Source organism: Mycolicibacterium aurum (assembly GCF_900637195.1).
In the GTDB taxonomy this organism is placed as follows: Bacteria; Actinomycetota; Actinomycetes; order Mycobacteriales; family Mycobacteriaceae; genus Mycobacterium; species Mycobacterium aurum.
In genome coordinates this window covers 1,659,302-1,716,972 of record NZ_LR134356.1, presented here as the reverse complement: position 1 = coordinate 1,716,972, position 57,671 = coordinate 1,659,302, and the positions used below count along the sequence as shown (strand labels likewise).

The window sequence follows — 57,671 nt, the reverse complement described above, 5'->3', positions numbered from 1 at the left end:
AGAGCGTCAACGGCTCCAGCGGTCACTTGATGGCCTGTGGGTTCACCGGTGATCCCACGGCCCCGGGGATGACGAGCGGCGGCCCCACCAACAGGAATTCGTAGCGGCCGTCCTCCGCGCAATCCTGCGCCAACGCGTCCAGGTACCAGATCTCGCCGACCAGCAGACCCATCGACACGATCATCACCAGATGCAAGGGCTGGAACGTGTTTTCCAGCTCGTTGGGCCGGACTTCGGCACCCCAGGTATCGGTCGCGATTCCCGCGACCTCCTTCTCATGCAGCCAACGCGCCACCGACAGCGACAAGCCGGGTGCGTCTCCCGCGGAGAAACCACCCCAGCCGGGCAGGTCACGCCGCGCGGCCATGTCCCCGGTGCGAATCAGCACGATGTCACCGCGTCCCACGGTCACACCGTGGAATTCGCAGGCCTCGTCCAAGTCCTCGGGGGTGATCGCCTCGCCGGGCTCCAGGTGGGTGCGTCCCTTGACCCGCGGGATGTCGAGCAGGACTCCCCGCGTCACGATCGTGGGCATGTTCTCCACCCCACCGCGCGCCGCGCCCGACGACGTCACCTCGCCGGCGCTGAATCCGTTGAACATCTTGCCGTCCCGGAAGATGTGACCCAGTGCGTCCCACTGGGTTCCGCCCTGAAGGAACAGGAAGAGGCTGTCGTCGGCGAAGCCCCAGCCCAACGGGTCTGCGCTGTAGGTCTGGGTACCGGCCAGATGATCGGTGCCGGTGGCGGCCATCTGGTGCACCGGGTTGACCCGACCGAACGCACCGGTCTGCGGACCGTTGCCGTCGAGCGGCAGCTGCAGCGAGATCGCCTTGCCGGACCGCACCAGCGAAGCGGCGGCACTGATCACCTCCGGGGTGATGTAGTTCAGCGTTCCGCGCTGATCCTCGCTGCCCCAACGGTTCCAGTTGTTGCAGGACTCGTAGAGCTCATGGAAGAGATCGAAGGTGATGGGTGTCTTGCTCGTCGTCATCGTCGCTCCGCCTGTCGTGGATGTGCGCTGTCGTGGATGTGCGCCTTGTCCTACGCAACCTACGGCGCCCGACCGGGGCTGCTGTTGCTCGAAATGGCGAAAACCGACCGCCTGGCGTACGCCCTTGCGATGAATGTCGCTGCCACGGCACCGCGCACCATCAGGGGCGCAGGAGCAGTTCGCACAGGAGACGTTCCGAGGGGTCCGCGAGATCGAGTCCGGAGATCGACTGGATGCGCTTGAGCCGGTATCGCAAGGTCGTCACGTGGATGTTGAGCTGATGCGACGCAGCGACGACGTTACCGAACGCAGCGAGGTACGCCTGCAGCGTTGCGACGTAAACAGAGCCGCTGTCCCGATCCTCCGTCCGCAGCAGGTCCAGTTTCGGGTGGCTGATGCCGGCGGTCGTGACGAAGTGCGACACGTCGGACAGCGCGATACGAGCGACCGCATCGTCGTAGCTCACGATCGTCACCCCGTCTGCCGCCGCAAAGGTGTCGAACACTCTGTCAACCTGGTTGCGCGCGGCGGGGATGTCGGTCAACCCGCGCACGCTCCGGCTGAGTGCGACGTGAACACTCCGGCCCAACAGGACCCGCCCGATGTGGTCTCCCATCGCCGCCGCGAAATCCCGGATCCGGTGGTCCGCAGTGTGGGCGTCGAGCGCGAGCACACAGTAGACGGTGTGTCCGATGCTGGTGGTGGCGGCCCGCCACCGGTAGGACTGGCAGTACATCTGCACAGATTCGACGACCCGGTTGCGATCCAGATTGCTCAGGAGGACGTCAGGCGAGGTGCGCAGTCCGAACACCACGTGGCGGGCGGCCGGCGCCAGACCGTACTCCTCGGCCGCAGAGTGCGCCATGGTTCCTTGATCGAGGAGACGGCGGACCTGCCCGTCCTGTGTCGACCGTCCCCGGAAACCCGCTTCCTGATGGCGCAGGAGAAAGGGCGCGGCTGCACGCGCCGCCGACGCCATCCGCTCGTACACGTCGACCGGAAGTGGTGTGTCCCCCTCGGCGACCCACAGGATTCCGAGCAGAAACCGTTCTGCGCGAATGGAACACAGCAGCCGTCGGCGTGCCTCGAACGGTCCGTCCTCGACGGCCACCACCTCGTCGGTGCCCAGGAGAGTGTCGATGACGCCCAGCGAGTCGAGGTGGCGAAGCCACTCATCGGGAATCCTGCGGCCCAGGATCGCGATGTCGCGTCCGCGGTCGACCTGGTCGGTCGAGCTCGAATAAGACAGCACCCGAAACTTCGCGTCTTCAATGATGACCGGTCCCCCGAGCATCTCCGCGAGCGACTCGGCCAATCCCGCGAGTCCCTCGACGGCAACGCCTGATCCACGGATGTCACCGAAGCCGGACTGCAGAATCAGGTCCCGGATCGAGTCGGCCAGCTCAAGCCATGGCAGGTCGGGGGAACGCTCGAGCAGGCAGAGACCAGCCTCGTCCGCAGCAGCGCGGATCATCGGCTGCGCCTCGCGAGGAAGACGCTCGGCGATGAGGACGCAGGCTCCCCTGTCGGCGCACGCGGCGATGACCTCTGGCCACTCATCCGGCCGGACCCCGACCGCAATGACCAGGTCGACGCCCTGGTCGGCGCTGCCGGGGTAGACGTCGAGGGACCGAACCCTGGTGGTCTCGTCGGCCGCCGCATCGATTGCCCTCGTCACGTTGTCGCCCAATGCCCGCACCAGGTCGTCCACCGAGATGCCGGCGATCGCAAGGTCAGGTGAGGTGCTGTCGTCCACCGTCACAGTGTGCCGGACCGGATTCGCTCATAGGAGAATCTGCAGGCCCCCACTTTCTCCGATCGACGATCCGCCTTCCCCGACCCGGCCCCTAGACTTCCACCGAATCGTCCATCGGCATTCACGGAAGAGGCCATGACTCACTCGCCCAGCACGTCCTTCTTGGCACCGGGCCACATCGACATCCACGCCCACCTGCTGCCCGAGGACTGCTACGACATTCCCGCCGCGACGGGCGTGCGGAGCCTGACCGAGCGCGACGGCGAGCTGCATCTCGGAGATTTTCCGATCGCCGTGACGCGGGATCAGATCTCCGGTGTGGGCCGGATCCTGTCCGATATGGACACCGAAGACATCGCGGTGCGGGTCGTGTCGGCGCCGCCGTACGCCTTCGCCGTGACAGCCGAGCGCGACGCGGCCGCGGACTACGCGCGCCGCGTCAACGACGGTCTGATCCGCATGTGCGAGGACAATCCGGACCGACTGGTTCCCATCGGCGTTCTACCGGTGCAGGACCGCGCTGCCACCGCGGCGGAGGTCAAGTATCTTGCCGCAGAAGGCATCCGCGGTGTCGCGGTACCGCCGGTCGTCGGATCCCTGACCCTGGGCGACCCCGAGCTCCACCACGTCCTCGACACCTGCGCCGAGGCGGGCCTGGCCGTGCTGGTCCATCCGACGCAGCAGCCCCGTCCCGGCTTCAACCACCACTACCTGCAGAATCTGATCGGGAATCCGGTGGAATCGGCGACGGCCATCGCCTCGATCCTGCTCGACGGGACCTTCGATCGCCTTCCCACGCTGCGCATCGCATTCGTCCACGGTGCCGGGGTTGCGCCCGCGCTGCTCGGGCGCTGGGATCATGGCTGGCGCATGCGGGCGGACGTCCGCGCCGACACCGCCGAACCGCCGAGCGAGGTCTTCCGTCGCCACGTCTACGCGGACGCCCTGGCCCATTCCGTCGAGGCCGGCGAACTGCTCTGCAAGGTCATCGATCCCGGCCGCATCACCCTCGGCTCCGACTACCCGTTCGACATGGCCGATCAGCACCCCGTCAGATCCGCGTCGGCGCTCGGCTTGGATCGAGACGTGTTGCGCAGCAATGCGTTGCGGTGGCTGGGTTGCTGACCGAGGGCACCGTCAGCCGACCCGGTGGTGCGACCCCCTGGTGACGATCTCGGGGGTCAGGGTGACGTCGCGAAACGGCGATGCCGGCTCGGCGATGCGGGCGACCATCAGATCTGCCGCTGTCTGCGCCATGGCCGTCAGGTCGTAGTGGACCGTGGTGAGATCGACGATCTCCCACGATGCCATCGCGATGTCGTCGAAGCCCACGATGGTGAGGTCGCGCCCGACGTCGCGGCCTTTCGCCCGGGCCGCGTTGAGCGCACCGAGCGCGATGACGTCGTTGCCGCAGAACAAGGCAGTGGGAGACGCCGCCTGACCCAGTAGGACCGATGCGGCCGAATAGCCTGTCTCGTAACTGAATTGGCCGTGTCGCACACGCTCGGGCGGAATGGGCACGCCACGCTCACTCATCCCGAGCCGGAAGCCGTGCTCGCGGTCCCGGCCGGTGCTGGTGTCGCCGGGACCGAAGACGACGCCGACTTCCCGGTGACCGAGGTCGGCCAGAAACTCAGCCGCGAGCCTGCCGCCGGCGATGTTGTCGACCGTGCTCCGATCGCACTCCACTCCGTCGACGGAACGATTGACGAGCACGAACGGTATCCCTCGCGCCCGAAGGCTGGCCGGTAGAGGCGACCCGAGGTGCGCGGTCGCGATGATCGCGCCGTCGACCACGCCATGCGGCAGATTCTCCGCGGCGCCGGCAGCGTCCGGCTCGGCGAGCAGTATGGTCCGAAATCCGGATTGCTCCAGACGATTTCGCACCGGTTCAACCAGGGCCGGGTAGAAAGGGTTGGTCAGCTCCGCGGTGAAGACGCCGATGGACCGTGCCTGCCGCGTCGACAGGGTTCGGCCCGCTTCGCTGGGGACGTAGGACAGCGACCGCGCCACCTCCTGCACCCGGGCGACCGTTTCGGGGGCTATGCCGGGTACGCCGCGCAGTGCGCGGGACACGGTCGACTGCGAGACGCCTGCGATCTTGGCGACGTCATGGCTCGTGAATGCCACCGCACCCCTTGCTTACGTATGCACCAGCGCCTTACCCGTTGGTCCGATCTTGGTGGCAATGAGCAAAACATGCAAGCCTATTGACGTTGCATACGTATGCGACGTAGCGTCGCGGCCACACTCAGCGACGAAAAGGATGCCAGTCACATGCCCAAGGTGCTCAAAGGCGCAGCCGCAGCCGAAGCAAGGTCGGAACGCAACGACGACGTGGCCGCCACCGTCGCACACGTCATCGCCGACATCGGTCGTCGCGGCGACGACGCGGTACGCGAATACTCCCTCAAGTTCGACAAGTGGGCGCCGGAGAACTTTCGCCTCACCCCGGACCAGATCGAGTCGATCATCGACACCGTGCCCGCCCAGACCATCACCGACATCGAGCTGGCGCAGCGCAACGTCCGGACCTTCGCCGAGCATCAGCTGGCGTCGCTGCGGGATTTCGAGGTCGAGACCGAACCCGGCGTCTTCCTCGGACAGCGCAACATCCCCGTGTCGGCTGCGGGCGCGTACATCCCCGGTGGCCGCTACCCCCTTGTCGCGTCGGCGCATATGACGATCGTGACCGCGAAAGTCGCAGGCGTGGAACGGGTCACCGCGTGCACACCCCCGATTCGCGGTGAAGTACCTGCGGCGACCGTGGCCGCGATGAGCCTTGCCGGCGCCGACGAAATCTACCTCCTCGGTGGCGTGCAAGCAGTGGCCGCAATGGCCCTCGGTACCGAAACCATCGGCAAGGTCGACCTGCTGGCGGGGCCCGGGAACGCCTATGTCGCCGAGGCCAAGCGCCAGCTGTTCGGTCAGGTCGGCATCGACCTCTTCGCCGGACCGACGGAGACCTTGATCGTGGCGGATGCCCACGCCGATCCGTTCATCGTGGCCGTCGATCTGCTGTCGCAGGCCGAACACGGACCCGACTCACCGGCCATCCTGATCACCACGTCGGAGACGCTCGCCGTGGCCGTCGGAGAGCACATCGAGGCGCTCCTACCGACGATGTCGACACGCGACTACGCCGAGCCGGCGTGGCGCGACCACGGACAGGTGATCGTCGCGCGGGACCTGGACGAGGCGTACGAGCTCGCCGACGGGTTCGCCAGCGAGCATGTTCAGATTCTGACCGAGAACCCTCGGGACGCGTTGTCCCACATGCGCAACTACGGAGCGCTCTTTCTCGGCGAGGGAACCTGCGTGTCGTACGGCGACAAGGTGATCGGCACCAATCACACGCTGCCGACGCGAGGCGCCGCTCGCTACACGGGCGGCCTGTGGGTGGGCAAGTACCTCAAGACGGTGACCTATCAGGAAGTGACCGACCGCGCGGCGAGCGCCGCGCTGGGCGAGGTACTGGGCCGCGCCGCCCGGGTCGAGTTCTTCGAGGGGCATGCCCGCTCCGGTGATGTACGGGTCGCGAAGTACCGAGGCAAGTCCGTGCCGTGGGCACCCTCCGCCGCGCCATCCTGGGATCACGTCGACGCGTGAGCTGCGGGAAAGCCCGCAATTGTGACGGCAATCCCACTGTTTTGCCGAAGTGATTGACCGCACACCCCGCGATGTATACATTCAAAGCACTTAGTACACATGGAGGCGAGATGGCATACCAGAGTGCGGCGAGTCGTATCGCGGAGACGTTGCGGACCGAGATCTTGCACGGGGCCATTGCACCCGGGTCCCGGATGTCGCAGTTGAGCATCGCGGAGCGGTTCGCCGTCAGCCGCATCCCGGTGCGCGACGCCCTGCAGATGCTGGCCGGCGAAGGGCTGGTGCACCCGACCTCGAACGCCACCGCGGTGGTCATCGGAATGTCGGTGCCCGAGCTCCAAGAGCTCTACGAGCTCCGCGAAGCCGTCGAACCGCTGGCAACCCGCATCGCGGTGCCGAAGGTGGGCCGCGCGGACATTCTGATGATGCGCAAGCAGATGTCGGTGATGGAAGACAGCAAGGAAGCCCCGATCTGGTTGGCTGCCAACGCCGAGTTTCACGGCGCCATCTACAAACTGGCCGGGCGGCCACGCATGATCGAACTGGTCGAACAACTGCGCCGTCTCACCGACCGCTACCTGCATATGCACCTCGAGGTGATCGGGCAGACCGAGCACCTACATGCCGAACACGCCGCCATTCTGCAGGCGGTTGAAGGCGGCGACGCCGTCCTGGCCGCCCAGCTCACCAAGGAGCACCTGGCGACCTCGCACGACTACATCCTGTCCTACCTGTTGGAGAACCCGACGGCGACCGGCAGCGACGAACTCGTGAGCTACCACGACGGCACTCATCAAGAACTCGCACCCACGGCGACGACGCCGCGGGGCGCTCAAGTGAAGGGAACACAATCGTGAATGGTCTGGGACGCCGATTGACGGCCGCGCTACTGGCCGCCACAACTGCAGTGGCGATGTCCGGATGCGTTTCCCGACCGGACTCCGGTGGGGGCAGTGGCGAAGGCGGAACCATCAGGTTCACGTTCGCCCCGGATCCGGTGTGGGACTACATCACCGAACAGGGCATCCTCTCCGAGATGGAGAAGGAGTCCGGCATCACGATCGAGGCTTCGTCCACCTGGGACGAGTTCGGGGTGTTCGCCGGCGGACATGCCGACATCGTGTCCTCCGCCTCCTATGAGGTACCGGTGATCGAAGAGGAAACCGGCCGCGACACCGTCATCATCGGCAAGTACAACCTCGATCGCAGTGTGATCATCACCCGCGCGGACAACCCCGCCCAGACACTGGCTGATCTCAAGGGTCAAGACATCTCGGCGTACACCGCCGTGTCCGCCACCTTGGTGTGGGGTGCGTACGCGAAGAAGATGCATGATGTCGACTTCCGCACCGGCGGCGGCGATTACAACCTCATCGTGTCCGACCCGCAGCAGCAGGCAGACCTCGTCGAGAAGGGTGAGGTTGCGGCCTGCCTGTGCTTGCCCGAGTTCGCCGCACCGGGACTTCGCAGCGGAGAGCTGAAGGTGCTCTACGACGGCAAGGCCTCCTCGGACATGTACTCCGAGCTGGTCGTACCGGAGCACGAAGGCCCGATGATCAACGTCTTCCTGGCCGGCAACGAATGGGCCCAGGAGAACCCTGACAAGGTCGAGTTCTTCCTCGACGTCTGGCAGCGGGGCCTCTCGGAGTGGGAAGCCAACAAAGCCACGATCATCGAGACCTACCCGCAGCACTTCGCGGTCGAGGCACCCGAGGACGTCGCCTTCGTGCAGGACTACATCGGCGATCACGACTGGTTCGTGCGGGACGTCCGATTCGACCAGGCCTGGGCCGACGGCGAATCGCAGATCTTCCCGTTCCTCAAGGAGACCGGTTTCATGGCCGAAGAGCAGGCACAGCCGAAGTTCCGTCCATCTGAGCAGGGTGGCCAGTCGTGACGGTGACCGCCAACCACTCCGCTGACGAGGTGAGCGCCTCCCCGGAAACGGGGGCGGCGCCCGCCCGCCCGGTGGCCGCATCCGCGCGCCGCTTCGGACTGCATCTCATCGGTTACGCCCTGCTGGTGGCAGTGTGGTCGCTCTGCTCGCTGGTGCTGTTCACCGAGTACGTCCTGCCGGCACCGTGGACGGTGGGTGCCGAGATGTGGCACCTGGCCTCCGATGGCACCGCATTCGTGCAGTTCGGCGCCAGCATCGTCAAGATCGCGCTCGGCTTCGCCATCGGAACAGTGTTCGGGGTGCCCCTGGGCCTGCTGATGGGACGCGTCAAGTACTGGAAGTACTTCTGGCAGCAGCCACTTCTGGTCCTGGGCAACGTTCCCGGCCTGGCCTTCGCAGTGTTCGCCTTGATCCTGTTCGGGATCGGGGCTGTCGGGCCCGTCGTGGTCGTCGCCTTCGTCGCACTGCCCTACGTGGCGCTCAACGTCGCACAGGGCGTCGAAGAAGTCGACCGCCGCCTGGTCGACATGAGCACGGTCTACGGGCTCGGGCGCGGCGATGTCCTCAAGTCGGTCTTCCTGCCCTCGGTGATGCCGTTCCTGTTCGCGGCGTTGCGGTACGGCTTCGCGATGGCGTGGAAGGTCGAGGCGCTCACCGAGGTGTTCGGCGGCCGCAATGGCATCGGCTTCATGATTCGTCAGTCCTTTCAAGAGTTTTCGATTTCCGGCGTCCTTGCCTGGACGGGATTCTTCGTGATCTTCATCCTGTTGATCGAGCGAGTCTTCCTGGCCCAGTTGGAACAACGGTTCTTTGCATGGAGAGGGGGCCGCTGACATGAGCGCACCCGTGAAAGACCGTGACGACACGGTGACCGCCAAAGGTTCTTCCGGGCCCAAGTGGCTGACCGGGCCCGTGGGCGCCGGTGCCGCCGCCGCAGTGCTGTTCCTGGTCTTGTGGCAGCTCGCCGGCACATTCGGCGACCGCATCCCCGGCCCGGGGCCGGTGGTCAAGGCCGCGATGGCCGAGATCGAACGCGGCGAGTTCTTCTACAACTTCGCGATCAGCATGCAGCGTTTCGCGATCGGCATGCTGATCTCGATCGTCCTGGGTATCGCCATCGGTCTCGCCATCGGATCCTTCCGGATCTTCGACGACCTGTTCGGCGACGTGAACCTGGTCGGGTTGGCGATCCCGGCAGTCATCTGGGCCCTGTTGTGCGCCATGTGGTTCGGCTTCGCCGATACCGCGCCGATCGTCACCGTCATCCTGTCCGCGGTTCCCTTCGTCGTGGTCAACGTCGCCGCCGGCGCCCGCTCGGTGCCGCCGGCCCTGTTGGACATGTCGCAGTCCTATGACGTACCTCCGTCGCGGCGGCTTCGACATGCCGTACTGCCCGCCATCACGGGATACGCAGTCGCCGGTATCCGGTTCGGGGTGATGTCAGGGTGGAACGGCCTCCTGCTGTCGGAGTGGTTCGGCTCCGCCGACGGCGTCGGACATCGGGCCCGCTACTGGTACGACGCGAACCAGCTGCCCGGCTTCGTCGCATGGATCGCCTTCTTCATCCTCTTCATGGTCCTCACCGACCGCGTTCTGCTTGAGCGGTTGTCCCGACGGGCCTTCCGGTGGCGCGACGGTGAATCCGTTCCCGGAGAACCCACAGCGGCCGCCGCCGCGTAGATCCCGCTTCATCCCAAGGAGATTTCATGGCCAACGTCACTGTCACCAACCTGGTCAAGGTGTTCGGAACACCCACCGGCCCGCAGACCGTCATCGACAACATCGGATTCGAGATCGCCGACCAGTCCTTCGTCTCTCTGGTCGGACCGTCGGGCTGCGGCAAAACTACGCTGCTCAACATCATCGCCGGAATCGAGTCCGCCACCTCGGGAACCGTCACCATCGGGCAGTCGGGTAAGCCGGCGAAGCTGGCGTATGTGTTCCAGGAGCCGCGGCTGCTGCCCTGGCGGTCGATCTTCGACAACCTGATGTACGTCCAACCGGTGCGCGACGACGCCGCCAAGGAACGCGTCCGCGAGGCGCTCAAGCGAGTCGGGCTCGGGCATGCCGAGAAGAAGTGGCCCGGTCAACTCTCGGGCGGTCAGCAGCAGCGCATCGGCATCGCCCGCGCCCTGTCCATCGAGCCCGATGTCCTGCTGATGGACGAGCCGTTCAGCCACCTCGATGCGATCACCGCACGGGGCCTGCGCGAGCACCTCCAAGAACTGTGGGCCCAGACCCGCAAGACGGTCGTCTTCGTCACCCACGACGTCAAGGAAGCCGCCGAACTGTCCGACCGCATCCTGATGTTGGCCCCCGGCGGGACGATTCACGAGGACATCGCTGTCGACCTTCCCCGCCCCCGCAAGGCGTCCAACACCGAGGTGGCCGTCCTGGAGTCGTCGATCCTGCGCCGATTCGAAGACCTCGAAGCCAGTTCACGCCAGCGCGCCGCCACTCCGGCCGGCGCCTGATCACCTGCCAGACCAGAAAGAATCCGAATGTCTGAACCGGTCATGACCTCTTCCGCGACCACCAACGGAGCTGTCAACGGCGAGCATGCGCAGCCGCTGCTCATCGATGGCGAGCACCGGCCCGGCCGCGGCGAGATCCTCGAGCTGATCAATCCTGCGACGGCGCGGGTGTTCGCCCGCTGCCACAGCGCCAGCATCGAGGACACCGACGACGCCGTGGTGTCCGCGCGCAACGCCTTCACCTCCGGTGTGTGGTCGCAGATGCCGATCCACCAACGGTCCCGCATCCTCAACCGATTCGGGGATCTGCTGGAGCGGGACATGGACAAGCTGTACCGGCTGGAGACGGTCAACAACGGCAGGCCCATCACCGAGACCAAGGCGCAGATCACCCGGCTTCCGGAGTGGTACCGGTACAACGCGGCGCTGCTGCTGGCCGGCCGGGACTCGGTGGTGCCGATGTCGGGCCAGTACCACTCCTACACGTCGCGGTTCCCGCTCGGCGTGGTGGCCACCCTGTCGTCGTTCAATCATCCGCTGATGATCGCCTCGAAGAGCGTGGCCCCGGCGCTGGCCACCGGAAACAGTGTGGTGCTCAAACCGTCTGAGCAGACGCCGCTGACGGCGCTGTTGATCGGCGCGCTCGCGCTGGAGGCCGGCATTCCGCCCGGGGTGTTCAACGTCATTCCAGGATTGGGGCCCGTCACCGGCGCAGGGCTGGCCGAGCACCCGCTCGTCGACAAGGTGGTGTTCACCGGCGGCACGGAGGTCGGCCGCATCATCTCGGTGGCCACCGCCTCACGATTCGCGAAGTCGACGGTCGAATTGGGCGGCAAGACACCGGTTCTGGTGTTCGACGATATTGCCCCCGAGGTGTCGTCACGAGGCGCGGCCTTCGGCGGATTCGTCGGTGCAGGCCAGACGTGCATCGCCGGCACCCGGATCCTGGTGCAGGAGAGTGTGTACGACGATTTCGTCGCCGGTCTCGTCGCCCAGGCCGAGAGCATCAAGATCGGTGACCCCAGCGAGGCCGGAACACAGCTCGGTCCGGTGATCTCGGAACGCGCGCGCCAGCGCATCCTGAACTATGTCGACATCGGCGTTTCCGAGGGGGCGACGTTGGCCACCGGCGGCAAGGCCGTCGAGGTTCCCGGCCTCGACGGTTACTTCATTGCGCCGACCGTCCTTTCGGATGTCAACAATCAGATGAGGGTCGCCCGCGAAGAGATCTTCGGCCCCGTGCTGGTGGTGATTCCGTTCCGCGACGAGCAGGACGCCATCTCGATCGCCAACGACAGCCCGTATGGCCTCGGGTCGTCGATCTGGACCCGTGACGTGGCGCGCGCGCACAGAGTCGCCTCGAAACTGGAACAGGGCATCGTCTGGGTCAACGACCATCACCGGCTCGATCCCTGCTCGCCCTGGGGCGGGGTGCGCGAGAGCGGCCACGGCCGCGAGGGTGGCACCGAGTCGTTCAACGATTTCACCCACGTGCGGGCGGTCACCGTGCGCACGGCACCCGACGACGTCGACTGGTACGGCGGCATCGCCCTGGAAAGGCTCAACTGATATGACTGCGACGCAGCAGATCTCGACGGCCCCCGGGCTGCACTTCGAGCGGGACGGCGCGGTGCTCAACGCACGGCTCGACAGCCCGGACGGCAACCTGATGACGATGGCGATGTGCGATGCGCTGGCGGGCGTATTGACCAACCCGCCCGATGGTGTGCACGTCCTGGTGCTGTCCGGGGCCGGTGACCAATTCTGCATGGGCCGCGAACGCACGGCCGCGACGCCGGACGACCTTCCCGGCGAAGTCCGCCGCCTGGTGGCGGTCAACGACGCACTGGCATCCACCAGCCTCGTGACCGTGGCCCGGGTGCACGGCGACGCAGCAGGTTTCGGTGTCGGCCTGGCCGCGCTGTGCGACGTCGCCGTGGCCACCCGCGCGGCCCGGCTGAGCTTTCCTGAGGTGCGCATCAACCTGGCTCCCGCGCTGGTGTTGGCGTGGCTGCCGCACATGGTGGGCCGCCGGGCGGCATTCTGGCTGACGGCCAGCGGGATGCCGGTATCCGGTGACGAGGCGGTTCGGATCGGTCTGCTCAACGAGGTCACCGAGGACGTCGACGCGCTCGACGCGGCGGTCGACGACAAGATCGCGGCACTATTGGCCGCTCAGCCGCGGGTCCACACCGAGATCAGGGCGATGCTGCGCTCGGTGGAGTCCCTGTCGGAGCGACAGGCCTACGAGTTGGCCAGCGATCGGCTGGTACTGGGTTCGCTGCGCCGGTTGCACACTCCCGGGCACTGAGGCGGCACCGGCACCCGACGGCATTCTGGCCATATCGCCACGTGCGGCGACCGGCGTGAGGTATTGCTGAGCGGAGCAGCCTTGGAGGTGCCGACATGCCCGCTCCCGTTGTGCCACCCGGTTTCGACTTCACCGATCCCGACATCTACGCCCAGCGGGTGCCCGAGGAGGAGCTGGCCGAGTTGCGCCGTTCAGCGCCGATCTGGTGGAACGCTCAGGCCCCCGATGTCGGCGGCTTCGGCGACGGCGGCTTCTGGGTGGTGAGCAAGCACCGCGACGTGCGGGAGGTCTCGCTGCGCAGCGACGTGTTCTCCTCGGCGGAGAAGTCGGTGGTACCCCGGTACAAAGTGACCGGCGGCGGTGGTCAGATCGAAGCCGGGCGGGCGTCGATGATCATGATGGACGATCCCGAACACACCCGGCTGCGCAAGATCATCTCTCGCGGCTTCACCGCGCGAGCGGTGGAGCGGCTGCGTGCCGAGCTGGGAGAACGCGCTCAGCGCATCGCCGCGGGCGCCGCCGAGGCGTCCACCGGCGACTTCGTCCTCGATGTGGCCCGTGAACTGCCGCTGCAGGCCATCGCTGGTCTCCTGGGCGTGCCGCAGGAGGACCGGGAGAAGCTGTTCGACTGGAGCAACCAGATGATCGGGGACGAGGATCCGGAGTTCGCCGAGTACGACTCACTCGGCTCGGCAGCCGAATTGATGTGGTATGCCATGCAATTGGCGGCTGACAAGGCAGGTAAGCCTTCCGACGACATCGTGAGCACACTGCTGGACGCCGACGCCGACGGCCGGCTCACCGAGGCCGAGTTCGGAATGTTCGTCGTCACGTTGACGATTGCCGGCAACGAGACGACGCGCCAGTCGATCACCCAGGGCATGATCGCCTTCACCGAGCATCCCGAGCAGTGGGAGCTCTTCAAGGCCCAGCGCCCGAAGACCGCCGCCGACGAGATCATCCGGTGGGCCTCCCCGATCAACGCCTTCCAGCGCACCGCACTGGCCGATACCGAGCTCGGCGGCGTCCAGATCAGCAAGGGCCAGCGGCTGGTCCTCTTCTATCGCTCGGCGAACTTCGACGAAGACGTCTTCGACAACCCCTTCTCCTTCGACATCCTGCGACACCCCAACCCCCACCTCGGGTTCGGCGGCACCGGGGCGCACTACTGCGTCGGCGCCAGCTTGGCCAGGATGACCATCGACCTGATGTTCAACGCGATTGCCGACCACCTTCCCGATCTACGGCCGACCGGGCCTCCCGAGCGCCTGCGATCGAGCATGATCAACGGCATCAAGCATTGGCCGGTCGACTACTCCGGAGGTCGTCACAGCGCCCAGTCGTCCTCGGTGTAGCGGATCACACCCCGAATAACGTTGCCTGCCAGCATGTCGCGGAAGCCGTCGTTGATGTCGTCGAGCCGGTAACTCCTGGTGACCAGTCCATCGAGGTCCAGCCTGCCCATCCGATACATGGCAGCCAGCAGCGCGACATCGTGACGAAGGTCCCCGCCGCTGTTGACGATGCCCTGCAGCCGTTTCTGCATCAGGACCTGAAGGGCGAGATGGACGGTGACGTCGAAGGAGCGCGTGTCGGCGATCGATGCGAGCACACATCGGCCGCCCTTGCCGGTGAGAATCATCCAGCTGTCGAGGTCCTTGCCGAGCGGTTCCCCCACCGCGACGATGACCCTGTGGGCCATGAAGCCGCCGGTGAGCGCAGCCACCTCCATGATGGCCGTCGAGGTGTCCGGATATGCGTGTGTCGCACCCGATTTCAGGGCACGGTCCCTCTTCCATTCGAGCGGCTCGACGACGATGATGCGGCGCGCCCCCGCGACGACGGCAGCCAGAACGGCGCTCATACCGACCCCGCCCGCGCCGATCACGACGACGTCGTCGCCCGGCCGGACACGCGCAGACCGCGTCACCGCACCCCACCCGGTGGCGACGGCGCAGCCGAGCAGGCACGCGACCTCGAACGGCACCGCGGCGTCGACGGGCACCACCGAGGCGCGGTGCACCACGGCGTAGGGCGAGAACGCGCCGAGCAACGACACGGCGGACACATCGCGTCCCCTCGCGCGGATCCGGAACGATGAATCGCTGATCGATCGGCCGGAGTGCATCGAACCGGCCCGCTCACACAGATTTGGGTGTCCTGCCTGGCACCACGAACACTGCCGACACGACGGCACGCAGGCCAGCACCACGTGCTGACCCACCGCCAGGTCGTCGACGTCGGCGCCGACCGCGACGACGACTCCCGCACCTTCATGCCCGCCGAGGATCGGTGTGCCCGAGGCGGGCAGGGCGCCGGTGGTGAGGTGATGATCGGAGCGGCACAGCCCGGCCGCCTCCAGTCGCACCGTCACCTCGTCGCGGCGGGGATCGTCGATCTCGATCTCGTCGACCGACCACGGCTCGTCGACGCCCCACAGGAGCGCTCCCCTGGTCTTCACCGGCTCACCCGGTCGGACACCGGCACCGCGGACACCACTGTGTACGAGCGCTGCCGGTCGGGCCGTTCCCATAGTTGTCCCCCGGCGGCCGTCACCCCCGCTGTGATGAGTTCGCGTTTGAGGATCTTGTTGGTCGCCGTCTGCGGTAAAGATGCGTTGATCCGGACATAGCGGGGCCACGCCTTGGGCGACAGATCGGGCTGCGCGGCAAGGAAAGCCTCGAACTCGGCCGGGGTGAGGTCGGCTCCGTCGTTGAGGACCACGGCCGCCATGACCTGATCGCCGACCTGTTCGTCGGGCACCGCGTACACCGCGACGTGGTTGACCTGCGGCAACCTCAGCAGGATGCGTTCCACGGGGGCGGCAGCCAGGTTCTCGCCGTCGACGCGCATCCAGTCGGCGGTGCGGCCCGCCAGGTATATCCAGCCCTCGGCATCGCGGTAGGCGAGGTCTCCGGACCAGTACATGCCGTGGCGCATCCGCTCCTCGGTGGCGTCAGGATCGTTGTAGTAGCCGCCGAACGCACCGCCCCCGGTGGTGTTGACCAGCTCACCGACTGCCTCATCGAAGTTGGCCAACGCGCCGCTCTCGTCGAATACCGCTGTGGCGCATTCGGTCACGGTGTCGGAGTGGTAGACCGCGACACCTTCCCAGCCCTTGCCGATGGACCCTGGTGGGCAGCCGTCTTCGCGGACCACGATGACCGCGAACTCGCTGGACCCGAATCCGTCCATCACCCGGCAACCGAACCGGCGGGCGAAGTCGTCGATGTCACGGTCGGCGGCCTCGTTTCCGAAGGCGACACGCAGGGGGTTGTCGGCATCGTCGGGTAGCTCCGGCGTGCCGAGCACCAGCGCCAGCGGTTTGCCGACGTAGTTCATGTAGGTGGCCCCGTAGCGTCGGATATCGGGCAGGAGGCGCGACGGCGAGAATCTGGCGGGCACCATCGCCGCGCCGCTGCAGACGGCGACCGCCCAGCCGGCCGCCACCCCGTTCGAGTGGAACAGCGGCATGGACAGGTAGCACACGTCGTCGGGCGTGACGTCCAGTTGAAGGACCAGGCTGCTGCCACTGAGTACGCCCATCACATGCGCGAACGGCACGGCCTTCGGGTTGCCGCTGGTGCCCGAGGTGAAGATCAGCATCAGGGGGTCGGTGGCGGCGACCTCGCGATGCGGTACCAGCGGCGCCGCGGTGGCGACCGCGTCAAGGTAGGTGCGCGACGCCACATCGATCACCGTGACGCCTGCGAGGTCGAGTCCGTCGAGAAGCGGTCTGTGTTCTGAATCGATCAGCAGCAGTTGACAATCCGAGCGGTGGATATCGGCCAGCAGTCCTTCTCCGCGGCGAGTGGTGTTGACGCCGCACAGCACGTAGCCGCCGAGTGCGGCGGCTGCCATGGACCGCAGCATGGCGGGGGTGTTGCCCAGCAGGGCCCCGACGTGGAGCGGTCGGGCCGGGTCGGCCAGTGCGATCATCGCCGAGGCCTCCGCGGCGGCCTCGGCCAGGTGCTCGCGCCAGGTCCACGTCCGGTCGTCACCGATGACGGCGACGCCGTCGTCGTGCACGCGGTCGCGCAGGACCTGCTGGATGGTTTCACGCACGGGGCGCCTCCTCGGTGGTCGGCCCTTCGGGCACAGCTCGCGTCATGCCGTCGCACCGCCGTCGACGACGAACTCCGCGCCGGTGCAGTAGCCGGCGGCGTCGCTGATCAGGAACGCGACCATCCCCGCGATCTCCTGCGGGTACGCGGCCCTGGGCACCGCAAGGTGGGAGAAGTCGAGGCTGTCGGCGTCGATCATCGGTGTGTCGACGGCGCCCGGGATCACGCAGTTGACCCGGATCCGCGGCGCGAACTCGACGGCCGCCGACCGACTGGCGCCGCGGAGTCCCCACTTCGACGACGCGTACGGCAGCGCGCCGCCGAATCCTCGCAGCGCCGCAGAGGACGCGATGTTGACGATCGCCCCGCCCTGGGGCATTACCGGTGCGACCGTCTGCATTCCCAGAATGGGGCCAACCAGGTTGACGTCCAACATGTCCCGGATCTGCGCCGCTGACCAGTCGGCGAGCGGCGCCCGGCGGTACACACCTGCGTTGTTGATGAGGGCGTCGATGCGCCCGTGGTCGGCGACGGCGGCAGCGACCACCGAGGCCCAGGCGCGCGGATCCGTCACGTCGAGACGGTGGTAGCGCACTCGGTCACCCAGCCGCTGCACGAGCGCGGCACCGTCGGCGTCGAGCACGTCGCAGGCGATCACCTGAGCGCCCAGCTCGGCGAGCAGTTCCGCTTCGGCGGCGCCCTGTCCCCGCGCTGCGCCAGTGAGAAGGACGACCTTGCCGTCCAGCCGGTACGGGATCATCGTGTCGTGAACACCACACCGGTGTAGTCGTTCTCGGCGACCTCGTCGCAGTGTCTGCGGTAGGTGCCGAATCCTCCGATGTAGGGCATGAAGACACGCTTCTTGCCGTCGATGTTGGCGCCCAGGTACCAGGACGACGTGGCGTGGACGAACAATGTCCCCTCGGCGACCTCGGTGACGTGCCGGGTCCACGCTGCGGCGGCATCCGCGCGTGCCTCTACCTGTGCGACCCCGTCGGAGCGGGCCGCCGCGATCAGGGCGATAACCCAGTCGACCTGCACCTCGGCATGCAGGACCATGTTCGCCAACACCGACGGGCTGCCTGGTCCACTGAAGCTGAACAGGTTGGGAAGCTTGGGAATCATCAAGCCCAGGAACGTGATCGGACCGTCCTGCCACAGGTCGCCGAGCCGGGCCCCTGCCGTACCCACCGGATCGATGCGGCGAAGCGCACCCGTCATCGCATCGAAGCCGGTGGCGAACACCAGCGCGTCGCAGCGATAGCCGGCGGTGGTCGTCTGTACGGAATCGGCGGTGATCGCCGTGATGGGTTCGCGGCGCAGATTCACGAGCGTGACGTGGTCGCGGTTGAACGTCTCGTAGTACCCGGTATCGGTGCAGATGCGCTTGGTGCCGATGGGATGGTCGACCGGGATCAGGTCCTCGGCCACCGCGGGGTCGTCGACGAGTTCCCGGATGCGGGCTTCGGCGAACTCCCGGGCGATGTCGTTGGCGGCCAGATCGGTCAGCTGATCCGGGAACGTCTTGCTGAACAACACGCCACCCTGGGTCCACCTCTGGCGCAGGGCGGTTTCGCGTTCCGCGGCGGTGCTCTGCGCAGCGGGTGGCGCGGTGCTGGTGTGCGGGGTGCCTGCGGGCGCATAGGCAGACCGGTGGCGACGGTCCGGGTACTCCGCCCTGATCCGCTGGACGTCCTCGTCGGTCCAGGGGCGATTCGGCATGGGCACGCTGTAGTTGGGTGAGCGCTGGAACACCGTCAGCGATGCTGCTGATGCCGCGATCAGGGGTGTTGCCTGGATACCCGAGGAGCCGGTGCCGACGAGTCCGACGTGCTTGCCCCCGAAATCCGGCGACTGCTCCGGCCAGTCTGCGGTGTAGTAGACGTCGCCGGCGAAGTCGTCGATGCCGGGCAGATCGGGCCGGTTGACCGCGGACAGGCACCCGGTGGCGCACAGCAGGTAGGTGGCCCGGCGGGGAGGACCACTGGACGTGTGCACCTGCCACGTCGAGGACCTCTCGTCGAACACCGCACCCGTCACCTCGGTGCCGAATGCGTAGTGCCGCCTCAGGTCGAACCTGTCGGCGACGTGCTCCAGATAGGCGAGGATCTCAGGCTGCCCGGCGAACCGCTCGGTCCAGGTCCAGCTCTGCTGCAGCTGCTCGTCGAAAGAATAGGAGTAGTCCACACTTTCGACGTCGCAGCGCGCCCCCGGATAGCGGTTCCAGTACCAGGTGCCGCCCACGCCGTCCGCAGCGTCGATGCCGAGCACGCTCAGACCGGCGGCGACCGCTCGGTGCACCGCATAGAGTCCGGCGAACCCGGCGCCGATCACGATGACGTCGTGGTCGGCGGCCGTCACGACGCACCCCGGGCGGCGTCGGCGCTCAACAGCTCGCGCATGTCGGACCATAGAAGGTCGCGGGCGGCGATCGCGGGCGGAAACGGCATCATGGTCAGGAATCCGTGGAAGAGGCCGCGAAAGTCGCGGTGCAGCACCGGCGTTCCGGCGGCGCGCAGCCGCCCGGCGTAGGCGACCCCTTCACTGTGCAGTGGGTCGAGGGTGGCGGTCACCACGACCGCCGGGGGCAGGCCGGCCAGCGACTCGGCGCGCGCGGGCGCGACGAGGTAGGCCGGGTCGGGCACCGTGTCGCCACCGAGGTATTGGTGCCAGTACCACTGCAGTGCCGCCCTGGTGGTGAAGCAGCCGGTGGCCCTGCTCCGCTGACTCTCGGTGTCACAGGACGGATCGATCACCGGATACAGCAGCACCTGTCCGGCGGGCCTGGGCGTGCCGCGTTCCCGGCACAGGATGGCCACCACCGCGGCGAGATTGCCGCCGGCGCTGTCGCCGGCGACCGCGATGCGGTGCGCATCGATACCGAGCAGCGTCGCGCTGGCGACGGCCCACGTGAATGCCTCGTACGCGTCCTCCGCGGCGGCGGGAGCGCGATGCTCGGGTGCGCGCCGGTAACCCACGGACACCACGACAGAATCGGTGTGCCGAGCCATCGCCCGACAGAAGCCGTCGTGGCTCTCGATGTCGCACAGCACAAATCCACCGCCGTGGCAGAACACCACACCGGCACGGCGCTCGTCGGCGGCACCGTGGGGGCGGTAGATCCGCGCATCGACGGGTCCGCCCGCGAGCCGGAGAACGCGGTCCTCGGCCACGGCATCGTCGGCATTGGTGACCGGCTGGCGTCGAGCCGCCACCGCAGCGCGCGCCGCCTCTGCGGACATCTGTTCGACCGCCGGAAACGCGTCGTCGAGCGTCCGCAACATCGCGGCTACACCGTCGTCCATGGGCTCCTCGCTGGTGGTGATCTGTTTCTATCAGAAATAGAGACGTGGCCGGGCCGAAATGTCGGCTTCCCTGCGGGGATCCTCATCTAGGGTGACGCCATGGCCGACGACCACACCGAGCCGCGCCCGCGGTTGCGGGCCACCAGCTACGCAGTGCTGGGCTTGCTGTCGTTCGGTCAGGAGTTGTCCGGCTTCGACATGAAGCGCTGGGCGGACTGGAGTCTGAAGTTCTTCTACTGGGCACCGTCGTTCAGCCAGATCTACGGCGAACTACACAAGCTCGAAGAGCTCGGCCTGGTCGCCTCCCGGTTGGACGAGAACAAGAACGTGCAGCGCAAGCGGGGCGAACGGGAGAAGCGGGTGTATCGCATCACCGCCGAAGGTGAGCGCGCGGTGTCCGCATGGACCACCGAGGAGGCGCCAGAGCCCGCGGTGCTCAAGCACGGCATCATGTTGCGCGCGTGGTTGGGCCACACCGCCGATCCGGCCAAGCTGCGGGAAGTGGTGCTGGCACACCGCGCACAGTCCGAACGCATGCGCGTGCTGGCCCTCGATCACGCCGAGGGTGCCGCGCCGGTGCCGGAATGGGCCTACCCCGTCGCGGTGCTCAACTGGTCGGCCCAGTACTACGCCGACGAATGCGCGCGCGCGGATACGCTGCTCGCCGAGTTGGACCGCCTCGCCGCGAAACGCAGACGCAAGCCCAAGCGCACCACGTGAGGTTCACGCCGGCCGGTACCGCAGCAGCGTGATCCCGGTATCGGGCACATCGTGGAACACCGGCGTGACCCGCATGCCGATTCGGATGTCATCCGGTTCGACGTCCACGAGTTCGGTGCTGACGCGCGGTCCCTCGTCCCACTCCACGATCGCCAACAGCTGAGGCACCACATCAGCCCAGGGAGGTCCGGTGGGACGCCGCGCCACGGTATAGGTGAAAAGCGTCCCGGCACCGTCGATCTCGCGCCACTCCAGATCGTCGGCCAGCGTGCCGGGAGCCAGGGTGCGCGGGTAGAACACGTACCGGGCCAGCGACGGGGAGTATTGGATCACGATGCGGTGCTCGGTCAGCGCCGCCCAGTACGGCGCGGACACCGGGGTCGGTTCGGGCAGCGGTGGCGTCTCGGTCACGTCAGTCTCCTCCCAGCACGAGGGCCACCTGCTCGCTCATGATGCCGCCGGTGCCGGTGACGAAGGCGACGTCGCAGCCGCTCACCTGCGCCGCCAGGCTGCGACCCATCACCTGGCGGGCGGCGTCGACGACGTGGTGCATGCCCCCTGCCATTCCGGCTTGGCCGAACGACAGCTGCCCGCCCGCGGTGTTGAGCGGGAAATCACCGCCGAATGTCAGGTCGTGATCGTTGATCCACCGCGCACCTTGGCCCTTGGGGCAGAAGCCGGCATCCTCGAGCGTCATCAGCACGGTGATGGTGTAGCAGTCGTAGATCGACGCGACGTCGACGTCGGCCTGGGTCAGGCCGGCCATCGCGAACGCCTTCGCCGACGAGCGGGCAACCGGGGTGACCATCATGTCGCGCGCGTAGGTGGGCGTCTTGAAGGCGATGTGCTCGCCGAAGCCCTTCACCCACACCGCGCGATGCCGTGCCTGGGCGGCGAGGTCGGCGTTGGCGATCAGCACTCCGGCGCCGCCCTGAACGCGCATGACGGTCTCGAGCATGTGGATGGGATCGGCGATCATCGGGCTGCTCAGGACGTCGTCGATGGTGAGCGGTGCGCCGTGGAACACCGCGTCGGGATGCGCGCACGCGTTGGTGCGCTGGTCGACGGCGATCTTGGCGAGTGCGGCGGCGTCATAGCCGTAGAGCGCGCGATAGCGCTGGGCGATCTGGGCGTAGGGGGCGTTCTGGCCGACGTTGCCGTACGGGATCTCGTATTCGGCTTGCGGGGAGCCGAACTTGTTGCTCGATGCGCCGTACCAGGCCGGCGGCGCCGGCGGCCTGCGCTGGGAGTGCGGCACCATCGTCGATCCCGGCACGAGGGCGAGCACCGCGTCGCAGAGGCCCAGCTCCACCGCCGCCGCGGCACGCCACACCATCCCCGCCGAGGTGGCTCCGCCCAGATCCACGCGTTCGCCGAAATCGACAGGCATTCCCAGGTATTCGCTGAGGGTGGCAGGGGCGAACATGTCCGACTCGGCGATGCCGTGGCAGACGATTCCGTTGATCACCGAGCCGTCGAGGCCGGCGTCGTCGATGACCATCGCCGCAAGTGCCGCGTACTGGTCGATGGTGAAGAGTTCGGGACGTGTCTGCTTGCGCTGCGCGGGCAACTCCGCGATGCCGACGATCGCCGCCTGACCGCGGAGGCCGCCCTGACCTGAGCTCACGGCAGGTCGCCGCGGGTCGGGAGCACGACGGTGGCCGATCCCGGCATCAGCACGGTGTCCCCCCGTCGCCCCGCGATGTCGACGTCGACCTGGGCCTGCCCGCCCTCCATCCTTTTGGCCGTCACCACGCCGCCGAAGGTGAGTTCCTCGCCCGGATAGGCCACAGCCCGGTTCTGCACCGCATAGCGGATCAGCCGCCCGCGCCCGCCGATCCAGTCCGTGAGAGCGCGGGCGAGCAGGGCGGACTGCAGTGGGCCCTGCACCAGCACGTCGTCGTAGCCCTCGACCGTTGTGGCCCAGTCCTTGTCGTAGTGGATGCGATGGCCGTTGTAGGTCGCGGCGCTGAAGAAGAACATCTGCGTCTGGACGACGGTGATGGTGAGCGGGGGAAGCTCGTCGCCGGGTTCGACGTCTTCGTAGCACAACTGCACGGCCACTCCAGGGTCCTCCTCTTTCCCTCGGTCGTCCCCTGCGCTTCGCGCGTGGGCCCAGCGCTCATGCCCGCCGGGCCTCATGGTCGGGCGATCATCGACGTGGTGGCCTCGGCGAGAAGGTCGCCGTGCTGGTTGCGGTACGCGGTGTGCCACGTCACGAGGACGAATCGTCCTGATCGACCGCTTTTTTCGACGATCGACTCGATGGTCCGCACCATCTCGACGTCGTCGCGGTGATAGGCGGGCAGGTGGAACACGGTGGACTCGCCGCCGGCCATGCGGCGCGGAGCCCGCGGGAAGGCCAGTCCGCCGGAGACCGCTCCCGACGATCCGTCCGGGCGCAGACTGTCCAGCGCCGCAACACCCAGCACGGTGTACTGCAGAAACAGTGGCGGGCAGATCACGTCGCGGTAGCCCTGTGCGCGTGCGTATCCGGGATCGAACCAGAGCGGGTTGTGGTCGCCGACGGCCGCGGCCCAGCGCTGCCACTGCAGTCGGTGTACGTCGCCGGTCGCGCGGGCCGCGACGGTACCCACCCGGGCCGCCGATTCCGCGTCGATCAGGCCCTCGTCCGTCATGAATCCGTCTCCTGAAGCCACGTCGCCGCCACGTCCGCGCCGCCGCCGAAGGTCGAGAGCACCCGGGCCCGCTCGGAGTACCGGTGCAGATCGGTGTCGACGACATAGCCGATGCCGCCGTGCAATTGGTGCGCATCGAGGGTGGCCAGTTTGGCGGCGGTGGCGGCATGCATGCGGGCGACGGCGCACTGCCGCCTCCCGTCGACTCCACTCTCCAGCACCGACACCGCGGCCCACGCGGCCAGCCGGGCGGCGGACAGGGCGATGTGGATGTTGGCCACCAGGTGCTGGGCCGCTTGAAACGACGCGATCGGCCTGCCGAACTGCTCGCGCATCACCGTGTGATCGACGGTCCGCTGCAGTGCCGCCTCACCCACCCCGACGAGGTCCAGACACCACAACGCCGTCGCGGTATCGGCGATCCGGCGTAGCTGCCCGTCGGCGACTCCCCCGTCGGCGCCGAGCACCCTGTGTCCGTCCGCAATCGCCACGTCGTCGAAGCACAGGCGGGCTGCGGCCTGGCCCCCCATGATCGTCAATGGTTCGGCGCGCAGCGAATCCGCTTCGATGGGAACGACGAATACCAGCGTCCGTCCGGTGGCCGTGTCCATCCCGGACGTGACGACGTAGTCGGCGCACGGAGCGTCGAGCACGAAGTCGACCCGACCGTTGAGCAGCCAGGCGTCGTCCACCCGTGTCGCCCTCAGCGCGGGCGTCACGTCCCCGGCGTCCACCGGTGACCACAAAGCCGTTACGGCACTGCACTTTCCGGAAGCCAATCCGGGGAGCAGGGCGCCGCGCTGCGCATCGTTGCCCAGCGCGTGCAGCGCGAGTCCTGCCTGGATGGTGCTGTGCACGAGGGTGGGGCACAGACCGCGCCCGGCCTCCACACAGAAGGCGCCGAGGTCTGTGAGGGTTCCGCCGGAACCGCCGTACTCGTGCGGCAGCGTGAGTCCCAGCACGCCCGCTTTCGCCAGCGCACTCCACAGCGACGGTGCGGCCGGCCCCGCCGACAGCACACGCCGCAGCATGGACGTGAACTCTCGTTCGTCGTCACCGAGTAGCAGTCGCATGTCCGGCTCCTCGTCAACGTCCGTAGGACGGCATGCCGTGGCCGCGCTGGGCGATGACGTCCCGCAGAACCTCGTTGGCTCCGCCGCCGAACCTCATCAGCGGTGCGGCGCGATAGAGGCGCTCGAACACCCCGCCGGCCGGAGCGCCGTCCGTGCGATGGGCCAGCAGGCCGTCGGGTCCCAGCAGGTCGATGGCCAGATCGGCGATCCGCTGCCGAAGTTCGCTGGTGAAGATCTTCTCGACGCTCACCTCCACGGTGGGGATGACGCCCGTGTCCAGCAACGAGGCAGCCTCCAGCCCCATCAGCGTCGCCGCGTCGACGTCGGCCTCGGCCTGCGTGAGCCGCCGTGCGAAAGACGGGGTGTCGAGCGGGATCGAACCGTCCCGCCGAGGTAGTCGCGCCAACCGCTGCAGCTCGTCGAGCGCGCGCCGTAGGTCACCGGCATTCGTCAGCGCACCGCGCTCGAGGTCGAGGGCGCCGGTGATATAGGTCCACCCGCGGTTCTGCTCACCGATCAGATTCGTCGCGGGAACGCGGACGTCGCGGAAGAACACCTCGTTGGTGCGGTAGCCGGACCAGGCAGTCAGTGGCCGGATCTCTATCCCGGGGCAGGTGAGCGGCACGATGATCACCGAGATCCCGCGATGCCGTCGCGCATCGGGATCGGTGCGCACACAGAGCCATTCGTGGGTAGAGCGCTGCGCGCCGCTGTTCCAGATCTTCGACCCGTTGATCACCCATTCGTCACCCTCACGTACGGCGCGGGTGCGCAGGCCGGCGAGATCGGTTCCCGCTTCCGGCTCGGAATAGCCGACCGCACAGATCAATTCGCCGCGCGCGATCGGAGGTAGGAACTCCCGCTTGTTCTGGTCGGTACCGTGCCGCATGATCATCGGCGCCACCGACGTCACGGTCAGGTCCGGCCCGGGAACGCCCCGGTACTCGAATTCGCGCATCAGCAGGTGCTGGTGCACGGCGCCGAGTCCCAGGCCACCGTGCTCCTTCGGCCAGGACAGGCCGAACCAGCCCTTCTCGCCCACCTTGCGCCGGAACGCCGAGACCTCACCGCCGAGGCACTCCAGGCCATGTTCGGCGTACTCCGCCTCCAGCGCAGGTGTCACGTTCTCGCGCAGGAATGCTCGCACTTCGTCCACCCAGGCGCGTTGCGTTGCGTCCAAGCCGACATCCACGAGCGGTCAGCCTAGCTGCCGATGCCGCCCCGGGGACTGTTTCGAAAAGAAAGAGATTGCACGCTGCGCATGGGCGTTGTCTCAGTTCATGTTCCACGGGGCGCCGTAGGTGCTGACGCTGTCGCCGGTCGAGGAGATCAACCGGGCGAACGGACGCAGCAGCACACCACCGGCAGCACCGGTCACGGTGCCGTGGGCGTTGGACACGACCACCGAACCACCCGGGCCGGCCACGTCCACCGAGAAGGTCGCGACTTCCTGGATACCGGGACCGTTACCCAGGTCCGCCGAGATCGAGACACCGGGGAACAGCGGCGGCGTCACGATGGTGTCGAGGAAGCCCAGGTCGGGGTCGACAAAACTGTTGTCGAAGGCGAAACCGTCGTAGGCGATGTTGGGAGTGGTGTAGCTGAAGTTGATGCCCACACCCAGCGACCACGGGAAGCCCACCTGGTAACCCAGCTCCAGCGTGCCCTCGAAATCGTCGGCACCCTCACCGGCCACGATGTAGGTCGCCTTGCCGGAGTGGAACCACTCGCGGGTCAGCCGGTTGCGATCGAGCGGGAACACACCATTGAGGAAGGTGTCCCACTGCTGAACCGTCAGCGTGCGGCCCTGGCCGTCCACCACACTCAGCTCATTGTCCAGCCCCGCATGCGAGGTGCCCGCGCTCACGAACAGAGCCGCGACGGACGCCACCATCGCCACCAGCACCCGACTGATCGTCTTCATGTTTCCCCTAGTTGAGTAAGCGGCGACGACGGCATCTGTTCTGGTGATGCCGGACGCAGACCGAGTCGCTTCCGTACACCGCCCGCGCTGGCGGCCGGTGCACATGCTCTCCCCGGCATGCTGAACGCAGCCTGAAAAGGGCGGCCCGTTCAGGCAGGGTTCACGTGAATGCAGTCACACTGGTGAGGTGCGGGTGCTGGTGATCGACGACGAGGTGAGGTTCGCCGACGGTGTCCGCCGCGGATTGGTGGCCGAGGGATTCTCGGTGGATCTGGCACACACCGCCGTTGATGGCCTGTGGCGCGCCCGCGAGATCCGCTATGACGCGATCGTGCTGGACATCATGATGCCGGAGATCAACGGCTACGTCGTCTGCCGAACACTGCGCGACGAGGGAAATTGGACGCCGATCTTGATGTTGACCGCCAAGGACGGCGGTTGGGACGAGGTCGAAGGCCTCGACACCGGCGCGGACGACTATGTGGTCAAACCGGTCGAGTACCCGGTGCTGGTCGCACGGCTGCGCGCGTTGATCCGCCGGGGTCGGCCTCAGCGGCCGACGCTGATCGAAGTGGGGTCGCTGCGGGTCCATCCTGCGACGCGGGAAGTGTGGCGCTCGGATCGGCCGATCCGGCTGACGGCCCGCGAGTTCGCGATCCTGCTGTTCCTGGCCCGCGATGTCGCCGCAGTGAAATCGAAGCAGCAGATTCTCGAGGGAGTGTGGTCGGACACGTTCGACGGGGATTCCAACATCGTCGAGGTCTACATCGCCCACCTGAGGGCCAAGATCGACAAACCGTTCGGCCTGGACACCATTCAGACGGTCCGCGGGGCGGGCTACCGGCTGATCGCCGATGCGTAACCGCTCCGGGCTCTCGCTGCGGGTCAGGATCACCGCAGCCACCACCGCTGTCGTTCTGCTGATGCTGACACTCGGAGCGATCGCGTTCGTCGCGCTGCTTCGGTACGCGCTCATCCAGACCCAGGGGAATGCCGCCGAGGCGCAGGCCGACCGAATCGCCGAGAACGCGGAGACGATGGCCGGCAGCAGCATCCAGGATGTGCTCCCCCCGTTCGACGGCGAAGACGTGGTGATCCAGCTGCAAGAAGACGGACGCGTCATCGCCACCGCCGACAGCGATTTCGCCGGTCTCGGGCCGCTACCGGTGTCCGACACGCAGCAGATCACCGACATCCGCGGGTACCGGTACGTCGTCGAGTCCAGCAGCATCGACGGTCTCACCGGCGCCGCCCGATACGTCGTGGTGGGACGCTCACTGGAAAGCGAGGACGACGCCACCCGACTCGTCAGCGTCCTCCTTACCATCGCCGTTCCGACCGTCAGCCTGTTCGTCGCCGCACTCACCTGGACGGTCGTCGGGCGATCCCTGCGGCCCGTCGAGCGGATCCGCCTCGACGTCGAATCGATCGGCGACGACCCGTCACGCCGGGTGGAACCGCCCGGGGGGCGCGACGAGATCGCACGCCTGACCACCACGATGAACCGGATGCTGGATCGCCTGGAGAGCGCCCAGCGCAATCAACAGAGACTGGTCTCCAACGCATCACACGAACTGCGCTCCCCCGTGGCGGCCATCCGCCAGCACGCCCAGGTCGCGCTCCATCACCCCGAGGCCACCGATATCCACTCCCTGGCCTCTGTCGTCGACATCGAGGCGGCACGCCTCAACGATCTCGTCAACGACCTTCTTCTGCTCGCCAGGCTGGACGAGGGACGCATCCGCAACCGCAGCGAAGTCGATCTGGACGACATCGTGCTGGCCGAGGCCGACCGCCTGCGCCGACTCGGCGTTGCCGTCGACACGTCACGGGTGGGGCCCGCACGCGTGCTCGCCGACGAGGGTCTACTGGCCCGGGCCGTGCGCAACGCCGCGGACAATGCGCGGCGCCACACCAGGCATCGGGTCGACTTCACCCTCACCGCGGTGGGTGGGCGGGTCATTCTCACTGTCGACGATGACGGCGAGGGCATACCCGAAGACGATCGGCTCCGGCTGTTCCACCGGTTCGAGCGCCGCGACGATGACCGCAGCCGCGAGCACGGCGGGGCCGGCTTGGGCTTGGCCATCATCGCCGAAGCCGCGCGGGACGCCGGCGGGCAGGCCCGCCTGGCGAGCTCACCCAGCGGCGGTGCGCGGCTCGAGCTGTCACTGCCGGAACACACCGACTGACCGAGCTCCTGGTGCGGTACAGACGTTGGCCCCCAACGTCACTCAGTCCGTTCCGCCACCGAGGGCAGGTCGTCTGGCTCCTGCCCGGCCGGGCCGAACCTCGACCCGGACAACTGCAGACGCCGCTGGAACATCCGAAGAAGCGGTGTCGCCACGAACGTGGTGATGATCGTCATCAGCGCCAAGATCGTGTACAGCTTGCTCGAGATCAGTCCGGCTTCGAGTCCGATGTTGAGCAGGATCAGTTCCATCAGGCCGCGGGCGTTGGCCAGTGCACCCATCGACCCCGCCTCGTACCAACTCATTCCCTGCGACCGCGCCGCCAGTCCGATCGCACCGAACTTCGCGGCGAACGACACAACGAGCACCACCCCCGCCATGACCAGTGTCGCGGGATCGAGGATCAGGTTGAGCTGCGTGTTCAGGCCCGAATAGATGAAGAACGCCGGCAGCAGCAGGTAGGCGACGATCGGCTCGAACCGTTCGCGGATACCGTCCAGGAGCGCTCCGCGCGGCATGACCGTCCCGGCCACGAAAGCACCGAACACGGAATAGATTCCGACGACGTCGGTGAACCAGCTCGCCGTCAGGATCACGAGCAGGACGACGCTGACATGTGCGATGGGGAGGCCGCCCGTGCGTTCGGTGTCGGCGCGCGGCGGCGTCCAGGTCTCCAACCGTGCCAGCAGCCTGCGGCCGACGACGAGCATGAACAGCAGGTAACCCAGCCCGCCGCCGACGGCGAGGAACGCGCCGGACATGCTGCCCTTGGCCGTCGACACCACCGTCGCGAGCAGCACCCACGAGCACGCGTCGTCGACCGCGGCGCACGACAGCGCCATCGTCCCCAATCGGGTGTTGAGAAGCCCCGAGTCATAGACGATCCACGCCAACATCGGGAACGCCGTGATGGCCACGGCGGCGGCGACGAAAAGGCCGCCCTGCCAGTGCTCGACCTTGTCTGTGAAGTATCCGCCGAGGCTGACCATCCACCATCCGACGAGACCGCCGAGGACCAGGGGGACGCCGATGCCGGCTGCCGAGGTGACACCCGCCTGCCGTGCGTGCGCGCCGAGGATGTCCAGCTTGAACGACGCCCCGACCAGGAACATGTAGAGCACGAGCCCGAGCTGGCCGACGACGTAGATGGCGGTGAGGTTGGGGTGTGGGAGAGTTTCGGCTCCGATGGTCAGCGTGGTGGGGAACAGCCAGCTCTGTCCGCTCGGCCAGATCCAGCCCAGCACCGAGGGGCCGAGCAGGAATCCCGCCACCATGATGGCCACCACCTGCACCTGAGCCAGGCGGCGGAAGAGCGGCCAGAGGAGGCGGTAGGTCAGCAGTATGACCGCGATCTGCAGGAAGAAGTGCGCGGTGATCGACAGTAGCGAGGGCATCGGATCAGTCCCTGTCCGACCATCGGAAGACGTAGAGACAGGCGATCAGACCGCCGATGCTCCATGCAGCCAGCACCAGAAAGATGCGGCCGTGCTCCCAGGTACCGGCCGGTTCGACTGCCATCATCTGAGGCGGAAGCAGCACCGACCGGAACCCCTGCGCCATCCACTTGACCGGAAAGATGGATCCGACGACCAGCATCCACGTCGGAAGTGCCATCAACGGCACGTAGGTTCCTGACACGAATTGCAGGCCCACAGCAGGGCCATTGGTGAGAACGGCCGCCGAGACGGCGTTGCTGGCGTAGTTGCTGACGAGAATGCCCAGCAGCGAGCAGCTGATGATGCCGAGGACGAAAACCCATGTGAGGGTGAACCATCCCGCCGGCGAGGTGGGTAGGTGAAGTCCGAAAGCCCACACCCCCAGGGCCACGATGATGACGGCCTCGGCGATGCTGGCGATCGCGACCAGCATGATCTTGCCGATGAAGTAGGACGACGCGGTGGCCGGGGTACCGCGCAGCCGTCGGAGCGCGCCGGTGTCACGGTCGGCCGCGATGCCGATGCCCAGGTTGATGAACGAGGTCGACAGAATTCCGTAGGCCAGCATGCTCGCGGCGATGACGGCACCGGTGCTGGTCTGGGTGCCGGGTATCTTGTCCGAGAATATGGAGCCGAGCAGCAGGCAGATGACTGCCGGCATCGAGAAGGTCAGGGCCAGTTGCTCAGGCCGCCGATAGAACATCTTCAGCTCGGGGATCACCCGCGAGAAGCCGATACGCACCGCCGACGGCAGCGCTTGATCCGAGGCTGGGGCCCGGTGTCTGGCCGCGTCGGCGGCCTGTGCAGGTTCGATGGCCATCACGCCTGCCCGATCAACTGCAGATACGCGTCTTCGAGCGTGGGCCGCGACACGGTGAGTTCGGCGAGTTCCGCGCCGTCGGCGGAGCGCTGCCGGATCCATTCCGTCGGCCGGTCTGTCTCCACCTCACGCAGAACGCCGTCCTCCATCCAGCGCACGGTCGCGGCGGTGTTCACGTGCGCGGTCAACCGGGCCGGGGAATCCACCGCCGCCACCCGTCCGTCGGTGATCACCGCGACGCGATCTGCCAGCGCGGCCGCCTCTTCGAGGTAGTGGGTGGTGAGCACGATGGTGGTGCCGTCCACAGCCAGCAGTCTGATGAGATCCCAGAACTGGTGCCGCGCCTGCGGATCGAAACCTGTGGTGGGTTCGTCCAGGAACACCAGATCGGGCTCGGCGATGATTCCCAGCGCGACATCGAGCCGGCGTCGCTGACCCCCGGACAGGGTTCTGACCCTGGACTCGGCTGTCGCTTCCAGCCCGACGAGTGCCAGGAGCTCCTCGGGGACACGGGCCCTTCCATAGCATTTCGCGAACATGCGCGCCGTCTCCAGCACGGTCAGCATTCCGAAGTCGCTGCTCTCCTGCAGCACGATGCCGATTCTCGCGCGCCAGCTGCGTCCCGCAGTTCCGGGATCCTCGCCGAGCACGCTCACCTGTCCCGCATCACGCTTGCGGTGGCCTTCGAGAATCTCGATGGTCGTCGATTTGCCCGCGCCGTTGGGGCCCAGAATTGCGAAGATCTCGCCGTACGCGACATCGAGATCCAGCTCCCGCACCGCGAGCCGGCGCCCGTAACTCTTCGACAGACCGCGGACGCGGACAGCGCCCTCGGAGCTCACGAATGCGTCTCCCCCGCCGCGCCGTCGCCGTTGGCCTCCAGTTCGCCGAGCAGTTCCAGCAAGTCGGCGTCTGACAACCCGTCCACCAGGCGGTCGACTTCCTCCTCGCCGGTGGGTGACGCCGGTTCTACTTCGGCCGCGGGCGCTTCTCCGTGGATGGAGTGCAACTCGTCGAGGATCCGATCCGACAGCGAATTCACGCTGACGCCTCTGAGTATCTCCAACACGGGCAGGTCGATCGAGAACGCCATGTTGATCCGCACCCGGAACTCCATCGCCATCATGGAGTCGAGGCCGATATCCTCCAGCAGGTCGTCGGAGGCGAAATCATCCTTGCCACAATCGAACACCGCGGCGACCAGACCACGAACGTGGTCGGCGATGAAGGGCGACCGCTCCGCCTCCGGCGTCGAGGCAAGTACCGAGAGTATCGACCCGTCGGAGGCCAGATCAGCAGAATCCCCCTCGGAGGACCGCAGGTCCGAGAACATCAGGGGCAGACGTCCGCCGAGCCCGGCCTGGCGGGCGCGGTTCCAGTCAGCGCTGATCGCCACCACTGCGGGCGGCTCCTGATTGAGCAGCCGGTCGAGGATTCGCACGCCGACAGCAGGAGTGATCAGGTCGATGCCACGCTGCGCGTACAGCTTCTCCAGCCCGAGCTCTTCGACCATTCCCACCGACCACGGACCCCACCCGATGGTCAGCGCCGGGAGGCCGGCCGCCCGCCGGTGGTGGGCGAACGCGTCGAGGAACGCGTTGGCGGCGGCGTAGTTGCCCTGGCCAGGCGAGGCTATGGTCGATCCGGCCGACCCGAACATCACGAAGAACTCCATATCGTGGTCCCGGAACGCGTTGTGCAGCACTCGTGTTCCGATGATCTTGGGGGCGGTCACCTTGTCGAAGGCATCCTCGCTCATGTTGACCAGCAGCTGGTCGTGCACCGCTCCTGCGGCATGGATGAGGCCACGGACGGGCCGGCCACCGCTGGCCGCATGCGTGGTGAGCCAGTCGTCTACTTGCTCTGCGTCGGTGATATCGACGCTACAGACGCGGACGGTGACACCGAGCCGCTCGATCGCGCGGACGGTCTCGACGGTCGCATAGTGCGGATCGTCAGCGCCGAGCGCCGCCCAGCGGTCGCGGGGTGGGACGGCGCGCCTGTTCAGCAGCGTGAGATGCCGCGCACCACGTTCGGCGAGGAAGGTGGCCGCGACGCGGCCGAGAGCTCCTGCACCACCGGTGATCACGTAGGTGGCATCAGGGGTGAGCTTGGTGGGAAAGGGTTTGGTCAACGTGCTGCAGGGGCGCAGACGCGGGACGAGCGTCGTGGTGCCCCGGATCGCGATCTGATCTTCTGGCTCGTCATCGAGGATGTGCCGGCAGATACGGCCGACCGTCTGAGTCCGGTCGTCCGCGTCGTCAATGTCGATGAGCCCGCCCCAGTACTCGGCGAATTCCTGGTGACCGATCACCCGTCCCAGACCCCACAGGGCGGCCTGGTCGACCGCCCGTACCTCACTGCCGGGCGTCGGCTGCGTGTTGGACGTCACGAGGTACATGCGGGGCTTGACGGCGTCGTTCTCGGCGAGCGTCTTGACCAGCCGCAGGATGGTGAACGCGCCCAACTGGTTGTTGGCGTCGGCATCGTCGGGCGAGGTGATGTCCAGCGGCCAACAGTTGATGATGCCGGCGAGGTCGTGGTCACTGTCGAGGTGCGCCGCGATGAGCTGGCCCACCTGTTCGGGGCGCCGAGGGTCCATCAGCCAGCCGCCGTCGGTGTCGGTGAGTGTGCTGACCGATCGGTGTCCGACGGTCTGTGCACGCTGTCCGCGCCGGCGCAGTTCTGCCGCCAGCGCTGCTCCGACACCGGACTCGTCGTCGAGCACGAGCCAGGACCGATCGTCCGAAACCGGTTCGCGCTCACCGTCCGCGTCGTCGTCCATGGCGCACCATTGGATGTCGAGAATGCCCTTGTCGATGCGGTCCGGCGACATGCGGGACGACGCCGCCAGCGATTGCACGGTGAAACCGTCGATCACGACGAGCGGGCTCCCCGACTGGCCCACGATCGCGAGGTTGCACTCCACCTGTTCCGGTGTCGCCGACAGCACGTCGACGCGTACCGTCATGCGCTTTTCGGGTGAGCCGTACACCGCGCAGCGGCGGATCCCGGTCGGCAGGTACGGGTCTGCGTTTTCCTCCTGTCCGAGAAATGGTGCACCGAACAGGGTTTGAAAGGCACCGTCGATCAGTGCGGGATGGAATCGGTACTCGCCGACCTCGTCGAGAAGGCCTTCGGGGATCTCGAGCTCGGCGAGTGCCCAGTCGTGGCCGGCGGTGACGCCGGAGACCGAGCGGAACGCGGCGCCGTAATCGAATCCGAGATCCGCGGTGCGGGCGTAGAAGTCGTCACCACCGATCGACGTGACCGCCTCTTCGGGTGCTGGCGCCGGTGCTGTCGTGCGGCGGGCGGACAGCGTGTTCAGTTCCGCGGTCGCCGTGACCGTCCACTTGAGCTCGCCGTCGGCGACGGCCGTGAAGGCCGAGAATTCAAGAGTGCCGTCGTCCTCGTTGAGGACGGTCCGCAGAATCGGGTCGCAGGTGTCGTCGAGGATGACCGCGCGGTGCAGCACCAGGTTGTCCACGCTGTGGTTCGACCCATAGGTGGCTTTGGCTGCCGCCAGGGCCATCTCGATGTACACGGCGCCGGGTAGGACCAGGCTGCCCTGCACTCGGTGATCGCCGAGAAAGGGATTCAGCACGGTGCTCAACTCGGCTTCCCAGGTGGGATGCACCGCGGCCACCGACTGCCCGAGAAGGGGATGCACGGGTGCGTAGAACAGGTACTCCGTCGCTTCCTGGGTGTCATTCCAGTAGCGCTTGGTCTGCCACGGGTAGCGCGGGAGCTTGAGCATGCCCTCCCCGTCGCTCGGGTGGACGGCCTGCCAGGCGATCTCGTGGCCGCCGCCGTGCAATTCGCCGAGGCAACCGAGGAAGGTCCGAATGTCGTCCTGCTGACGCCGCTGCACTGCAGTGACCGAAATGCGTTGCACTCCTGCAGTTTCGAGCATCGAAGCAGCAAGGACGGGGTGCGGACCCAGCTCGAGGAAGTGGCTGTACCCGTCGTCGAGCATCCGGCGCATCGCCGGTTCGAAGAGGACGGTGGCGCGGGTGTTCTGCCACCAGTAGGCGGCTCCGGCGTCATAGCTGTCGAGCTGTTCTCCGGTCACGGTCGAATACAGTGGGATCGTGGCCGGCGCCGAGGACAGTCCGTCGAAAGCGGTCAGCAGGTCCTCTCTCACCGCATCCATGTAGTGCGTGTGGTACGGCACATCACCGGACAGGTACCGGGTGAAGACGCCGGCGTCGTCGAGCTGGCGGGAGATGTCGTCGAGCAGATCACCGTCGCCGGCGATGGTCACCGCGGACGGACTGTTGATGGCGGCCACCGATACCCGCCGCCCGATCTCCGCACCGAGCTCGCCCGTGATCGCCGACATCAGCGCGTCGGCGTCGAGGCCGACGGCGAGCATCCTGCCCTGCCCGCTGGTGCGCTGCTGCAGTCGGCTCCGGTGATAGATCACCTCGACGGCTTGCTCGAAGCTGAGCACACCTGCGAGATGGTGGGCGGCCACCTCGCCTGCGCTGTGGCCGATCACCGCGTCCGGGGTGATGCCGAAGTGCGCAAGCTGCGCGGCAAGTGCGATCTGAATGGCGAAGTTCGCAGGCTGGGCGATCTGAGTCTCCGCCATGCGGGAACGGGCTTCGTCGTCGCAGCGGAGCTCGTCGATCAGGGACCAGTCGGCGTAGCGGCTGAGCTCCCGATCGGTGCGCAGAATGCTGTCGGTGAACACGGGAAAGACGTCGAGCAGCCCTCGGCACATCCGCCACCACTGCGGCCCCATGCCGGTGCACACGAAGGCGAGTTTGGGTGTGGCGGAAGCGGTGCGGCCACTGGAGATCTGCCCGCCGTCGGCGAGGGCGTGAAGCTGGTCCCGCGCCTCGGTGATGCTGTCGGCGATGACGGCGTGCCGGTGGCTGAGGTGAGCACGTCGCCGACTGAGGGTGTAGGCCAGTGATCCCAGGGAGGCACCGGGGTGGGCGTCGAGGAACACGGCCAACCGTCCGGCTGTGGCGGCGAGGGCTTCGTCGCTGCGTGCGGAGATCGGCAGAAGCAGCGGCGCCGCAGCGGGTTCACCGGCCGACGGTGAGTCGCGGGTCTCACGCGGCGGTTCGGCAAGCACCACATGGGCGTTCGTGCCGCCGAAGCCGAACGAGTTCACCCCGACCACGCGCCGCTCGCAGTCCGGGAACGGCCGGCCGGTGCCGGATATGTCGATCTTGAGTTCGGACAGGGACACGTGCCGGGTCGGAGTCCGGAAGTGCACGGTCGGCGGAATGTAGCCGTTCTTGGCCACCAACGCGCCCTTGATCAGTCCGGCCACTCCGGCGCCGGCCTCGAGGTGCCCGATGTTGGTCTTGACCGAGCCGATGATGAGCGGACGCGCGGCGGTACGCTCCGCGGTCAGCGCGCCCGCGAGTGCCCGCATCTCGATCGGATCGCCCAGAGCCGTCCCGGTCCCGTGCGCTTCGACGTACCCGACGTCCGCGGGGTCGATACCGGCCCGCTGCAGAGCCGTGGTGATGGCCGCGTGCTGAGCGTCCTCCCGCGGCACCGTGATGCCGTCGGTGTGGCCGTCCTGGGACACCGCGGTCCCGAGGACCTGCGCGTAGATCTGGTCGCCGTCGTCGAGCGCCCGCGCCAGCGGTTTGAGGACGACAACCCCGCCGCCCTCGCCGCGGGCGTATCCGTCGGCGGAGTCGTCGAAGGCCTTGGATCGGCCGTCCGGACTGAGGAATCCGCTCTTGGACTCCGCGATCGCGGTATTGGGGCCGACCATGATGTTGACGCCCCCGGCAAGGGCGAGGTGGCATTCCCCGCTCCAGATGCTTTGCGCGGCAAGGTGCACCGCGACCAGTGAGCTGGAGCAGGCGGTGTCGATCGACATACTGGGCCCGCGAAAGTCGAATGCGTGCGAGATGCGGTTCGCCAGCATCGTCATCATCATTCCGGTGGCCGAGTGCGGCTTGAACCGGTAGCGGCTGGCGCGGCTCAGGTTCTGCAGCAGTTGATAGTCCAGCGTGAAGCCGCCGACGAACACCCCGACATCGGTGCCCGCTAGCGTGTCTGCAGGTATACCGGCGTCCTCCAGTGCCTCCCAGGTGGTGTGCAGCAGTAGACGCTGCTGGGGGTCGAGTGAATGCGCCTCGCGAGGGGAAATCCCGAAGAACTGCGCGTCGAACTGGTCGATCTCATCAAGGAAGCCGCCACGCTTGGTGACGATCTTACCGACCTTGGACGCGTGAGGATCGTGGAATCGCGCTGCGTGCCAGCGCGTTTCAGGCACCTCACGAGTGGCGTCGACACCGTCGCACACCAGCTTCCACAGGGCGTCAGCGGAATCGGCATCGCCGGGCAGACGGCAACCGATGCCGACGATCGCCAGCGGCTCGTTGATCTCAGCGGCCTTTTCGGTGGGCATTTCGGTGGGCATGGTCATCCTCTGCATTCGCACCCTCGGTCAGGATGGTTGCAGAACCGACGCGGTCGGAACAATCCAGGTACCGCTGAGTGGGTTGACGGCCTGCTCTCGGCGGTACGTCGACCGAAGCTCACGCAGCAGCGAATCTCGTTGCCAGGCCTGCACTTGCTGCATGATCCCGTCATGGTCGAACATCGCCGATTTCTCCGCCAGGACAGTCTCGACGAGCTGACCGGCCAGTTGGCGCAGCAATCGGGCGTTTCCATCGAATTGCTCGGCAAAGTTCGAACTTTTCTCCATCATCGCGGTGTGCAGGGACACCATGAAGTTCAATGGTGAATACAGGTCGACGAACGGCACAGTCGACGAACCGGTCTCGATGGCGGCCCACTCTCGGAAGAACAGCTGCACCCGATTGCTCAGGGCGATGAGTCCTTCGAGGTACGGCACGAAGTCGGGATCGTCGGCGACGCGCACGAAGCGGTCGTTGGTGTACAGAAAGCCGACGAATCCCCAGTAGAAGGCGACGTCCCAGATCACTTTGGCGGTCATCACGGTTGGTGCGCCCATCACGGCGTACTGATCCTGGTAGATGGCGAGCCACATATCGGTGAGGGACCGAAACAACGAGTCACTGATCTGCGCTCGGGCCACCACGTCGTCACCATCGAGGTCGCGGGTGATCATGTCGGTGATCAACCCATTGCCGATGGCGACCAGATCCAGGCCCGAGGAGTACAGCGGGTCGAGGAAGACCCCGGCGTCACCGGTGAGGCACCAGCGCTCCGTGCCGTCGAACATCTTGGTGACGCCGTGGCTGTACTTCTTCATGACCCGGAAGTCCCGGATGAGGTGCGCATGCTCGTCCAACACGTCTGCGCACTGCGGTTCGTGCTCGCGCAGCCACGCTGTCGCTTTGGCCAAGGTGTTGAAGCCATCGAAGTCATGGAACGCCGGGTCGGCGACGATCCCGACGCTGGTGGCGCCGGATGCCAGCCGGATAAGCCAGACCCAGTAGCCCTCGCCCATGAGGTGGTTCGTCGACATCGCCCGGTCGCCCTCGACGAGGCGGCTCCGGTACTCGGGGTCGTTACTCCATCGGCCGACGTCGATCTCCGTGGCCACGCGTAGCCACGCGGCGTTGCACTGGTGGTCGTTGGCTCGCTTGAGGTCGAGTTGACGGGGCAGCAACCGGTTGCGGCCCGACGCGTCGACCACCCACCGCGAGGTGGTGGTCTCGGCGTCGGCCTCGCCGTTCTGATAGGTGATCGTGTGCGCCGCCTTGTCGGCCCCGAGCTCGACCGAGCGGACCCGGCCGGCGGCGACGTCGATGCCCGCTGCCAGGCAGCGTTCGTAGAGCTCGTTTTCCAGCCGTCCGCGATCGAGCTGGTAGGTGACCTGCGGAACGAACGAGGAGCTCCCGAGCTCCATGCGTTTCGCGATGTCGGTATTCCCGTCGTGGGAGAAGAACATCCGCAGGCCCATCTTGCGGATCTGCGAGGTTTTCAGGTGCTCGCCCATACCGATGCGGTCGCGTAGGTAGTGCGCCGAGACTTCCACCGTCGATTCGCCGACAGTGTGGGTGACCTCGGGAACGGGGTGGGCGTTCGGCTCGATGACCAGGACCCGGGTGGCCGGACGAGCCTGTCGGATCTCCAGCGCCAAGGTGAGTGCTGCGGTACCGCCGCCGACGATGCTCACGTCGTGCTCGGCAGCCGGCTGGTCGTCCTGGGCCAGCCGCGCCTTGATGCGGTGCGCGAGCGCCGCGCGCGCCTCGGGGCTCAATTGCGACACCTGTGCTCGCAGGTCCACGGGCTACCTCCCTGGGGTCGTGTCGACGGTGCACCCGAACGGCTCGACCGGCAAACGGGCAGCCGGAGACCCGGCCGCGACGGGGGCCCCGTCCAGCGAACCACACCCTCGCGATGAGCACCCGTGGACGGCGATTACCGAATCCTGACGTGTTCGTCGATTTGGCGCGGCGGTCCGGCGCCGGCACCATCTACCTGCGCCGGTCGGCGACCCTCCGGCAGGTACACACCCCGAACTCCGCGCGCCGGCCAAATTATGACGAATTTCTTGCTTATCGCGGATCTGAGTCAGTTATCCTCGGCGTGTTGATATCACAGCCAGGTCAGGTTGCCAGTCGGCCGTGCATTCCGCCGCCGACTGGAGTGAGCCGCTAGCGTCCGCTGACCATCTATTCGTCTGAGCCGAAATGGCTTGTCTGACAACACCGCTGCGAGCGATGGGTCTGCGAGTATAGATGAAGTCTTTCAGAAGCATGGCCGAATACTACGACTACCTGGCAACAAGCAAGAGCCTCAGCGACGACATCGAATACGCGGCACTTCGAAATGCCCGAGACGCCGTTGCCGCATTCGACATATTCGTGAAGCGGAATGTGGATAGCGCACGTCAGGCGCAATTCGCCGACGGCAGCAACCACGAGGCCGACCTCGTTCGCTACGTGATCCGCGCAACGAGAGCGTCGCCGTGATGGACAGTGACACGGCTTCGGGCGGACATAGCTGATACGCGCTACGCCCGCCCGTGCCACTAGTACGTGATCAGAGCCGCCATGGCGGAACGCCGGGGCCACCCCCCGGACCGACGCCGGGTCCCGCCGGACCGACTGGACCGGATCCGCCGAATCCGATGCCCAAACCACCCAGCCCAGGACCGGGTATGCCAGGACCTCCGGGGCCGATACTCAGACCACCCAATCCGGGACCACCGCCAGGTCCGCCCGGGCACGGCAGTAACGGAAGACAGAGCCCCGGGCCGGCGCCGCCCGGGCCGGGCGGCGGGAGCGGCGGTTGAGCACCTGCAACACCTGCGCCAAGGCTCAGCGCAGCCAGCCCGACAGTCGTGCACGCGGCTGCAGTGACGACTGCGATACGAGCGGTGATCCGTGGCGTCATCGACGTTCTCCTCTGAAAGTTGTTGTCCTACCGACAATTAACGGTAGATACGACTCATGGGAGCTAGCTGGCAGCACGATGGGCGCAGCATGTGGATCCGGCGTCAATCCTCGTCTGAGGCTGTCGAGGACGTCGACTCGCTCGCTGAATCCGCACTGGGCGCCGCGTCCGGTGCGTCACCGGTCTCCGCCGACGACTCGGCGTCGTCGGCGCCGGTCTCGACGGTGCGGTCCTTGACGGCCGAGCGTGGTGTGTCGACAAGCTCGCTGTCGTCGACGCTTTCCTCATGTGGATCCGCAACCTCGGTCGCCATCCCCTCCGCGGCGGCGGCGTCGTCATCGGCTTCGGTGTCGCCGAGGGTATCCGAAGACTCTGCCTCGTCTACCGTGGACGGGTCCGGCTCGACGTCTGATGGCACGCCATCGGCAGACGGAGCGTCGGCGCCGACCGCCTCGCTGGTGCTCAGTGACGTTCGCAGAGAGCTCACCTCGGTGATCTCCGCGGTGCCCACGTCGTCGCTCAGGCCGCCCTGCGGCTCGACCCCCTCCAGATAGTCGCGGTCATACGCCTGATCGATGATGTCGCGCAGCGACCCTTCCCATCGGTCGGCCAGCGAATCCAGGCCCAGGTCTCGAAGTCCCTGCAGCAGTGGCAGATTCTCGGTCGGGACGAACACGTAGGTGGTGTTTCCCTCAGTCCACACATAGTTTCCTCCGTCGTCGAGATCGACGTCGGAGTAGTCCAGGTGTACGTAATAAAAGGCCGCCAGCGCGTTCGCCAGTGCCACCACATTGAACGGGTCGTCCGGGAAGTCCGCAATCGGATCGTATTCCCGTGCCACGTCCACCACCGAGTACTGGGTGTCCGTCGGGGTCAGCAGTGTGTCGCCGTACCACCACCCGTTGACACCGCCGTATTTGCGCCCTCCATTGCCGATGAGCACGAGCGTCAGATCGTCGGCGTCGGGGGCATCGACGTCGTCGGCGTGATCCTGCAGCCACACCGACGCCACCCGTGCACCACCGCTGAACGCGTAGACGATCTTCTTGTCACCGGCACCGTCAGCAGTCAGATTTTTGATCGCGTAGTCGAGGGTCTCCACGTTCGTGTCGACGCCCACTTCCGTTTCGCCGAGGGAGATGATCCATTGGTACGAGACCTCGCGGCACACCTTCGGTTCTGCGCACAGCGCCCCGCTGAGGTTGTCCGCCATCGCCCACGGGGTCGGGCCATGCGTCAGAACGGTGGCGGCGTCGTCCCCGATGAGTGCCGCTGCCGCAGCGGACGGCGTTGTGATGCCGAGGGTCAACGGTAGGGCGGCCAGCGGCATTGCGGCGACCGCCACTGCGACGCGCCTCGCACCGTTCGGCACGCTCCCGCGTCCGCCGTTCCCCGTCGCCCGAATCCGCCGGTGCCGGCCACGCCTGTTGCTATTCACCTGTGTCTCCTCCGCTTTCGCTGCCGCCGTGGCTCTGGCCAGCCGATGTTGTCGAGTCGTCGGACTTGTCGCTGCTGGGCGCTGCCGACGTCGTGTCAGCGTCCGTCGCCGAGGAGTCCTCGTCGTCATCGGTTGTCGACATCTCGCCCGCATCGGCTTCCGTCGGTTCGGACTCCGCTGCGTCCTCCTCGTCGACAGGTTCCGACTCCGCCGGGACGTCCGTGTCGACCTCGGGACCGTCCGCTGCCGTGACTGGATCTATGTCGGGGCTGTCCGGCTGCTCGCCGGCGTCACCCTCTGACGGCGTGGCGAACTTCGCCAGAAGGCCTTGCACGGCCATTGTTTCGACGTCTGCGACATCTACTGCTGCGGCTGCAGGCTCTGAGGTCGCCGGTGCGACTGCATCGACCGCCTGTACCCCGGCGGCCAGCAGTGACGTCGAACCGGCATCAGCCTCGCCGTCCTCACTGCTGGGCGGCAGTTCGCCGTCGAACGGAGTCGGATCCTCGGGGTGCTCGGGATCGCAGTCGGGGCAGAGGATGCTGACGAAGGGCGTGATCAGATCGGTCACCAGCGTGTACGGATAACCTTTCCACAGCCAACTTCCGGGCACGAAGGGGTAGAAGTCCTCCCACAGCGCCGCCCCGAGCCGCGATACCGTCTCGACGAGTTCGGTGAGGGTGACCGCTTCCGGCGCATTCTCCTCGGGATCGGCCAGCAGATAGTTGATGACGCTGTACACCGAATCCAGCGGGTTGATCTGGACTGTGGCGCCCGACCACGCAACCTCCTCGCCCTCTTCGCCGTCGATGGGTTCGCCGGCAGCGCCCTCTGCATCACTGACCGGGTTGATGACCTCGGGAAAGGTGTAGCCCGTGAAGAGATCCCAGATCGACACCTGGAACATCCCGCTGAGGATCGCCCCCACGTCCTCGCACGCCGGCGACGCGGTGCCGGTGCAGCCCGCGTTCATCGGCAGATTCGCCTTCGCGAGCCAGGCGACCAACTCTCCCAGGGGGTTCGACAACGCCTCGAACGGGATCAGCAGGTTCAGCACGGCCGCGATCTTCGCCGGATCCGCCGGATCGTAGCCCAGCACGTTGGTCGGGGTGTAGACCCACCAGCTGCCGGTGACCTCCAGCGAATACGACAGATCGTTGACGGCGTCGACGTAGGCGCGCGGAATGCTGATCAAGGCGTTGACGATGTTGGCGGGGATGTTCCAGATCGACCCGCCCTCGTGGTCCAACTCGACCGGCGTATAGGTCTGCTCGGCGGAGATGTCGCAGCCGTCGGTGTAGTAGCCGGTGCACGCCTCGCCAGTGGTGGTGGTCGCCGCGACCAGGCTGTAGAGGGCGTCCGACGATCGAGTCTGGTTGTGCGGTGGCTGGATCGGTGTCGCGGCGATCACGGTGGCGCCGACCAGCGCAACACCTACAGTGGCATACGGACGTACGGCATCAAGCATGACGCCCCTCTCCTGTGGCGAGACAACGCAACGACGGCCTCGGCGGCCGTACGCGTCGGCGCCGGCGCGCAGCAGAAGCGTGCAGTGCGCCGCTAGGTGCTCGCTGTCAGGAACTTAAGAGCCAGTTATGTGCCTGCGGAAACGTGACTCGGCGATTCAGCGCTGAAGCGTTCCGTCCAGCACCACGGTGACCCGGAAACCGCACAGCACCAGGATGTGGACCAGGTACAGCCACAACGCCAGTGCCGACACCGCTCCGATGATCGGGAGACCGCCGAACGGTGCCGACCACTCGATCGGAATCGCGAGAAAGAGGACGAACCCCTGCAGGAAGCCGGCAAGAACGGCGCCGGTGCCGAATGCGCCCAGCACCAAGGCTTTCGGACGATACCGGCCCGGCGCGATGAGTCCGTACACACCGAGCAGCGCTGTCGAGACCGCTATCCAGACGACGTGGAAGCCGACGAACACACCCCACACCAGCGACCAGCCTTTGCCGGCGTAGAGCGGTGCGATGTAGGGCGCGGAGTAGAGCACCGCCAGCACCAGGAACGGGGCCACAGCGGCGACGCCGAGAAGTCCGGCCCGTCCCCGCCAACCGGTGAGTTTGTCCGGCTCCGAGGAGAATTGGACGAACGCACGGCGCAGACCCTCGCCGTACAGGCTGGCCGGGAACAACACCACCAACACTTGCCACCAGGACATCGACAACGCCACCGACGTCAGTGTGCGCAGCGCCTCCGGAGTGCCGTGCCCGTCGGGCAAACCCCCGATGGCTGCCTCGATCGAGGAGTTCACCGCGTCGTGCCCGATGATCGATCCGGCCGCCCACAGCGATACCAGTGCCAGCGGCACCAACCCGATGACTCCGAAGTACGTCGCACCCGCCGCCCAGAGCGCGAGGTCTGTGCGCGGGAAGGTTCTGCTCAGCTGAGAGGCCAGCTTGCGCGCTCGGCTCACCGCGTTGCTCGCCGGCGTGCGGCCAGGTCCTGGCAGGCTGGTCTCATGACAGCGGAGGGACCGGTCGGCGACGACGCCGACGATGCGGGGTGGTCGGCGCTGCATGGCGGCGTGCAGCCGTCGCGTGTCGTTCGCGGGTGGTTGTCGATGGTGCGGATCCTCGCCTCCGGTCCGGTCGCCAGGGTCCCGCCCGACGTGTTGTCGCTGTTCGGGGTGCTCGCCCTGGTCGGCGCGTGGGCCGCCGAGGCGGGGCCGGGATGGCCCGCGCTGACCGTGCTGCTCGTGCTCGCTGCCGGGCTACTCGACGGACTCGACGGCGCGGTCGCGCTGCGGACCGGCAAGGCCCGCCCGCTCGGAGCGGTGATCGACTCGGTGGCCGATCGGCTCGGCGATCTGCTGCTCGGGGGCGTACTGCTGGCGTTGGGCGCGCCACCCGCGTGGGTGGTCGCAGCCCTGACGCTCGTGCTGCTGCTGGAGTACATCCGCGCCCGCGCGCAATCGGTCGGTATGCCGGGCGTCGGCGGGATCACGGTCGCCGAACGCCCCACGCGGTTGATCGTGGTGGGGGTGGCCGCGGCGGGCGCCGCGATGTCCCGAAACGGTGTCCCGCTCGTGGGATGGAGCTGGGGTACCACGCTGGCCGTCACGTGGACCGTCGTCGGGATCGTCGGAATGGCGCAGTTGCTGCACGGGGTGCGGCGCTCGATCCCCGCAGAGTTTCCGCCGGACCGATGAGTTCGGCGACGATCTCGGCCGACATCAGGACCAGTGGAATGCCGCCACCGGGGTGGGCGGAGCCGCCGACCAGATAGAGCCCCGGGAGCGGGCTGCGGTTCGCCGGCCGGCGCAGCGCGGCACGGGGCCCATGAGAGGCCGTGCCGTAGATCGCTCCGCCCGGCGCGCCGGCCCGCCGCTCAAGATCCGCGGGGGTCACCGTCTCGGTGAACCGAATACGGTCGCGGACGTCGACGCCGCGATCGGCCAGCACGTCGAGGATGTGCTGGGTGTAGCGCTCGCGCAGACCGGGCTCGTCCCAGTCGACTCCATACGCCGGATCGTGCGCGGGCGCGTTGACCAGCACGAACCAGCCCTCCGATTCGTCGTCGGGGCGCAGCGCCGGATCGTCGGGGGCGTGCACGTACACGGTGGGATCGGCGACCGGCGCCGGGTGGCGCCCGAAGATTGCGTCGAACTCGGCGTTGTAATCGCGGGGAAAGTACACCCTGTGCGCGGCGCCCGGCTTTCGCCCATCGAGGCCCAGCATCAGGACGAACCCCGCCATGGAACGCGGACTGTTGCGCGCCCTGCGCTGTGCACGGCGCGCGGTACCGCGCGGCAGCAGCCGCCCGTAGAGGACTTCGGCGTCGGCGGCGCTCACCACGACGTCGGCGGCGATGTCGCGGCCGTCGGCACGCACGCCCGCAGCCCGGCCGTCGGACACCAGAACGGACTCCACCGGCGAACCGGTGCGCACCTCGACGCCGAGCTCGCCGCACCGCTCGGCGAGCGCCTCCACGATGCGGCGCAAGCCACCCGGCACATACCAGGCTCCGAACTCCTGTTCCACGAACGACGTCACCGACAGGACTGCGGGGGTGCGGCGCGGGTCGGAGCCGGAATAGGTCGCGTATCGGTTGAGCCACGTCCGCAACCGGGCGTCGGGCAGCATCCGCCGCCCGAGCCCGTCGAGGGTCAGCCACGGTGCCACCGCACGCAGATCGTCGGGCCGCGTGCTCATGCGGGCCAGCGCAGCCATCGAGACCGGTCGACGCAGCACCGGCTCACCGACCAGTTCCCACAGCCGTCGCGAACGGGTGTGCAGCCGTTGCCACGAGGCGCCCGCGCCGTCGCCCAGCGCGGCGTCGAGCGCCGCCGGTACCTGCGCCGCGTCGTGCGGAAGGACCAGCGTCGTGCCGTCACCGAAGACGTACGCGCACGCCGGATCTACCGCAGTCAACGCCAGCTCCGCCGGGGCACCGGTGTCGGAGAACAACTGCTCCAGGACGGCGGGCAGGGTCAGCAACGACGGTCCGGTGTCGAAGGTGAAACCGTCTCGCTCGAGGACGCCGAGCTTGCCGCCGACGGTGGGGGCACTCTCGAAGACCGTCACCTGGTGTCCGTTGGCTGCCAACCGCGCGGCAGCCGCCAGCCCGCCCAGGCCCGCCCCGATCACCACCACCCGACTCATACGGCCCTGCCCTTCCAGCGCAGCGAGCCCGTGGCGCGGCCGGCCCACGACGAGGCCAGCAGCCCCAGCAGCGCCACCACCGAAAGAGGATGTGCCACAGCATCAGTCACCGCACGCCGCCCAGACGGCGTCGCGCACCAGCGCGCGGCCGACATCCGCCCGGCGACAGCGGCGGCGTAGCCGACGGCACCGATGCGAGAGCCCGTCACCGCAGCGACCGCGGGCAGGACGTAGACGACGGCTAGCGCGGCGCCTACCGCCACCGCGCCGACTGGCGAGCCGAACGCCGCCCACAGTGATTTGCGGTAGCCGTCGCGCAGCTCGCGCCCGTTCGCATACATCCGGCAGGTGGCGATGCCGGATCCGTCGGCCACGCCCGTGCGCCCCCCGACGGCGCGGATCGCCCGCGCCAGCGCGATGTCGTCGAGTACGGCTCCCGCGACCGACTGCCACCCGCCGGCTCGAGCGAGGGCGTCGGCCTCGACGACGAGGAACTGGCCGTTGGCCACCGCCATCGACGGCCGTCCGGACCTCTCGGCGAGGCGCAGAGGCAGCGTGGTCAACCACGACCACGCCAGCAGCGGCTGGATCAGGCGGCCGGACACCCCGGTGGCGACCTGGCGTGGCCACGGGCTGAGCAGATCCAGCGGGTCGGTACCGCGGAGCACCGCGACCGCCGCGGCGACCGCGTCAGGCGCGAGCACCACGTCGGCGTCCACGAAGACCAGGATCGCGCCGCGCGCCGCGTCGGCCAACTGTGCACACGCGTGCGGCTTGCCGAGGGATCCTGCCGGCGGTGCGGTACCGGTCAGGACCCGCAGCCGGGGGTCGCCCGCGGCGACCGCGGTGACGACGTCGGCGGTGCCGTCGGTCGAGCCGTCGTCGAGCACCAGGATCTCGACGTCCGACAGACCACGCTGGCCCAGCAACGAACGGATCGTGGGCTCGATACGGTGGGCTTCGTCGCGGGCAGGCACGAGCAGAGACACGGCGGCGGTCACCGGCGCGGGATTTTGGGGCGGGCGGCGCAACAGCCGCTGATTGATCAGCTGGTGCGCTGCGCCCAGACAGGCCAGTGACGAACCCGTGACGACTAGCCTCGACAACGGTTGGGCGAGTCGCGCTGAGGGCACCTGAGAACTCTACGGAGCCCTCGTGGCGACTGCCACAACGCGGCGGCGCGCGGCGCGAGGATAGGCTGGCTGCTCTGACGGAGGTAGTACACGTGGCGTTGGCCTTGCCCGTCCAGTCTTTGCGGACGATTCAACCGGTGTGGCTGCTGGTGGCCGCGGCCATCGCGGTGCAGATCGGGTACCCGCTGATTCCCGACGGGTCGCGCAACGGAATCACGGTGCTCAGCGTGGTGGTTTTCTTCCTGGCCTCGGTCGCCGACGTCCTTCGGGTGCACGGCGTGAGGGGCGCGGTCGTGCTGATCGCGGTTGCCGGCGGCGGCGGTCTGCTCGCCGAGTCCGTCGGAGTGGCCACCGGGTGGCCGTTCGGCGCCTACACCTACGCGGACTCGCTCGGTCCCCAGATCCTCGGCGTGCCTGCGGTGATCCCCCTGGCCTGGGTCATGATGGCGTGGCCTGCGCTGGTGGTCGCCCGCACCCTTGCCACCCGCGCGCCCGCGGTGATCGCGATCGGCGCCGTCGCACTGACCTCCTGGGATGTGTTCCTGGACCCGCAAATGGTCGCGGCAGGGCACTGGACCTGGTCGAATCCCTCCCCCAGCCTCCCGCTGGTGCCGGGCATCCCCCTGACCAATTACCTCGGGTGGCTGCTGTTCACCACGCTGATCATGGCCGTCCTGCACGCCACACTGCGCCGGGACGACAGCCCGTCGGCGCCGGCGTCGGTGCTGTACCTGTGGGTGTACTTCTCGTCGGTGATGGGGCACTTCGTCTTCTTCGGCCTGCCCGGCTCCGCAATCATCGGTGGACTGATCATGGGAACCGTCGCGATACCGTTCGCCATCACACTGCTGCGTCGGCGCACGGCCACCCCTCGTCAGGAGCTTGTATGACCGACGCCCTCACCAGCCGGGCCGCGCCGTTCCGGATGCACCGCCGCCGCCTGGTGACGCCCGATCCCCTGCTGCCGCGCGCCGTCGACCCCGGCACCGAAGCCGTGGTCGTGGGCGGCGGCATCGCCGGCATCTCGGCCGCCATCGTCTTGGCCGAACGTGGCGTCCGGGTCACGGTGCTCGAAGCGAACGACTACCTCGGTGGACGGCTCGGGGCCTGGCCCGAGCACCTGCCGGATGGCAGCGAGCAGTACGTCGAACACGGATTCCACGCCTTCTTCCGGCACTACTACACGTGGCGCTCCATCCTGCGCCGTGCCGACCCCGACCTGTCGTTCCTCACGCCGGTCGACAGTTACCCGGTGATCTCGGCGACCTGGCCGGCAGAGGACCTGTCCGGTCTGCCCGCCGCGCCACCGCTGAATCTGTTGGCGCTGGCTTTGCGCTCGAAGAGCCTCAGTCGGCGCGAATTGACCAACGCCGACCCCGACACGGGTCGGGCGCTGCTGGCCTACGACCGCGCCACCACGGTCGCCGAGCTCGACAACGTGGACGCGGCAACGTTTCTCGACGGCCTCGGGATGACCGAGCGCACCCGCAGCATGCTCTTCGAGGCCTTCGCCCGGTCCTTCTTCTGCAATCAGGGCGAACTCTCGGCCGCCGAACTCGTGGCGATGTTCCATTACTACTTCCTCGGCAATCCCGAGGGCATCGGCTTCGACGTGCCGAACACCGATCACGCGACGGCCATCTGGCATCCCTTGCAGCGGTACCTCGAACAGCTCGGCGGCAGCATCCACTTCGGCGCCGCAGTGTCGGGCATCGCCCCCGACGGCCAGGGCTGGCACGTCGACGCCGGAGACGTCGCACTGACCACCCGCCACCTCGTCCTCGCTCTCGACCCCGGGGCCCTGCGTGCGCTCATCGCCCGTTCGCCGGTGACTGCGGCGTCCGCCCCGCTGCTCGCCGGTCAGTGTGAAAGTCTGCGCGTGGCACCCCCTTTCGCCGTCAGTCGCATCTGGCTGGACCGGGATGTCGCGCCTGAGCGGGCCGCGTTCAGCGCGGTGAGCGGACAACCGAACCTCGACTCGGTCGCGGTCTACTCCCGGCTGGAGGAGCCGAGCATCCAGTGGGCGCGCGCCACGGGTGGATCGGTGATCGAACTGCACTCCTACTCCTGTCGCCTGGCCGACGCGGACGATGCCGCGCAGACCATGCGCCGCGAGCTTGCCGCCCTGTGGCCCGAGACCGCCGACGCGGTGGTCCTGCACACCCACGACCGGCTGGAGGCCACCGCACCCGCGTTCCCGCCCGGATCCTCGGGGACCCGACCGGGTGTGCGCACCGATGCGCGCGGGCTGCGGCTCGCCGGGGATTACGTGGAGTTGCCCTACCTCGCCGGGCTGATGGAGCGCTCGGCGATGTCGGGTGTGCTGGCCGCCAACGACGTACTCGCCGAGCTCGGCGCCGCCGCCGAGCCGATCATGGGGGTGCCGCAACGCGGTCTCCTCGCGGGCGTGCCCCAGATACCTCGACGCGGCCAGCGAAAAACGGCGCCGGGAAAAGAGCGACTCCGCAGGTAGGCGCACCGCGACCTCTGTTGCCCGCCGCGATTCGCCGTACGCGGCCACCACGAGAGTGCGTTGCGCAGAAACGACGAACTGATCGCACTTTTGCGGACTGATGTTCGCCCGTCGGCGATACTGGAGGCGTGCAACCGTCGAAAGCCGCACCCACCTTGCGTGAACGCAAGAGAACCAAGACTCAGAGGGCGATTCGCCGGGCCGCGTTGCGCTTGTTCCTCGACCAGGGTTACAGCAACACGACTGTCGAACAGATCGCCGAGCGTGCCGAGGTTTCCCCTCGCACGTTCTATCGCTATTTCGGGGTCAAAGAGGCCGTGCTGATCTGCGACCAGTTCACGCCCATCGTCACTGCTTTCGTCAACGCCCCGCGGGAGCTGTCCCCGGTAGCGGCCTACAGGTTCGCGGTGAAGGAGTACTTCGCCGGACTGACCGAGGAGGATCGTCAGGACGCGATCGTCAGCCAGCACCTGCTTTACTCGGCGCCCGAGGCGCGCGGATTGCTCTACTCGGAGTACGTCACCCTGATACGACTTCTCACCGATGCCCTGACTCAGCGGCTCGGGGAAGGAGTCGCCTTCACCGACCGTCAGGCCATCGCCGGCGCCATCGTCGGGGTGTTGATGGCGGCATCGGACGGCACACCCCTTCCCGAACAGGAGCTAGCACGCAGCTTCGATGCCTTGGAGGCGAGATTCGCGTGGTGAGCAGCGTGAATCCGCGACTCACCGATGAAACGCTCACCGCAGCTTACAGATTCAGGGCACCCGGGTGACGATGACGTCGACAGGGTGGGGCAGCACGCCGGGGCGCCCTGGCAGCGAGATCTCGCGCAGGTAGTCGAACAACCACTCGCGGGATTCGGATTCGAGGGCACGCGAACGGGCTCCGATGAGGAAGTCCAGCACAGCCTCACCACGACCGAGCGAGTCACTCAAGGCCTCGCGCACGTCGAGGTGTCCGACGATGGTCTCGGTGTCGGTCCTCGCGGACAGACCGCGCAGCTCGAGCTGCGCGTGGACATCCTCGGCGAACCAGGGTGTCAGCTCGGCCCAGGGGCAGAGCAATTCGGTCAGCACGCACAGCGGCCGCAGCGGTGCGACGGCGGCCACCAGCAGCCCGCCGGGCCTGACCATGCTCAACCCGTGGTCCAGCGCCGCCGACAAGTCGGCGACGTAATACAGCGAATGCACGAAGTGCAGCAGGTCGGCGGGCGGACCGGCGTCGTGATCGGCGAACTCTCCGACGACGACGGCCGGTGTCAGTGTCGCGACGTCGAGCGCGGCGAGCCGGGTGGTGAACGCCGCGGCCGAGGGGCGGTGTGGTTCCACCCCGGTGTAGTGCACTCGGCGGCCGTCTGCGGCGAGCGCGGCGGCCAGCGGCGCATCGACACTTCCGTCGCCGACGCCGACGCCGACGACGCGTACGGGGTCGCGACCGGGAAGCATCGGCGGCAATGCGGTGGCCAGCCACGACTGCAGTTTCGGGCGCTGATCGCTCGCCGCCTCGTACACCGAGTGGGTGTGTGCGTATCGCTGCGGCGACAGCGCAGGTAGCGCAGGCCGATCCAGGAGCTGTGCCCGTAGTCCGTCAAGGGGCAGGGGCGGCCCCATCACTGTCACCGACGCCAGTGTCCACCGGAAACCCCCGCGAACCCAACGATCTTCGAGGCCGACACTGTTGCGTAAGAAACAGCACCCCGGATCCGTGGTTGGCTGGACCGGTGAGCCGACCCGATACCGCGCAGCGCAGCCTGGACCACTGGAGTGAGGCCGGCCGGTCGGAGATGGAAGCGTTCTACGCCCTGGCCACCGAGGACTACCGGCAATTGGCCGCTGCCCGACCGTGGAGCTCCGACCTGGCCAGGCACGCGGTCGACGGTCGGGTCCGGCTGCTTGACGTGGCGTGCGGGAGCGGGAAGTTCCCGACCGCGCTGCTCGCTGCGGGGTTGCCCGCACGACCGGTTGTCGACGTCGATCTGCTCGACCCCTCCGCGTTCAGCATCGCCGAGGCGCGCGGGGCGCTTGTCCCGCCGTTCGCCGCCGCGGGTGAGCACGAAGTATTTCTGCAGGATTTCACCGGCACCGGTTACGACGTCGCCTGGGCGACGCATGCGCTGTACGCGCTGCCGCCCGCCGAACTCGGCGCCGGCGTCGCGAAAATGGTTGCGGCACTGCGACCCGGTGGATTCGGTGCCGTCGCGCAGGCGTCGTCCCGTTCGCACTACCTGACCTTCTACGACGCCTACTGCACCTCGTTCGCGCCCGACGCCACGCCCTACACCGACGCCGAAGACGTCGCAGCGGCACTTCGCGCCGCCGGCGCGCGAGTGGAGATCCAGGTGCTGCCCTACCGCACCGGCACGTCCGATCGCGCAGTGGCCGAAGGATTCCTGCAACGCTGCGCGTTCGACGACGCGGTGTCGCTGGACCAGATGGAGGCCAGCGAGGTGCTCGGCGCGTATCTGGCCGGCTGCCGCGGTATCGACGGCGCCTACGAGTTCCAGCATGAAGCCCACCTGATCACCTGGCAGCAGCCATGATTCGTAATCCATACCTGTCCGAGTCGACGGCGGCGGGTACGCCGTCCGACGTCGCCGTCGAATGGGACCGAGGCAACGACCAGTGGTGGGACTGGTACATGTCGCTGGCCGACGGCCCAGCGCCCGACGGTCCGCTCGTCGACCCGCCTTCTCACGATCCTGGCCCGCTGCCGTCCGACGACGAGGTGGCAGCCGAACTCGCCGAGCCCTACTCGCTCACGAACGGGCAGATCCAGCAGTTCCGGTCGGACGCCTTCATCAAGTTGCCCGGGGTGCTGTCGCCCGGCACGGTGGAGCGGTTGCGGGCTCGGCTGCGGAAGATGCTCGACGAATCCGTCGATGCCGCAGTGGGATTCCAGAGTCGCGAGATGATGTGGCTGGAGGACGACCTGATTCGCGCGGCGGTGCTGTCGCCTCGGATAGGCGGCATCAGCGCTGCGCTGCTCGGCACCCGTCAGGTGCGGCTCTACCATGACAACGCATTGTCGAAGGAGCCTGGCGCGGGCCGCACGCCGTGGCACTACGACGCCCACCACTTTCCACTGGACTCACCCGATGTGCTGACAGCATGGATTCCATTGCAGCCCACCCCGCGTGAGATGGGGCCGCTGGCCTTCGCCTGTGGTGCCGACGTCGCAGCCCTGGTCGCCGATGTCGAATTCGACAAGCACGGAACGTCGTACGACCGTAGGGTGTCGGAAATCTTTCGCGCACATGCAGTTCCGGTCGAGGACGGGCCGTTCGCGGCGGGCGAGGTGAGCTTCCACGCCGCCGGCTGCTTCCACAACGCGGGCGCGAACCGGACCACCACCGCACGAGTGGTGCTGGCGACGACGTACTTCGCCGATGGCACCCGGGTGGTGCCCAACCCCACCATGGTCAGCGGCGACTGGCGCAAGTTCATCCCTGGCGCCGAACCAGGGCAGGTGGTGGCCAGTCCTTTCAACCCCCTGCTGGCGAGGTTGCGAGACTGAGTCGCACCCGCCACGGCGGGAGCGGTGCTTCGACGCCGCGAAACGCGATCCGCCTCACGACCGGGTGGGTTCAGCACCTTGCCGACGGCGGAAGACGGCAATCCTGCTCTATCGAGGACCGAAGTAGGCAAGTCTGGTACTGAGCCCGTCTGGGTCCACGAATGGAGCGGTGAATGCAACGCAATCGAGCTGCACGTCTAGTCACAGCAAGCGCGATGATGATGCTGTTTGCCGCGTCCACCGGCATCACCCATGCCTCTCCGAATCCCTCTGACATGACAATGGTCAACGTCGTGAAAGTCGACGGAATCCCGTGGTTCAACCGAATGGCCGTGGGCGTCGAGAGATTTGCGACACGCACCGGCGTCCACACGAGTCAGGAAGGCGCCGACGACACCAGCCCGCAAAAGCAGGTTCAGCTCATCGCGGACCTGATCCCGCGGCGCCCGACCGCCATCACCGTGGTGCCCAACTCGGTAGAAGCCGTGGAGGATGTTCTCGGCCAGGCTCGTGCGCAGGGCATCACCGTCGTTTCCCACGAAGCCACCGGAATCAAGAACGCCGACATCGATATCGAGGCCTTCGACAACGCCGCCTTCGGCAGGCAGACGATCCAAAGCCTCGCCCAGTGCATGGGCGGGCACGGCGAATATGTCCAATTCGTCGGCAGCGTGACCATGACCACGCACATGCAATGGATAGACGCCGCGCATGACATGCAGCTGGCCGATTTTCCCGGCATGACCCGCATCGAAGACCCCGTCGAAACCGGTAACGACGAGCCGACCGCCTACGTGAAGGCCAGGGAGCTGCTGGCGAAGTACCCGACTCTCACGGGATTTCAGGGCGCGGCGAGCACCGATGTCCCGGGTATCGCCCGCGCCGTTCGAGATGCGGGTGCGCAGGACCGGACATGCGTGATGGGAACAGCGGTGCCCTCGGTGGCAGCGCCGTTTTTCGCCGACGGCGCGATCGACAAGATCTTCTTCTGGGATCCGGCGATGGCCGGGGAGGCCCAGCTGCAGATTGCGCTGATGCTCATCCAGGGCGAGAGGATCGAGGCCGGCACCGATCTGGCCGTCCCCGGCTACGACGCACTGACCAAACTCGACGGCTACGACAACGTCTTCGTCGGGAATGCCGCACTGGAAGCTGACGTCAACACCATCTCGCAGTACGACTTCTGATCGGGTGTATCGGTCATCGCTCGGGTATCTCTCCCAAGTCCATGTTCACAGCCCGGCGACCCGCACGGGTAGCACACCGCGGGACCCGTGTTGCGCGCTGTCGCGGCTGGTTGCGTGACAGCGGACGCGGCGTACTGGACCAGTTCCGTCTTCGTCCGCCGCCAAACAAAATGAGACGCTGCTAACAACTGCGTGCATTTGCAAGCGCAGGTGGGAATTAGTTTTTCCAGCCCTACATCCGTTCAGCACCGCCTCAAGGGCCCGTCCAGAACCTCTGCGGTGCACCAAGGAAGGATTCGATATGAGCAACAACAGCGGTCCGATCGCGGCTCTGCGCGCCCTCGTCGACGGCAGCGTCGGCCTGGCCAAGCAAGTTGTCGGCATTCTCATCGGCAACGACCGACTGCAGGAAGAAGGCAAGGCGCAGCAGGACAAGGCTGAGGCCGAGAAAGACGTTGCGAAGAAAGAGGCCGAGGCCGAGACCGCTCGCGCCGAGGCCAAGACTCAGGAAGCGCGTCAGAAGGCTGCGCAGAAGTCCTGAGTACTGATGGCGTAGCAGCATCAAAGCGGCCCCCGGAGTGTCTCCGGGGGCCGTTTCTTTTGTCACCAGGCGCGGCGCCGCCGCAGCCGTCATCGCGGCCAAGGTCGGCGATTGCGGGTGAGACTGGGGATGATCACGTCGTCGACCATCGCCACGACCGTGTCCCTCGTCGGAGGTCGTCTCGAAACCAGGAAACGAAATACCAGGTACCCGGCGAGCAGGTCCTGGATCTCGCTGTTGATGGCGTCGGCGTCGATCTCACCGCGGTCGACGGCCGCGGCGAGCACCTCGTCGTACACCGCCCGGCGTTGCAGGACGAACTCCGTTTCGAAGGCCTCGGCCAGCTCGGGGCTTCGATCCAGTTCCATCAGGACGGCGCGCATGGTGCTGGCGTGCTCTGACGACTGCTCGCAGATCACCGATCCGATGTGAATGAGGTCCCCGCGCAACGATCCGGTGCGCGGCGGCACCTCCGCACAGTTGGTGCCTTCGATGAATGCGGCGAGCACGAGCCGCTCCTTCGATGGCCAGCGCCGATAAATCGTCGCTTTGCTGCAGCGCGCAGCGGTGGCCACGGTCTCGACGGTCAACCGCTCGTAGCCATGTTCCTGCAGGTGGCGCAGGGTCACGGCGAGTAGTTCGGCTTCGCGCTCGGTCCAGCGCGGCTTGAGCTGAGCCAGAGCGCGGGGGGTCGCCATGCGAGTCACACCCTCGATTCTCCCCAATGTTCGCCGGCGTACCTCCAAAGCGACGCCAGCTGTCACCGAATGTTCGATACGTGCAGGCGAGACGCCTGCTGCTGCGGTTGCAACAACCCGAACGGTACCGTACCGTTTCGTCCGGCTCAGCTCTTGGGCCGTATTGATCGTGGTGCGGACGGCCGCACGCGACGGACGTCGGAAGGCTTCTCGGTGGGCGGTTTTCGATGGTCGGAGTGATGAAGCGCCACTGGACGGTTCTGGTGGCCGTCCTGGTCATCGCCGTCGTCGTGTTCAGCATCGACCGCCTCCAGGGCATCTTCGGCTCCACCGACGAGACCTCGCGGCCGGCCGCCGACTCGCTGGAGAACACGGGATACAACCCCAAGAGGGTCCTGTTCGAAGTCTTCGGCAGCCCCGGTACCACTGCCACCATCAACTACCTCGACGAGAACGCTCAGCCGCAGCGCGTCGACGACGTGCCGCTGCCGTGGTCGCACAACCTGGTCACCGATGACCCCACACTCTTCGCGGACCTACGCGCCCAGGGCGACGCCACCCCGATCACCTGCCGGATCACGGTCAACGGCATCGTCAAGGACGAGAGGTCCACCAGCAACGTGAACGGATACATCGCCTGCCTGGACAAGTCGGCATGAGCGAGCACCGCCAGGACTCCCCCGTGCACTCCAAGCCTGCGCGACTCATCCACGCGCTCGCGCTGCCGATCCTGTTGGTGTGGATCGCTGTGGCCGTCGTAACCAACATCGTGTCGCCTCAGTTGGAAGTCGTGGGCGCGGCGCGCTCGGTGGCCATGAACGCCGCGGACTCACCGTCGATCATGGCCATGCGGCACATCGGGCAGAAGTTCGAGGAGTTCGAATCCGACAGCGCGGCAATGGTCGTCCTCGAAGGCGACCAACCGCTGGGCCAGGCGGCGCACGATTACTACGACGTCCTGGTCAAGAAGTTCAACGAGGACACCGCGCACGTCGAGCACGTCCAGGATTTCTGGGGTGACCCGCTGACGGCGGGCGGCTCACAGAGCAAGGACGGCAAGGCCGCCCTGGTTCAGGTCTACCTGCGGGGCAACCAGGGCGAAGCACTGTCCAACGAGTCCGTCGACAGCATCCGCGACATCGTCGCGGACACACCTGCCCCGGACGGGGTCAAGGCCTACGTCACCGGTGCCGCGCCGACCATCACCGACAACTTCGAGGTGGGCAACGAGGGCACCCATCTGGTCACCGCGATCACCTTCGCCGTCATCGCGCTCATGCTGCTGATCGTCTACCGGTCGCTGGTCACCATGTTCATCATGCTGGTGGTGGTGGCCGTCGAACTGATGGCAGCCCGAGGCATCGTCGCTGTGCTGGCACACACGGGCGTCATCGGCCTGTCCACATACGCCACCAATCTCCTTACGCTGCTGGCCATCGCGGCGGGAACCGACTACGCCATCTTCCTCGTCGGTCGGTACCAGGAAGCGCGAAATCGTGGCCTGGACCGAGACGAGGCGTACTACGACATGTTCCGTGGGACCGTCCAC

The 57,671-nt window shown here is 67.2% G+C and carries 52 protein-coding genes (2 of these 52 running past the window's edge); 24 read left to right on the top strand and 28 right to left on the bottom strand.

What is annotated here, in order from left to right; genetic code table 11:
- The 3 genes from EL337_RS08170 to EL337_RS08160 all read right to left on the bottom strand — a co-directional run.
- On the bottom strand, positions 1–26 hold the beginning of the coding sequence (locus tag EL337_RS08170; protein ID WP_197724205.1) for an SDR family NAD(P)-dependent oxidoreductase. It extends 748 nt beyond the left edge of the window; only the first 26 of its 774 coding nucleotides appear in the window; it begins with the start codon at positions 24–26; the stop codon falls past the left edge of the window.
- Entirely contained in the window at positions 23–991 is a 969-nt protein-coding gene (locus tag EL337_RS08165) for a cyclase family protein (protein WP_048635528.1), read from the bottom strand. The genes EL337_RS08170 and EL337_RS08165 overlap by 4 nt, the downstream gene beginning before the upstream one ends.
- Before the next feature lie 160 nt (positions 992–1,151).
- Complete coding sequence (locus EL337_RS08160; protein ID WP_126316537.1) at positions 1,152–2,747, bottom strand: PucR family transcriptional regulator; 1,596 nt, start codon at positions 2,745–2,747, stop codon at positions 1,152–1,154.
- Between the two features lie 135 nt (positions 2,748–2,882).
- Between EL337_RS08160 and EL337_RS08155 the strand changes: the two genes are divergently transcribed.
- Positions 2,883–3,872, top strand: coding sequence for an amidohydrolase family protein (locus EL337_RS08155; protein WP_048635530.1), 990 nt, complete (start codon positions 2,883–2,885; stop codon positions 3,870–3,872).
- A gap of 12 nt (positions 3,873–3,884) precedes the next feature.
- Here the strand turns inward: EL337_RS08155 and EL337_RS08150 are convergent, their stop codons facing one another.
- Positions 3,885–4,877 carry a LacI family DNA-binding transcriptional regulator gene (locus EL337_RS08150; protein WP_048635531.1) on the bottom strand — a complete coding sequence of 331 codons (993 nt, stop codon included), beginning with the start codon at positions 4,875–4,877 and terminating at the stop codon, positions 3,885–3,887.
- Positions 4,878–5,024: 147 nt separating this feature from the next.
- Between EL337_RS08150 and hisD the strand changes: the two genes are divergently transcribed.
- The 9 genes from hisD to EL337_RS08105 all read left to right on the top strand — a co-directional run bounded on the left by hisD (position 5,025) and on the right by EL337_RS08105 (position 14,393).
- The gene (hisD, locus tag EL337_RS08145) at positions 5,025–6,356 is read left to right on the top strand and encodes a histidinol dehydrogenase (RefSeq protein ID WP_048635537.1); all 1,332 of its coding nucleotides are present in this window, start codon (positions 5,025–5,027) and stop codon (positions 6,354–6,356) included.
- Between the two features lie 110 nt (positions 6,357–6,466).
- The gene (locus tag EL337_RS08140) at positions 6,467–7,213 is read left to right on the top strand and encodes a GntR family transcriptional regulator (RefSeq protein ID WP_048635532.1); all 747 of its coding nucleotides are present in this window, start codon (positions 6,467–6,469) and stop codon (positions 7,211–7,213) included.
- On the top strand, positions 7,210–8,253 hold the full coding sequence (locus EL337_RS08135) for an ABC transporter substrate-binding protein (RefSeq protein ID WP_048635533.1): 1,044 nt from the start codon (positions 7,210–7,212) through the stop codon (positions 8,251–8,253). Before EL337_RS08140 ends, EL337_RS08135 begins: the two co-directional genes overlap by 4 nt.
- Entirely contained in the window at positions 8,250–9,086 is an 837-nt protein-coding gene (locus EL337_RS08130) for an ABC transporter permease (protein WP_053086878.1), read from the top strand. Before EL337_RS08135 ends, EL337_RS08130 begins: the two co-directional genes overlap by 4 nt.
- A 1-nt stretch (position 9,087) precedes the next feature.
- Entirely contained in the window at positions 9,088–9,933 is an 846-nt protein-coding gene (locus EL337_RS08125; protein WP_053086879.1) for an ABC transporter permease, read from the top strand.
- Positions 9,934–9,959: 26 nt separating this feature from the next.
- Positions 9,960–10,727 (top strand): ABC transporter ATP-binding protein, encoded by a 768-nt coding sequence (locus EL337_RS08120; protein ID WP_048635534.1) that lies wholly within the window; start codon positions 9,960–9,962, stop codon positions 10,725–10,727.
- 27 nt (positions 10,728–10,754) lie between these two features.
- Positions 10,755–12,296, top strand: a complete 1,542-nt coding sequence (locus EL337_RS08115) for an aldehyde dehydrogenase (RefSeq protein ID WP_170216913.1) — start codon at positions 10,755–10,757, stop codon at positions 12,294–12,296.
- A 1-nt stretch (position 12,297) separates the two neighbouring features.
- Positions 12,298–13,038 (top strand): enoyl-CoA hydratase/isomerase family protein, encoded by a 741-nt coding sequence (locus EL337_RS08110; protein WP_083442939.1) that lies wholly within the window; start codon positions 12,298–12,300, stop codon positions 13,036–13,038.
- Positions 13,039–13,133: 95 nt separating this feature from the next.
- Positions 13,134–14,393, top strand: a complete 1,260-nt coding sequence (locus EL337_RS08105) for a cytochrome P450 (RefSeq protein ID WP_048630476.1) — start codon at positions 13,134–13,136, stop codon at positions 14,391–14,393.
- Here EL337_RS08105 and EL337_RS08100 read toward each other — a convergent pair.
- The 5 genes from EL337_RS08100 to EL337_RS08080 are packed head-to-tail and all read right to left on the bottom strand — an operon-like array spanning position 14,366 to position 20,407.
- Positions 14,366–15,499 (bottom strand): NDMA-dependent alcohol dehydrogenase, encoded by a 1,134-nt coding sequence (locus tag EL337_RS08100; RefSeq protein ID WP_048630475.1) that lies wholly within the window; start codon positions 15,497–15,499, stop codon positions 14,366–14,368. The genes EL337_RS08105 and EL337_RS08100 overlap by 28 nt on opposite strands.
- Complete coding sequence (gene fadD1, locus EL337_RS08095; protein ID WP_048630474.1) at positions 15,496–17,103, bottom strand: fatty-acid--CoA ligase FadD1; 1,608 nt, start codon at positions 17,101–17,103, stop codon at positions 15,496–15,498. The genes EL337_RS08100 and fadD1 overlap by 4 nt, the downstream gene beginning before the upstream one ends.
- A gap of 42 nt (positions 17,104–17,145) precedes the next feature.
- Positions 17,146–17,862 (bottom strand): SDR family NAD(P)-dependent oxidoreductase, encoded by a 717-nt coding sequence (locus tag EL337_RS08090; RefSeq protein WP_048630473.1) that lies wholly within the window; start codon positions 17,860–17,862, stop codon positions 17,146–17,148.
- Complete coding sequence (locus EL337_RS08085; RefSeq protein ID WP_083442938.1) at positions 17,859–19,514, bottom strand: flavin-containing monooxygenase; 1,656 nt, start codon at positions 19,512–19,514, stop codon at positions 17,859–17,861. The genes EL337_RS08090 and EL337_RS08085 overlap by 4 nt, the downstream gene beginning before the upstream one ends.
- Positions 19,460–20,407, bottom strand: coding sequence for an alpha/beta hydrolase (locus EL337_RS08080; RefSeq protein WP_048630471.1), 948 nt, complete (start codon positions 20,405–20,407; stop codon positions 19,460–19,462). The genes EL337_RS08085 and EL337_RS08080 overlap by 55 nt, the downstream gene beginning before the upstream one ends.
- A 99-nt stretch (positions 20,408–20,506) precedes the next feature.
- On the opposite strand from EL337_RS08080, the gene EL337_RS08075 reads away from it, so the two are divergent.
- On the top strand, positions 20,507–21,127 hold the full coding sequence (locus EL337_RS08075; protein ID WP_048630470.1) for a PadR family transcriptional regulator: 621 nt from the start codon (positions 20,507–20,509) through the stop codon (positions 21,125–21,127).
- A gap of 3 nt (positions 21,128–21,130) precedes the next feature.
- Here EL337_RS08075 and EL337_RS08070 read toward each other — a convergent pair whose 3' ends face one another.
- The 7 genes from EL337_RS08070 to EL337_RS08040 form a co-directional block, all read right to left on the bottom strand.
- Positions 21,131–21,538, bottom strand: coding sequence for a Zn-ribbon domain-containing OB-fold protein (locus tag EL337_RS08070; protein ID WP_048630469.1), 408 nt, complete (start codon positions 21,536–21,538; stop codon positions 21,131–21,133).
- A gap of 1 nt (position 21,539) precedes the next feature.
- Positions 21,540–22,754: a thiolase family protein gene (locus EL337_RS08065; protein ID WP_048630468.1), complete on the bottom strand. Its 1,215-nt coding sequence runs from the start codon at positions 22,752–22,754 to the stop codon at positions 21,540–21,542.
- The gene (locus EL337_RS08060; protein WP_370737115.1) at positions 22,751–23,191 is read right to left on the bottom strand and encodes a hotdog family protein; all 441 of its coding nucleotides are present in this window, start codon (positions 23,189–23,191) and stop codon (positions 22,751–22,753) included. The genes EL337_RS08065 and EL337_RS08060 overlap by 4 nt, the downstream gene beginning before the upstream one ends.
- 74 nt (positions 23,192–23,265) lie before the next feature.
- Positions 23,266–23,766 carry a MaoC family dehydratase gene (locus EL337_RS08055; RefSeq protein ID WP_048630467.1) on the bottom strand — a complete coding sequence of 167 codons (501 nt, stop codon included), beginning with the start codon at positions 23,764–23,766 and terminating at the stop codon, positions 23,266–23,268.
- Positions 23,763–24,839 carry an acyl-CoA dehydrogenase family protein gene (locus EL337_RS08050; RefSeq protein ID WP_048630466.1) on the bottom strand — a complete coding sequence of 359 codons (1,077 nt, stop codon included), beginning with the start codon at positions 24,837–24,839 and terminating at the stop codon, positions 23,763–23,765. The genes EL337_RS08055 and EL337_RS08050 overlap by 4 nt, the downstream gene beginning before the upstream one ends.
- Before the next feature lie 13 nt (positions 24,840–24,852).
- On the bottom strand, positions 24,853–26,031 hold the full coding sequence (locus EL337_RS08045) for an acyl-CoA dehydrogenase family protein (RefSeq protein WP_048630465.1): 1,179 nt from the start codon (positions 26,029–26,031) through the stop codon (positions 24,853–24,855).
- 81 nt (positions 26,032–26,112) lie between these two features.
- Positions 26,113–26,763 carry a porin MspA gene (locus tag EL337_RS08040; protein WP_126316535.1) on the bottom strand — a complete coding sequence of 217 codons (651 nt, stop codon included), beginning with the start codon at positions 26,761–26,763 and terminating at the stop codon, positions 26,113–26,115.
- Positions 26,764–26,950: 187 nt separating this feature from the next.
- Here EL337_RS08040 and EL337_RS08035 point away from each other — a divergent pair, with 187 nt between their 5' ends.
- Both EL337_RS08035 and EL337_RS08030 read left to right on the top strand, forming a co-directional pair.
- Positions 26,951–27,625, top strand: a complete 675-nt coding sequence (locus tag EL337_RS08035; RefSeq protein WP_048630464.1) for a response regulator transcription factor — start codon at positions 26,951–26,953, stop codon at positions 27,623–27,625.
- Positions 27,618–28,955: a sensor histidine kinase gene (locus EL337_RS08030; RefSeq protein WP_048630463.1), complete on the top strand. Its 1,338-nt coding sequence runs from the start codon at positions 27,618–27,620 to the stop codon at positions 28,953–28,955. The genes EL337_RS08035 and EL337_RS08030 overlap by 8 nt, the downstream gene beginning before the upstream one ends.
- Positions 28,956–28,993: 38 nt before the next feature.
- Here the strand turns inward: EL337_RS08030 and EL337_RS08025 are convergent, their stop codons facing one another.
- The 5 genes from EL337_RS08025 to EL337_RS08005 are packed head-to-tail and all read right to left on the bottom strand — an operon-like array spanning position 28,994 to position 39,408.
- Complete coding sequence (locus EL337_RS08025) at positions 28,994–30,349, bottom strand: cation:proton antiporter (protein WP_048630462.1); 1,356 nt, start codon at positions 30,347–30,349, stop codon at positions 28,994–28,996.
- Positions 30,350–30,353: 4 nt separating this feature from the next.
- Positions 30,354–31,211 (bottom strand): ABC transporter permease, encoded by an 858-nt coding sequence (locus EL337_RS08020; RefSeq protein WP_048630461.1) that lies wholly within the window; start codon positions 31,209–31,211, stop codon positions 30,354–30,356.
- Entirely contained in the window at positions 31,211–32,053 is an 843-nt protein-coding gene (locus EL337_RS08015) for an ABC transporter ATP-binding protein (protein ID WP_048630460.1), read from the bottom strand. The genes EL337_RS08020 and EL337_RS08015 overlap by 1 nt, the downstream gene beginning before the upstream one ends.
- Entirely contained in the window at positions 32,050–37,614 is a 5,565-nt protein-coding gene (locus EL337_RS08010) for a type I polyketide synthase (RefSeq protein WP_232786693.1), read from the bottom strand. The genes EL337_RS08015 and EL337_RS08010 overlap by 4 nt, the downstream gene beginning before the upstream one ends.
- A gap of 21 nt (positions 37,615–37,635) precedes the next feature.
- Positions 37,636–39,408, bottom strand: coding sequence for an NAD(P)/FAD-dependent oxidoreductase (locus EL337_RS08005; protein WP_197724204.1), 1,773 nt, complete (start codon positions 39,406–39,408; stop codon positions 37,636–37,638).
- 472 nt (positions 39,409–39,880) lie between these two features.
- Here EL337_RS08005 and EL337_RS08000 point away from each other — a divergent pair, with 472 nt between their 5' ends.
- Positions 39,881–40,096 (top strand): hypothetical protein, encoded by a 216-nt coding sequence (locus tag EL337_RS08000; protein WP_048630459.1) that lies wholly within the window; start codon positions 39,881–39,883, stop codon positions 40,094–40,096.
- A 527-nt stretch (positions 40,097–40,623) separates the two neighbouring features.
- Here EL337_RS08000 and EL337_RS07990 read toward each other — a convergent pair.
- The 3 genes from EL337_RS07990 to EL337_RS07980 all read right to left on the bottom strand — a co-directional run bounded on the left by EL337_RS07990 (position 40,624) and on the right by EL337_RS07980 (position 44,386).
- Positions 40,624–41,865: a PE-PPE domain-containing protein gene (locus EL337_RS07990; RefSeq protein ID WP_232786692.1), complete on the bottom strand. Its 1,242-nt coding sequence runs from the start codon at positions 41,863–41,865 to the stop codon at positions 40,624–40,626.
- An 85-nt stretch (positions 41,866–41,950) separates the two neighbouring features.
- A complete protein-coding gene (locus tag EL337_RS07985; RefSeq protein WP_053086807.1) occupies positions 41,951–43,426 on the bottom strand; it encodes a hypothetical protein in 1,476 nt (491 codons plus the stop codon).
- A gap of 156 nt (positions 43,427–43,582) precedes the next feature.
- A complete protein-coding gene (locus EL337_RS07980; RefSeq protein WP_157866286.1) occupies positions 43,583–44,386 on the bottom strand; it encodes a YhjD/YihY/BrkB family envelope integrity protein in 804 nt (267 codons plus the stop codon).
- Between the two features lie 45 nt (positions 44,387–44,431).
- On the opposite strand from EL337_RS07980, the gene EL337_RS07975 reads away from it, so the two are divergent.
- Positions 44,432–45,121 (top strand): CDP-alcohol phosphatidyltransferase family protein, encoded by a 690-nt coding sequence (locus EL337_RS07975; RefSeq protein WP_083442968.1) that lies wholly within the window; start codon positions 44,432–44,434, stop codon positions 45,119–45,121.
- Here the strand turns inward: EL337_RS07975 and EL337_RS07970 are convergent.
- Positions 45,030–46,574 carry a phytoene desaturase family protein gene (locus EL337_RS07970; protein WP_083442967.1) on the bottom strand — a complete coding sequence of 515 codons (1,545 nt, stop codon included), beginning with the start codon at positions 46,572–46,574 and terminating at the stop codon, positions 45,030–45,032. The two genes, EL337_RS07975 and EL337_RS07970, sit on opposite strands and share 92 nt — an antisense overlap.
- Positions 46,571–47,707 (bottom strand): glycosyltransferase family 2 protein, encoded by a 1,137-nt coding sequence (locus tag EL337_RS07965; protein WP_197724203.1) that lies wholly within the window; start codon positions 47,705–47,707, stop codon positions 46,571–46,573. Before EL337_RS07965 ends, EL337_RS07970 begins: the two co-directional genes overlap by 4 nt.
- A 92-nt stretch (positions 47,708–47,799) precedes the next feature.
- On the opposite strand from EL337_RS07965, the gene EL337_RS07960 reads away from it, so the two are divergent.
- From EL337_RS07960 to EL337_RS07950, 3 genes are all read left to right on the top strand, one after another.
- Positions 47,800–48,597, top strand: coding sequence for a carotenoid biosynthesis protein (locus EL337_RS07960; protein ID WP_048630456.1), 798 nt, complete (start codon positions 47,800–47,802; stop codon positions 48,595–48,597).
- Complete coding sequence (locus EL337_RS07955) at positions 48,594–50,180, top strand: FAD-dependent oxidoreductase (protein WP_083442937.1); 1,587 nt, start codon at positions 48,594–48,596, stop codon at positions 50,178–50,180. Before EL337_RS07960 ends, EL337_RS07955 begins: the two co-directional genes overlap by 4 nt.
- A gap of 128 nt (positions 50,181–50,308) precedes the next feature.
- The gene (locus EL337_RS07950; RefSeq protein WP_048630455.1) at positions 50,309–50,887 is read left to right on the top strand and encodes a TetR/AcrR family transcriptional regulator; all 579 of its coding nucleotides are present in this window, start codon (positions 50,309–50,311) and stop codon (positions 50,885–50,887) included.
- 51 nt (positions 50,888–50,938) lie between these two features.
- On the opposite strand, the gene EL337_RS07945 is transcribed toward EL337_RS07950, so the two are convergent.
- Entirely contained in the window at positions 50,939–51,793 is an 855-nt protein-coding gene (locus EL337_RS07945) for a methyltransferase (protein WP_327407032.1), read from the bottom strand.
- 110 nt (positions 51,794–51,903) lie between these two features.
- On the opposite strand from EL337_RS07945, the gene EL337_RS07940 reads away from it, so the two are divergent.
- The 4 genes from EL337_RS07940 (at position 51,904) to mbp1 (ending at position 55,424) form a co-directional block, all read left to right on the top strand.
- Positions 51,904–52,722 carry a class I SAM-dependent methyltransferase gene (locus tag EL337_RS07940; RefSeq protein WP_048630453.1) on the top strand — a complete coding sequence of 273 codons (819 nt, stop codon included), beginning with the start codon at positions 51,904–51,906 and terminating at the stop codon, positions 52,720–52,722.
- Positions 52,719–53,696 carry a phytanoyl-CoA dioxygenase family protein gene (locus tag EL337_RS07935; protein WP_048630452.1) on the top strand — a complete coding sequence of 326 codons (978 nt, stop codon included), beginning with the start codon at positions 52,719–52,721 and terminating at the stop codon, positions 53,694–53,696. The genes EL337_RS07940 and EL337_RS07935 overlap by 4 nt, the downstream gene beginning before the upstream one ends.
- Positions 53,697–53,911: 215 nt before the next feature.
- Positions 53,912–54,883, top strand: coding sequence for a substrate-binding domain-containing protein (locus EL337_RS07930; protein WP_232786691.1), 972 nt, complete (start codon positions 53,912–53,914; stop codon positions 54,881–54,883).
- Between the two features lie 301 nt (positions 54,884–55,184).
- On the top strand, positions 55,185–55,424 hold the full coding sequence (gene mbp1 / locus EL337_RS07925) for a microaggregate-binding protein 1 (protein WP_048630450.1): 240 nt from the start codon (positions 55,185–55,187) through the stop codon (positions 55,422–55,424).
- A gap of 89 nt (positions 55,425–55,513) precedes the next feature.
- Here the strand turns inward: mbp1 and EL337_RS07920 are convergent, their stop codons facing one another.
- Complete coding sequence (locus EL337_RS07920; RefSeq protein WP_048630449.1) at positions 55,514–56,122, bottom strand: TetR/AcrR family transcriptional regulator; 609 nt, start codon at positions 56,120–56,122, stop codon at positions 55,514–55,516.
- 227 nt (positions 56,123–56,349) lie between these two features.
- Here EL337_RS07920 and EL337_RS07915 point away from each other — a divergent pair, with 227 nt between their 5' ends.
- Together EL337_RS07915 and EL337_RS07910 are read left to right on the top strand one after the other, a co-directional pair.
- A complete protein-coding gene (locus EL337_RS07915; RefSeq protein WP_048630448.1) occupies positions 56,350–56,781 on the top strand; it encodes an MmpS family transport accessory protein in 432 nt (143 codons plus the stop codon).
- Positions 56,778–57,671, top strand: the beginning of a protein-coding gene (locus EL337_RS07910) for an MMPL/RND family transporter (protein WP_048630447.1). Its footprint extends 2,010 nt past the window's final position; 894 of the gene's 2,904 nt are visible here — the first part of the coding sequence; the start codon lies at positions 56,778–56,780; the stop codon falls past the right edge of the window. Before EL337_RS07915 ends, EL337_RS07910 begins: the two co-directional genes overlap by 4 nt.

Excerpts from the sequence above, each read along its gene's own strand:
- EL337_RS07975 (WP_083442968.1), top strand. The coding sequence starts at position 44,432 with ATGACAGCGGAGGGACCGGTCGGCGACGACGCCGACGATGCGGGGTGG.
- EL337_RS08090 (WP_048630473.1), bottom strand. The coding sequence starts at position 17,862 with ATGATCCCGTACCGGCTGGACGGCAAGGTCGTCCTTCTCACTGGCGCA.
- mbp1 (WP_048630450.1), top strand. The coding sequence starts at position 55,185 with ATGAGCAACAACAGCGGTCCGATCGCGGCTCTGCGCGCCCTCGTCGAC.
- EL337_RS07935 (WP_048630452.1), top strand. The coding sequence starts at position 52,719 with ATGATTCGTAATCCATACCTGTCCGAGTCGACGGCGGCGGGTACGCCG.
- EL337_RS08165 (WP_048635528.1), bottom strand. The coding sequence starts at position 991 with ATGACGACGAGCAAGACACCCATCACCTTCGATCTCTTCCATGAGCTC.
- EL337_RS08055 (WP_048630467.1), bottom strand. The coding sequence starts at position 23,766 with ATGACGGACGAGGGCCTGATCGACGCGGAATCGGCGGCCCGGGTGGGT.
- EL337_RS08000 (WP_048630459.1), top strand. The coding sequence starts at position 39,881 with ATGGCCGAATACTACGACTACCTGGCAACAAGCAAGAGCCTCAGCGAC.
- EL337_RS08120 (WP_048635534.1), top strand. The coding sequence starts at position 9,960 with ATGGCCAACGTCACTGTCACCAACCTGGTCAAGGTGTTCGGAACACCC.
- EL337_RS07930 (WP_232786691.1), top strand. The coding sequence starts at position 53,912 with ATGATGATGCTGTTTGCCGCGTCCACCGGCATCACCCATGCCTCTCCG.
- EL337_RS08020 (WP_048630461.1), bottom strand. The coding sequence starts at position 31,211 with ATGGCCATCGAACCTGCACAGGCCGCCGACGCGGCCAGACACCGGGCC.
- EL337_RS07945 (WP_327407032.1), bottom strand. The coding sequence starts at position 51,793 with ATGGGGCCGCCCCTGCCCCTTGACGGACTACGGGCACAGCTCCTGGAT.
- EL337_RS08110 (WP_083442939.1), top strand. The coding sequence starts at position 12,298 with ATGACTGCGACGCAGCAGATCTCGACGGCCCCCGGGCTGCACTTCGAG.
- hisD (WP_048635537.1), top strand. The coding sequence starts at position 5,025 with ATGCCCAAGGTGCTCAAAGGCGCAGCCGCAGCCGAAGCAAGGTCGGAA.
- EL337_RS08155 (WP_048635530.1), top strand. The coding sequence starts at position 2,883 with ATGACTCACTCGCCCAGCACGTCCTTCTTGGCACCGGGCCACATCGAC.
- EL337_RS08025 (WP_048630462.1), bottom strand. The coding sequence starts at position 30,349 with ATGCCCTCGCTACTGTCGATCACCGCGCACTTCTTCCTGCAGATCGCG.
- EL337_RS08085 (WP_083442938.1), bottom strand. The coding sequence starts at position 19,514 with ATGGTCCGACATGCGCGAGCTGTTGAGCGCCGACGCCGCCCGGGGTGC.
- EL337_RS08040 (WP_126316535.1), bottom strand. The coding sequence starts at position 26,763 with ATGAAGACGATCAGTCGGGTGCTGGTGGCGATGGTGGCGTCCGTCGCG.
- EL337_RS07915 (WP_048630448.1), top strand. The coding sequence starts at position 56,350 with ATGGTCGGAGTGATGAAGCGCCACTGGACGGTTCTGGTGGCCGTCCTG.
- EL337_RS08030 (WP_048630463.1), top strand. The coding sequence starts at position 27,618 with ATGCGTAACCGCTCCGGGCTCTCGCTGCGGGTCAGGATCACCGCAGCC.
- EL337_RS07970 (WP_083442967.1), bottom strand. The coding sequence starts at position 46,574 with ATGAGTCGGGTGGTGGTGATCGGGGCGGGCCTGGGCGGGCTGGCGGCT.
- EL337_RS08010 (WP_232786693.1), bottom strand. The coding sequence starts at position 37,614 with ATGACCATGCCCACCGAAATGCCCACCGAAAAGGCCGCTGAGATCAAC.
- EL337_RS08080 (WP_048630471.1), bottom strand. The coding sequence starts at position 20,407 with ATGGACGACGGTGTAGCCGCGATGTTGCGGACGCTCGACGACGCGTTT.
- EL337_RS08125 (WP_053086879.1), top strand. The coding sequence starts at position 9,088 with ATGAGCGCACCCGTGAAAGACCGTGACGACACGGTGACCGCCAAAGGT.
- EL337_RS07955 (WP_083442937.1), top strand. The coding sequence starts at position 48,594 with ATGACCGACGCCCTCACCAGCCGGGCCGCGCCGTTCCGGATGCACCGC.
- EL337_RS08115 (WP_170216913.1), top strand. The coding sequence starts at position 10,755 with ATGTCTGAACCGGTCATGACCTCTTCCGCGACCACCAACGGAGCTGTC.
- EL337_RS08050 (WP_048630466.1), bottom strand. The coding sequence starts at position 24,839 with ATGCGACTGCTACTCGGTGACGACGAACGAGAGTTCACGTCCATGCTG.
- EL337_RS07985 (WP_053086807.1), bottom strand. The coding sequence starts at position 43,426 with ATGCTTGATGCCGTACGTCCGTATGCCACTGTAGGTGTTGCGCTGGTC.
- EL337_RS07920 (WP_048630449.1), bottom strand. The coding sequence starts at position 56,122 with ATGGCGACCCCCCGCGCTCTGGCTCAGCTCAAGCCGCGCTGGACCGAG.
- EL337_RS08105 (WP_048630476.1), top strand. The coding sequence starts at position 13,134 with ATGCCCGCTCCCGTTGTGCCACCCGGTTTCGACTTCACCGATCCCGAC.
- EL337_RS08140 (WP_048635532.1), top strand. The coding sequence starts at position 6,467 with ATGGCATACCAGAGTGCGGCGAGTCGTATCGCGGAGACGTTGCGGACC.
- EL337_RS08075 (WP_048630470.1), top strand. The coding sequence starts at position 20,507 with ATGGCCGACGACCACACCGAGCCGCGCCCGCGGTTGCGGGCCACCAGC.